The 57671-nt window shown below is 26.3% G+C and carries 53 protein-coding genes, 1 CRISPR repeat array and 1 other annotated feature (2 of these 55 cut by a window edge); of the genes, 14 read left to right on the forward strand and 39 right to left on the reverse strand.

All coding sequences use genetic code 11. From position 1 onward, the window contains the following. A protein-coding gene (locus NG901_RS05675) for a DEAD/DEAH box helicase (protein ID WP_252212778.1) crosses the window boundary here: on the reverse strand, positions 1-568 show its 5' portion. The gene continues 875 nt to the left of window position 1, outside the view; 568 of the gene's 1443 nt are visible here — the first part of the coding sequence; the start codon lies at positions 566-568; its stop codon lies beyond the left edge, outside the window. 388 nt (positions 569-956) lie between these two features. Here NG901_RS05675 and NG901_RS05680 point away from each other — a divergent pair, with 388 nt between their 5' ends. After that, positions 957-2105, forward strand: a complete 1149-nt coding sequence (locus NG901_RS05680; RefSeq protein ID WP_252212779.1) for a DEAD/DEAH box helicase — start codon at positions 957-959, stop codon at positions 2103-2105. 110 nt (positions 2106-2215) lie between these two features. Here NG901_RS05680 and NG901_RS05685 read toward each other — a convergent pair whose 3' ends face one another. Then, on the reverse strand, positions 2216-2425 hold the full coding sequence (locus NG901_RS05685; protein WP_252212780.1) for a hypothetical protein: 210 nt from the start codon (positions 2423-2425) through the stop codon (positions 2216-2218). 200 nt (positions 2426-2625) lie between these two features. On the opposite strand from NG901_RS05685, the gene NG901_RS05690 reads away from it, so the two are divergent. The 3 genes from NG901_RS05690 to NG901_RS05700 all read left to right on the forward strand — a co-directional run bounded on the left by NG901_RS05690 (position 2626) and on the right by NG901_RS05700 (position 4842). Next, positions 2626-3534, forward strand: a complete 909-nt coding sequence (locus NG901_RS05690) for a DMT family transporter (protein WP_252212781.1) — start codon at positions 2626-2628, stop codon at positions 3532-3534. 131 nt (positions 3535-3665) lie between these two features. Then, a complete protein-coding gene (locus NG901_RS05695; protein ID WP_252212782.1) occupies positions 3666-4220 on the forward strand; it encodes a hypothetical protein in 555 nt (184 codons plus the stop codon). 223 nt (positions 4221-4443) lie between these two features. After that, positions 4444-4842, forward strand: a complete 399-nt coding sequence (locus tag NG901_RS05700; protein WP_252212783.1) for a bacteriohemerythrin — start codon at positions 4444-4446, stop codon at positions 4840-4842. A 101-nt stretch (positions 4843-4943) separates the two neighbouring features. Here NG901_RS05700 and NG901_RS05705 read toward each other — a convergent pair whose 3' ends face one another. Genes NG901_RS05705 through NG901_RS05715 form a run of 3 tightly spaced genes read right to left on the reverse strand, consistent with a single transcriptional unit; the run spans position 4944 to position 7565 of the window. After that, positions 4944-5948 (reverse strand): permease, encoded by a 1005-nt coding sequence (locus NG901_RS05705; RefSeq protein ID WP_252212784.1) that lies wholly within the window; start codon positions 5946-5948, stop codon positions 4944-4946. Next, the gene (locus NG901_RS05710; RefSeq protein ID WP_252212785.1) at positions 5938-6594 is read right to left on the reverse strand and encodes a GTP-binding protein; all 657 of its coding nucleotides are present in this window, start codon (positions 6592-6594) and stop codon (positions 5938-5940) included. The genes NG901_RS05705 and NG901_RS05710 overlap by 11 nt, the downstream gene beginning before the upstream one ends. Positions 6595-6608: 14 nt before the next feature. Continuing rightward, complete coding sequence (locus NG901_RS05715; protein ID WP_252212786.1) at positions 6609-7565, reverse strand: CobW family GTP-binding protein; 957 nt, start codon at positions 7563-7565, stop codon at positions 6609-6611. Between the two features lie 181 nt (positions 7566-7746). Here NG901_RS05715 and NG901_RS05720 point away from each other — a divergent pair, with 181 nt between their 5' ends. Then, entirely contained in the window at positions 7747-8136 is a 390-nt protein-coding gene (locus tag NG901_RS05720) for a hypothetical protein (RefSeq protein ID WP_003371490.1), read from the forward strand. 305 nt (positions 8137-8441) lie between these two features. Here NG901_RS05720 and NG901_RS05725 read toward each other — a convergent pair whose 3' ends face one another. Beyond that, positions 8442-9809 carry an MATE family efflux transporter gene (locus NG901_RS05725; RefSeq protein ID WP_252212787.1) on the reverse strand — a complete coding sequence of 456 codons (1368 nt, stop codon included), beginning with the start codon at positions 9807-9809 and terminating at the stop codon, positions 8442-8444. A 252-nt stretch (positions 9810-10061) separates the two neighbouring features. On the opposite strand from NG901_RS05725, the gene NG901_RS05730 reads away from it, so the two are divergent. Next, the gene (locus NG901_RS05730; RefSeq protein WP_252212788.1) at positions 10062-11048 is read left to right on the forward strand and encodes a radical SAM protein; all 987 of its coding nucleotides are present in this window, start codon (positions 10062-10064) and stop codon (positions 11046-11048) included. A 637-nt stretch (positions 11049-11685) separates the two neighbouring features. On the opposite strand, the gene NG901_RS05735 is transcribed toward NG901_RS05730, so the two are convergent. After that, the gene (locus tag NG901_RS05735) at positions 11686-13050 is read right to left on the reverse strand and encodes a sugar porter family MFS transporter (protein ID WP_252212789.1); all 1365 of its coding nucleotides are present in this window, start codon (positions 13048-13050) and stop codon (positions 11686-11688) included. Positions 13051-13176: 126 nt separating this feature from the next. Between NG901_RS05735 and NG901_RS05740 the strand changes: the two genes are divergently transcribed. Beyond that, positions 13177-13950: an alpha/beta hydrolase gene (locus NG901_RS05740; protein ID WP_252212790.1), complete on the forward strand. Its 774-nt coding sequence runs from the start codon at positions 13177-13179 to the stop codon at positions 13948-13950. Between the two features lie 114 nt (positions 13951-14064). Beyond that, positions 14065-15093 carry a LacI family DNA-binding transcriptional regulator gene (locus tag NG901_RS05745; RefSeq protein WP_252212791.1) on the forward strand — a complete coding sequence of 343 codons (1029 nt, stop codon included), beginning with the start codon at positions 14065-14067 and terminating at the stop codon, positions 15091-15093. Between the two features lie 151 nt (positions 15094-15244). Here NG901_RS05745 and NG901_RS05750 read toward each other — a convergent pair whose 3' ends face one another. Both NG901_RS05750 and NG901_RS05755 read right to left on the reverse strand, forming a co-directional pair. Further along, positions 15245-16279 (reverse strand): M42 family metallopeptidase, encoded by a 1035-nt coding sequence (locus NG901_RS05750; protein ID WP_252212792.1) that lies wholly within the window; start codon positions 16277-16279, stop codon positions 15245-15247. Between the two features lie 38 nt (positions 16280-16317). Further along, positions 16318-17793: a leucine-rich repeat domain-containing protein gene (locus tag NG901_RS05755; RefSeq protein ID WP_252212793.1), complete on the reverse strand. Its 1476-nt coding sequence runs from the start codon at positions 17791-17793 to the stop codon at positions 16318-16320. A 339-nt stretch (positions 17794-18132) separates the two neighbouring features. Between NG901_RS05755 and NG901_RS05760 the strand changes: the two genes are divergently transcribed. After that, a complete protein-coding gene (locus NG901_RS05760) occupies positions 18133-18783 on the forward strand; it encodes a hypothetical protein (RefSeq protein ID WP_252212794.1) in 651 nt (216 codons plus the stop codon). Positions 18784-18872: 89 nt separating this feature from the next. Here the strand turns inward: NG901_RS05760 and NG901_RS05765 are convergent, their stop codons facing one another. The 6 genes from NG901_RS05765 to leuA form a co-directional block, all read right to left on the reverse strand. Further along, complete coding sequence (locus NG901_RS05765) at positions 18873-20030, reverse strand: iron-containing alcohol dehydrogenase (protein ID WP_252212795.1); 1158 nt, start codon at positions 20028-20030, stop codon at positions 18873-18875. Between the two features lie 238 nt (positions 20031-20268). Further along, positions 20269-21183, reverse strand: a complete 915-nt coding sequence (gene dhaB2, locus NG901_RS05770) for a glycerol dehydratase activator DhaB2 (RefSeq protein WP_252213057.1) — start codon at positions 21181-21183, stop codon at positions 20269-20271. Between the two features lie 30 nt (positions 21184-21213). Further along, on the reverse strand, positions 21214-23577 hold the full coding sequence (gene dhaB1, locus NG901_RS05775) for a glycyl radical glycerol dehydratase DhaB1 (RefSeq protein ID WP_252212796.1): 2364 nt from the start codon (positions 23575-23577) through the stop codon (positions 21214-21216). A gap of 379 nt (positions 23578-23956) precedes the next feature. Then, positions 23957-25012 (reverse strand): response regulator transcription factor, encoded by a 1056-nt coding sequence (locus NG901_RS05780; RefSeq protein WP_252212797.1) that lies wholly within the window; start codon positions 25010-25012, stop codon positions 23957-23959. 10 nt (positions 25013-25022) lie between these two features. After that, positions 25023-26240: a PocR ligand-binding domain-containing protein gene (locus NG901_RS05785; RefSeq protein ID WP_252212798.1), complete on the reverse strand. Its 1218-nt coding sequence runs from the start codon at positions 26238-26240 to the stop codon at positions 25023-25025. 320 nt (positions 26241-26560) lie between these two features. Further along, a complete protein-coding gene (gene leuA, locus NG901_RS05790) occupies positions 26561-28234 on the reverse strand; it encodes a 2-isopropylmalate synthase (protein ID WP_252212799.1) in 1674 nt (557 codons plus the stop codon). Between the two features lie 355 nt (positions 28235-28589). On the opposite strand from leuA, the gene NG901_RS05795 reads away from it, so the two are divergent. Beyond that, positions 28590-29225, forward strand: a complete 636-nt coding sequence (locus tag NG901_RS05795) for an MntP/YtaF family protein (protein WP_252212800.1) — start codon at positions 28590-28592, stop codon at positions 29223-29225. Between the two features lie 251 nt (positions 29226-29476). Here the strand turns inward: NG901_RS05795 and NG901_RS05800 are convergent, their stop codons facing one another. The 4 genes from NG901_RS05800 to NG901_RS05815 all read right to left on the reverse strand — a co-directional run bounded on the left by NG901_RS05800 (position 29477) and on the right by NG901_RS05815 (position 33045). Next, positions 29477-30550 (reverse strand): iron-containing alcohol dehydrogenase family protein, encoded by a 1074-nt coding sequence (locus tag NG901_RS05800; RefSeq protein WP_252212801.1) that lies wholly within the window; start codon positions 30548-30550, stop codon positions 29477-29479. Between the two features lie 70 nt (positions 30551-30620). After that, positions 30621-30878, reverse strand: a binding site (T-box leader). A gap of 304 nt (positions 30879-31182) precedes the next feature. Then, positions 31183-31323 carry a hypothetical protein gene (locus tag NG901_RS05805; RefSeq protein WP_252212802.1) on the reverse strand — a complete coding sequence of 47 codons (141 nt, stop codon included), beginning with the start codon at positions 31321-31323 and terminating at the stop codon, positions 31183-31185. Positions 31324-31448: 125 nt separating this feature from the next. Beyond that, positions 31449-32027 carry a hypothetical protein gene (locus NG901_RS05810; protein WP_252212803.1) on the reverse strand — a complete coding sequence of 193 codons (579 nt, stop codon included), beginning with the start codon at positions 32025-32027 and terminating at the stop codon, positions 31449-31451. 175 nt (positions 32028-32202) lie between these two features. After that, positions 32203-33045 (reverse strand): hypothetical protein, encoded by an 843-nt coding sequence (locus tag NG901_RS05815; protein WP_252212804.1) that lies wholly within the window; start codon positions 33043-33045, stop codon positions 32203-32205. Between the two features lie 563 nt (positions 33046-33608). On the opposite strand from NG901_RS05815, the gene NG901_RS05820 reads away from it, so the two are divergent. Further along, positions 33609-34901: an NCS2 family permease gene (locus tag NG901_RS05820; protein WP_252213059.1), complete on the forward strand. Its 1293-nt coding sequence runs from the start codon at positions 33609-33611 to the stop codon at positions 34899-34901. A 52-nt stretch (positions 34902-34953) separates the two neighbouring features. Here the strand turns inward: NG901_RS05820 and NG901_RS17120 are convergent, their stop codons facing one another. The 5 genes from NG901_RS17120 to NG901_RS17125 form a co-directional block, all read right to left on the reverse strand. After that, positions 34954-35082, reverse strand: coding sequence for a hypothetical protein (locus tag NG901_RS17120; protein WP_286675178.1), 129 nt, complete (start codon positions 35080-35082; stop codon positions 34954-34956). A 29-nt stretch (positions 35083-35111) separates the two neighbouring features. Beyond that, on the reverse strand, positions 35112-35717 hold the full coding sequence (locus NG901_RS05825; protein WP_252212805.1) for a retron system putative HNH endonuclease: 606 nt from the start codon (positions 35715-35717) through the stop codon (positions 35112-35114). After that, the gene (locus NG901_RS05830; protein WP_252212806.1) at positions 35704-36861 is read right to left on the reverse strand and encodes an AAA family ATPase; all 1158 of its coding nucleotides are present in this window, start codon (positions 36859-36861) and stop codon (positions 35704-35706) included. Before NG901_RS05830 ends, NG901_RS05825 begins: the two co-directional genes overlap by 14 nt. Positions 36862-37131: 270 nt before the next feature. Next, positions 37132-37278 carry a hypothetical protein gene (locus NG901_RS05835; protein WP_252212807.1) on the reverse strand — a complete coding sequence of 49 codons (147 nt, stop codon included), beginning with the start codon at positions 37276-37278 and terminating at the stop codon, positions 37132-37134. A 69-nt stretch (positions 37279-37347) separates the two neighbouring features. Further along, on the reverse strand, positions 37348-37470 hold the full coding sequence (locus NG901_RS17125) for a hypothetical protein (RefSeq protein ID WP_286675179.1): 123 nt from the start codon (positions 37468-37470) through the stop codon (positions 37348-37350). Between the two features lie 199 nt (positions 37471-37669). On the opposite strand from NG901_RS17125, the gene NG901_RS05840 reads away from it, so the two are divergent. Next, positions 37670-38086, forward strand: coding sequence for a transposase family protein (locus tag NG901_RS05840; protein WP_252212808.1), 417 nt, complete (start codon positions 37670-37672; stop codon positions 38084-38086). Positions 38087-38134: 48 nt separating this feature from the next. Further along, the gene (locus NG901_RS05845) at positions 38135-38368 is read left to right on the forward strand and encodes a transposase (RefSeq protein ID WP_353847545.1); all 234 of its coding nucleotides are present in this window, start codon (positions 38135-38137) and stop codon (positions 38366-38368) included. Positions 38369-38748: 380 nt separating this feature from the next. Then, positions 38749-41885: direct repeats of the CRISPR family, unit length 30 nt; unit sequence ATTTACATTCCAATATGGTTAGATTAAAAC. Positions 41886-42085: 200 nt separating this feature from the next. Here NG901_RS05845 and cas2 read toward each other — a convergent pair. The 14 genes from cas2 to NG901_RS05915 form a co-directional block, all read right to left on the reverse strand. Then, positions 42086-42364 carry a CRISPR-associated endonuclease Cas2 gene (gene cas2 / locus NG901_RS05850; RefSeq protein ID WP_165415735.1) on the reverse strand — a complete coding sequence of 93 codons (279 nt, stop codon included), beginning with the start codon at positions 42362-42364 and terminating at the stop codon, positions 42086-42088. A 12-nt stretch (positions 42365-42376) separates the two neighbouring features. Then, on the reverse strand, positions 42377-43369 hold the full coding sequence (cas1b, locus tag NG901_RS05855; RefSeq protein WP_252212810.1) for a type I-B CRISPR-associated endonuclease Cas1b: 993 nt from the start codon (positions 43367-43369) through the stop codon (positions 42377-42379). 16 nt (positions 43370-43385) lie between these two features. Beyond that, entirely contained in the window at positions 43386-43880 is a 495-nt protein-coding gene (cas4, locus tag NG901_RS05860; protein ID WP_165415737.1) for a CRISPR-associated protein Cas4, read from the reverse strand. Between the two features lie 17 nt (positions 43881-43897). Continuing rightward, positions 43898-46093: a CRISPR-associated helicase Cas3' gene (gene cas3, locus NG901_RS05865; protein WP_252212811.1), complete on the reverse strand. Its 2196-nt coding sequence runs from the start codon at positions 46091-46093 to the stop codon at positions 43898-43900. A gap of 17 nt (positions 46094-46110) precedes the next feature. After that, positions 46111-47190, reverse strand: coding sequence for a CRISPR-associated protein Cas5 (cas5, locus tag NG901_RS05870; protein WP_252212812.1), 1080 nt, complete (start codon positions 47188-47190; stop codon positions 46111-46113). Positions 47191-47193: 3 nt separating this feature from the next. Further along, entirely contained in the window at positions 47194-48081 is an 888-nt protein-coding gene (gene cas7i / locus NG901_RS05875; RefSeq protein ID WP_252212813.1) for a type I-B CRISPR-associated protein Cas7/Cst2/DevR, read from the reverse strand. Then, positions 48071-49408, reverse strand: coding sequence for a type I CRISPR-associated protein Cas8a1/Csx8 (gene cas8a1, locus NG901_RS05880; protein ID WP_252212814.1), 1338 nt, complete (start codon positions 49406-49408; stop codon positions 48071-48073). Before cas8a1 ends, cas7i begins: the two co-directional genes overlap by 11 nt. A gap of 8 nt (positions 49409-49416) precedes the next feature. Then, complete coding sequence (cas6, locus tag NG901_RS05885; RefSeq protein ID WP_252212815.1) at positions 49417-50142, reverse strand: CRISPR-associated endoribonuclease Cas6; 726 nt, start codon at positions 50140-50142, stop codon at positions 49417-49419. 479 nt (positions 50143-50621) lie between these two features. Continuing rightward, a complete protein-coding gene (locus NG901_RS05890; RefSeq protein ID WP_252212816.1) occupies positions 50622-51227 on the reverse strand; it encodes an NUDIX hydrolase in 606 nt (201 codons plus the stop codon). Positions 51228-51313: 86 nt separating this feature from the next. Further along, positions 51314-51550: a hypothetical protein gene (locus tag NG901_RS05895; RefSeq protein ID WP_252212817.1), complete on the reverse strand. Its 237-nt coding sequence runs from the start codon at positions 51548-51550 to the stop codon at positions 51314-51316. A gap of 161 nt (positions 51551-51711) precedes the next feature. Beyond that, positions 51712-52611, reverse strand: a complete 900-nt coding sequence (gene gnd, locus NG901_RS05900; protein WP_252212818.1) for a phosphogluconate dehydrogenase (NAD(+)-dependent, decarboxylating) — start codon at positions 52609-52611, stop codon at positions 51712-51714. Positions 52612-52662: 51 nt separating this feature from the next. Next, positions 52663-53979: a gluconate transporter gene (gene gntT, locus NG901_RS05905; protein ID WP_252212819.1), complete on the reverse strand. Its 1317-nt coding sequence runs from the start codon at positions 53977-53979 to the stop codon at positions 52663-52665. 24 nt (positions 53980-54003) lie between these two features. Then, entirely contained in the window at positions 54004-55527 is a 1524-nt protein-coding gene (gntK, locus tag NG901_RS05910) for a gluconokinase (RefSeq protein ID WP_252212820.1), read from the reverse strand. 369 nt (positions 55528-55896) lie between these two features. After that, positions 55897-56754: a MurR/RpiR family transcriptional regulator gene (locus NG901_RS05915; protein ID WP_252212821.1), complete on the reverse strand. Its 858-nt coding sequence runs from the start codon at positions 56752-56754 to the stop codon at positions 55897-55899. 322 nt (positions 56755-57076) lie between these two features. Between NG901_RS05915 and NG901_RS05920 the strand changes: the two genes are divergently transcribed. Further along, positions 57077-57256: a hypothetical protein gene (locus tag NG901_RS05920; RefSeq protein WP_252212822.1), complete on the forward strand. Its 180-nt coding sequence runs from the start codon at positions 57077-57079 to the stop codon at positions 57254-57256. A gap of 301 nt (positions 57257-57557) precedes the next feature. Here the strand turns inward: NG901_RS05920 and NG901_RS05925 are convergent, their stop codons facing one another. Then, positions 57558-57671: the 3' end of a solute:sodium symporter family transporter gene (locus NG901_RS05925; protein WP_252212823.1), read on the reverse strand. It continues 1479 nt past the right edge of the window; only the last 114 of its 1593 coding nucleotides appear in the window; the start codon falls outside the window, past its right edge — the gene reads right to left on this strand; it ends in the stop codon at positions 57558-57560.

Consider the following 57671-nt stretch of genomic DNA (forward strand, 5'->3'; position numbering starts at 1 on the left):
TTTCATCAGGTATAGTTGCAGAAAATAATAATGTTACTCTTTTCTTTGGTATTCTTCTTATTATAGCTTCTACTTGTTTTATGAATCCCATATTAAGCATTTCATCTGCTTCATCTATAACAAAATAATTTATCTTTGACACATCAAGGCTTCCTCTATCTATATGATCTAATACTCTACCTGGAGTACCAACAACTATATGTGTTTTTTGCTTTAATTTTCTTTCTTGATCCATTATTGATTGCTTTCCAAAAATAGGTACACAATTAATTCTTTTATATCTTCCTATATTAGATATATCTTCACTAATTTGAACTGCTAATTCTCTTGTTGGTGCTAATACTAACACTTGAGGTTTATTTTCATCCCAGTCTATTTTTTCACATAATGGAATACCAAAAGACGCTGTCTTTCCACTTCCTGTTTGAGATTTTACAACTAAATCCTTATTTCTAAGTATTTCTGGTATTGCTTTCTCTTGAACCTCTGATGGAGTCTTATATCCTAAATTATCTATTGCTTTTAGCAATTCACCACTTAACTCAAATTTATTAAATTCTTTGCTCATCCTTTAATTGTCTCCTTTATTTATCTTAATTAAACATATTTTTCTTTTGCACTATGTTTATTTTATCCCATAATTAATATAGTATTTTCAATACAAAATAATTTATTATAATCATCTTATTATGAAATAAACTATTTTTTAATTGCTTATTATAATTTTATATTAGACATAAGGTAAAATAGGACTATACTTAATTGTTAGTCTTCTTAAGTTCAATTGCTTTATCCAATTTGCTTATACATATATTAGTAATCTTTTTAAATACAGCCTAAAATTTATCTAACTCTATGATTATATACTACAAATACAAGTTTAACTAGAAAAATACATATATTAAGTATATAATTAAGCATACTAATATTTAAAAACAAAGGAGAATTTTTATAATATGACAAAATCATTAAACGATTTAAATTTAAGTTCAGATATAATAAGTGCATTAGAAAAGCAAAATATAACTGCTCCAACTGAAATTCAAAGTTTAGTTATAAATGAAGCTTTAGAAAATAAAGACATAATGGGAGAATCATTTACTGGAAGTGGTAAAACTTTAGCTTATCTTCTTCCTATATTTGAAAGAATAAATACTGAAACTAAAGATATTCAAGCAATAATTTTAGCACCAACTCATGAATTAGTTATGCAAATAGAGGCGCAAATTAAGTTGCTTTCAGATAACTCTGGAATAAACGTTAAATCACTTGGAATAATCGGTGATGTTAATATAAATAATCAAATTAAAAAGCTTAAAGAAGTTAAGCCTCATATAATAGTTGGATCAACTGGTAGAGTTCTTGATCTTATAAGAAAGAAAAAGATCACTGCTCATACTATAAAAACTATTGTTATTGATGAAGTTGACAATTTATTGGATCCAAAGAGAGCTCAAATTGTTAAAGACATAATTAAAACAACTATGAGAGATAGACAATTAATGGCCTTTTCTGCTTCTATTACTCCTGAAATAGTTGATTCATTAAAGGAATTAATGAAAGATCCTTTAATAGTTAAATCACAAGGTAAATCTTCAATTAACCCTAACATTTCACATGTGTATGTAAAATGTGATAGAAGAGATAAATTTGAAGTACTTAGAAAAATAATATCAGCTGAAGATCCAAAAAGAGCATTAATATTTGTTAATGATAATAAAGATATTGAATTAACATCTTTAAAACTTAATTATCATAATAGAGAATGTTTTGCTATGAGTGGAAGTATTTCTAAAGAAGAAAGAAAAAATGCTATTGATAGCTTTAAAACAGGTAAAATCAAAATATTAGTTTCTTCAGATGTATCTGCTAGAGGTCTTGATATTACTGATATTACTCATGTATTTAATTTAGATCTTCCATTAAAACTTGATGAGTACTTACATAGATCTGGTAGAACTGCTAGAGGTAATGCAAAAGGTACTTCTATCTGTATAGTTACTGATAAACAAATGAACATAATAAAAAAATATGAAAAAGCATTTAATGTAGAATTCCAAGAAAAAATTATTTCTAATGGAGTACTTAAAAATAAAGATAAGTAATTTATTTCTTTCATTAATTAGACTAGACTTTTAAATATAATTTATTATAAATTAAAAAGATTACTTAATACAAACCCATTAATTAAGTAATCTTTTTAATCATATTTAAATTATCTCCTATTTTTATACCAAATTATTTTATTAGTATAAAACCATACATCACCATCTTCGTATACATTTTCTTTAAGTGCTGGCACATCTTTTTCTTCAAACTCATTTAATATATTTAGATTTTTTACTGATAATTCTTCTTTTCCAAAGTATGTGACTTTTCCTGCATACACCACTCCGTCTACTGTTTTAAAAATTATATCATTCATTAATTTACCTCCCCTTTATCCCTAATAATATACTTCTATAGCAAAACTTAATATCCCTTTAAATAGAATTAAATATCCTGCAAAAAAGTTTATCAATATCCATTTTGCTTAAATTAATATCTTATTTACACAAATTTATTATTAATATATAATTTACCACATAGCAAAAAATACATAACTTAAAGGGGGACTTGATTCATATGAATAATAAAAAGTTATCATTAAACTTTTTAGCGTTTTTTACAATAGTAGTTTGGGGTACTACTTTTGTATCTACTAAAGTATTACTTAGTAATTTCACTCCAGCAGAAATAATGTTTCTTAGATTTTTAATAGCATATATTATGCTTTTACTAATTCATCCCAAATTTCATAAAATAACATCAATAAAAGAAGAATCTTTATTTTTGCTTGCTGGAATCACTGGAGGATCTTTATATTTTATTACTGAAAATTCTGCATTAATTTATTCTCTTACATCTAATGTAGCATTAATTCTTGCTACTGCTCCAATTTTAACAGCATTTATGGCACACTTTTTTTCCAAAGGAGAAAATTTAAATAAAAATTTATTTATTGGATTTATAATTGCAATTTTAGGTGTATTTTTAGTTATCTTTAATGGAAATTTTATATTAAAATTAAATCCAATTGGAGATATTTTAGCTTTATCTGCTGCATTATGTTGGGCTGTTTATTCAGTAACTTTAAAAAAAATTAGTGGTAAGTACAACTACATATATATAACTAGAAAAATATTTTTTTATGCATTATTAACTATATTGCCATTTATATTGTTTTCATCATCTAGTAATATAAATACCATGTCATTATCGCAACCAAAAATAATATTCAATTTGTTATTTCTAGGAGTAATAGCGTCTGGAATATGCTACGTTGTTTGGAATTATACAGTTGATAATTTAGGAATTATTAAAACTAATAATTACATTTATTTAATACCAGCTGTTACAATGATAGCTTCTTTCTTTATATTAAATGAAAGTCTTACTCTATACTCTACTTTTGGTGCAATATTAGTATTACTTGGGGTTTATGTTTCAGAAAATGGATTTAAACTACTTAAATTTAAGCAAAGATTACATTAAAATTTAATCTTTATTAAGATTCTATTACTTTACTTTTATTAAAAATAAATAGTGATATAATATTCTACAAAGAACAAATTTTACTATGTAAATATAGGGAAATTTTTTAATATCTTAGGAGGAAGACGCTCATGAAAAAAAAATTTATTAAATTATCAGTAATTTCACTACTATGTATTATAACATTAGTATCATGTGGAAAGCCTAATAATACTAATAACGATACTAATAACACTACTGAACAAACTCAAAATGAAAATGCTAATTCAACTCTACCAGGAAATGTTGAATCTTCTACTGCAGAAGTAAAGAAGGTTGTTAGTATAGATGATTTAAAAGATAAGGATCAAAATGCTATTAAAAAAGTTTTAGGAAATCCTAAAAGCACAGATGGTGATAAAGTTACTTATGAAAAAGATGACTATACTTTTGAAATAACTTACGTTGATTCTAAATCTGCAATTATTAAAATTATACCAATAAAAGAACTAAAATATCCTAATGATGGTATTAACATCTTAAATGTATTAGGCATTAGTGCTCAAACACCAGATGTAACTGCACCTATTGGTCTAGTTTGGAATAATAAATTTAATACTTATAAAATAACAGTAGCATCAGATGCTAGTGTAGAAAATAAACTTAGTTATATTGAAATTATATTAGATGAAAAATACGCTCAATAGTTAAAAAATGTTTTGAATTAAATATACTATAAAAACTATCGGATAATAGGTGTAATATTTATGCTTATATCCGATATTTTATGTTTATTATAAAATTCGTTCTATTTTAGAGGTATTTCATGTATATTTATACATATTCAATTTGAAACTTTTTATATTTTTATTATATAATAATATAAATATATAAATTATTATATATATTATCGAATAAAGAGGGGTACAAATGATAAAATGGGACGATAGCTATAATATTGGCATTGAGACTATAGATGAACAACACAAATATTTATTTAAACTATGTAGAGATTTAGAAATCCTACTTGCAACTCCAAATGTAATTTATAAAGTAGATGATGCAATTAAAATTGTATGTGATTTTCGAAATTATGTAACTTATCATTTCTATTATGAAGAAATGTACTTTGGCATGGTACATTATGCTTATCTAGCAGATCATATTGCTGATCATAAAGCATTTAAGAAGCAAATCTTAGATATTAATGTATCTAATTTTTATAAAGAAAACTACGATGAATTACAAACATTAATTAACTTTTTATATGGTTGGATTTTTGATCATATAACTAAGAAAGATATTACCTTAAAAACTTTAGTTGAGTAAAAGATTAAAGTGGCTGTTTTCATTAAATTCATATGAAAACAGCCATATTTTTTAACTCTACCCTTTCCCCCTCAACTTATCTTGATTAACTTCTATTATTGTTATAATCCTGCCAATAAAAATACGCTTGAAACCAATATAACAACTGATACTATTGTAATAGATAACTTTATTACAAATTCCTTTCTAAATGTTCCAAATAACATAATTAGATTTTTCATGTCTAACATAGCCCCAAATATTAAAAAGGCTACTACACTACAAAAAGGATATTGATTTAATAAATTTTTACCAATAAACGCATCAACTTCCGAACATAAAGATAATAGAAATGAAAGCAACATCATAAATATTATAGATAGCATCTTTCCATTTGATATATTATCAAATATACTGGTTGGAACCAATACTTGAAATGCAGTTGCCAAAAATGCTCCAATTATAAGGTACTTCATAATATCTAAAAATTCTTTTATAGAATGCTCTAAAAGTAATTTAAACTTATTTCCATCACATTTCATCATTCCATTATCATTACATCCGCAATTACAATATGATTTATTGTCTATTAATCTGTCCATCAATAAATATTGTCTTCTGCCTTGAAGCAAGGTCATTATAACTCCTATAAGAATTGCTCCAACAAATCCGCCCACCGTTCTTGCTATTACCATAGATATGTTATCATTAAACGCTGTATATGTTGACATTATTACAATTGGATTTATTAAAGGCACAGCCATCATAAATGTCATTGCAAATCCAAGAGGCACTCCTTTTTTAATTAAGGCTCTTGTTATAGGAATTATTGCACATTCACATATTGGAAATATAAGACCTATTAATGCTGCACCAAAATATCCTACAATATTATTTTTAGGAATACACTTACGTATAGTTTCATTTGATATATATATTTGCATCACACCTGAAATTATCGCTCCTAAAACAATAAAAGGAGTTGAATCCATCATTATGTCTATAAATGTACTAAAAAATTTTTCCATTATATTTTTATCATACATATCTAATTTATATAATCCTATAATAATTAAAAATATGATAAATGATATTATTAAAAAATTTCTATTTTTTTTATTTTTCACTCTCTTTTCTCCTTAAATGTTTTGTGGAATTATTTATCTTAACTTTTATCTTTTTAAAAAAAGTATTATCTAATATTTGACTTTCTCTAAGCAATGAATTAAATCCCCCTTTATTTTCTGATTCCAATATATATGCTGATGGATTTATATTTTTTAACATATTTTTAGTACTTTCTATATCTTCTTTATTACAATTCTTAGTATTATTCAAAATCATTAAATTTGAAAGTTCAATAAATGGAACTAAAAAGTTACCCATATTTTGCACATATGATCTTAAACTTTTAGTATCACCAATAAAATATATCCTATCTAAACTAATGTTATTTTTATATATCTTTTTATCTATTATTTTAAATAAATCTTCTAAATTGTAAGTTCCATTAAATTCAATTATTATTCTATTAGGAGAATACTCTCTTATTAAACCAATCATATCTTCGCTTAGTTTCTTTAAATCACTTTGTTTATAAATTGTTACTAAACCATAATCTAAAACTTCGTCAGATATTTTGTTTTCTCCATTTTCTAATTGTATTACTATTATTTTTTCACCTTTTACATAACTTTCTTTTATCAAAGAATTTATAAAACTTGTTTTCCCGGCTCCTAAAAATCCTGTAACTATTTCAACTTGAATTTTCATTTTAATATCCCACCTTAACTAAATAAACGAATCAGTTCTTTTTTATTTAAATTACTTCCTATTATAGAAATAACTTTTTTATTAGCCCATTTTATTTTTCTTCCTTGAAATTCATTTGGTACATAATCAAATTGATAATATCCACCATTTATAACTTCAACAATTCCTTTTGCTCTTATTACATTTCCATATTCTTTGTTTTGTTCTATTATTTTAAATTTACTTTCTAATTCTTCTTCACTAATTTTATTATTCAAATCTATAGGATAACTTTCAAAAACATCTTTTGCAGAATGATTATGTTCTTTTCTAAAAGAAGCATGTTTAGCTATTTTATTTATTATAAATTCATTCTTGTTGTATAATGCTTTGTCATCAACCCCTACTATTTTATTTATTTCTTTTATATCCCTATCTAACAAAGATTTACTTACTATTTTTGCAGTACTATTTATCTTCCTAATAGAGCTAATTACTTTTTTTAGTTCTTCTTTGCCTATTAACTCTGTTCTACTAAAAACCAAAACTTTTGCTTTTTTTATTTGGTCCTTATAAAATTCATCAAAATTATTTAAATACATGTCATACCTTTGCGCATCTATTACTGTAATTACTCTATTTATTGAAAATTTTTCTTTATATTCATCTTTATTTAAAAGATTTAATATTTCACTTAATTTTGCTACACCTGAAGGTTCAATTATAATATTTTTAGGATTATATTTTTCTATTATTTCTAACACAGATTCTATAAAATCACCTGTTACTTGGCAACAAATACATCCTGAATTTATTTCTTTTATTTCTATATTTCTTTCCTTTAATATAGTTCCATCTATTCCAACTTCACCAAATTCATTTTCTATTATTACTGTATTTTCATCATAAACCTTGTTAGCTAACAAACTTTTAATAAGCATTGTTTTACCGGCTCCTAAAAATCCTGAAAATATATCTATTTTACTTACCATAAATTTTACCCCTCCTTATACTCCTATATATTTATTTATAATTAAATCAATGTAAATATTACTTAATTTTAAATATTTTTTCTTTCTATTAATAATTATTGATAAAATTCTAAAATTATGTTATTTTTAATTAAGGTATGTTACACTAACGTTTGATTTAATACAATTAGGGAGTGATTATATGTATGATGTAGATGATTTTTTTAATCATCCAGAACACAGGATGTATATAAAATATGAACCTTTTTATCTTACACCTAAAATATTTTATTTTTTATGTGAAGCCAAGAGTATTTATAATATGATTGAAGCAGCTAAATCTAATAGACCTGCTCTTGAAGGTGTAATTCCAGAAATTGAAGATTTTTTTGAAGCTGGAATGCCTGAAGATATGTTTAAACAAATGATTGGACGTATGGTTAAATTTATTCTTAGAGATTTTGGGTGTTTTCCACTTGAAAAAATCCCTACTCTTAAAAGAAAAAATACTATATTTAAATCTGGATTAAAATACACTTATGATGAATCTAGAGCTAGAAGAAAAATTAAAGTTCATTATGAAATAGTATAATAATGCTATGTTTTAGTATGGTGTTTATCTATGCATAAGCAAAGCTGGACTGAATAATTGTACTTAGGAATACTAAAAATGAGTATAGTCCCATTTTAGCTTGCTCCCAATATAAAATTGAGACAAGCAGTAAATGGGACAATACTCATTAAGTATTCTCAAAGTCCAATTATAATGCCACTTTTCCTATTGCATATATAGACATAAATTTAAAACATAGTAACAGAATAAGTGAATAACACTTTCTAAAAATATATGTTTTAAAATTCTAATATAGATTTTTTCCGCAACTTTTTACTATCACTTTAAACTAGTATTTCTTCTCTATACAATTTTCTTTTCCTTAATAAATATAGATATATAGTTAATAATACTGTTCCTTTTAAAATACTACTTATACTTATGCTCCACCATATTCCGTCTAAGCCAAGCACATTTGGATTGCATAAAAAATATGAAGCTGGTACTCTAGCCCCTGTTAGTAATATTCCTATGATTGATGGTATGTATGTACGTCCAAGTCCATTAAATGCACCTGTTATTGTAATCTCTATACACATAAATAATTGTGAATAACCTAGTATTCTTAAATATACAGTACCTTGCTCAACTGCTTCTGGATCATTTAAGAAAAATGAAAATACATATTCTCCTCCTAGTATTAATAAAAGAGAAGCAAGTATTCCTATAATCACAGCCATAACCATAGTAACTTTTACACCCTTATTTATTCTATTATACCTTTTACTTCCGTAATTTTGTCCAACAAAAGTTCCAAGTGCAGTAGAAAACCCACCTGCTGTCATCCATGATATAGCTTCTATTTGTGAACCTACTTTTTGAACAGCTATGGGTACGGGTCCAAATACTGCTATTATTCTTCCTATACACATAGAGAATATAGTAAATAATCCATTTTGTATTCCTCCAGGTAATCCTATATTACAAAGCACCTTTATATAATCCATTCTAGGTCTTGTAAATACATTTACCTTTAAATACTCTTCTTTACCTTTAATCATAACAAATATGAAACTTAAACTTACTATTACTTGAGCAATTACTGTTGCAATAGCCGCTCCTGCTACCCCCATCTTTGGAAATGGTCCTATTCCTAATATTAAAACTGGATCAAAAACCATGTTAAATGCAAGTCCTATAGTATTTATTACAAATGGTGTTTTACTGCTTCCAGCACCATTGAATATTGCAGTAAACACTGGATTTATAAAATAAAATATCATTCCCATTGCTACAATGACCAAGTATGTTTTAGACATTGAAATTACTTCTGTATCACCTAAGTTAAAGAATCCTATAAGTTTATCGCTAAATATTAATAAAATTAATGTATATAAAATTGAAAGTACTACATTTATTTGAATAGCACTTACTATGTACGACTTTACTTTCCTTAAATTATGCTCTCCCATCTTTTGTGCAACTTTTATCTCTGCTCCTGTTTTTGAAATCATAATAAAGGCCATGGCAAGCCAACTATAAAACCCTGCCGTTCCAACTCCAGCAACAGCTTTACTTCCTACTTTTCCTATCCATATCATATCCGTCATATTGTATGCCATTTGTATAAAAGAAGTTCCCATAATAGGCAAAGCCAGTTTTACAAGTTTGGATACAATCTTACCTTCTGTTAGATCAATTCTTTTTTCCACATTAATCTCCCTCCTTTTTTAATTTTAACTATAAATTTAAACATTTATTATATTTTTAATATATAACGATTTTAAAGTCTCAAAATTAGAAATAAAATCTAATCTGAGACTTAGTCAAAATCTTATTGTACTTAAATTATTATATAAGAATCTAAGCATATGTCAAAAATATTTTTTAAAGTTAGCATATTTTAAAGTTTTATAAATATATCTATAAATGTATTAATAGAAAATTTAGGGGATGTTGCAAATATGAATTTCAGTGGATATATGAAAAATTCTACTAAAAATATTGTAATTTCAAAAGTATGTTCACTTTTAGAAAAGAATCCTTCAAAAAATATGGATAAATTATTTAATTTATCTATTAAACTTATAAAAGATAATGAAAATAAAAAAAAGATAAAAAGTGCTTATAATTATTATAATGATACTCCTTTAGTTAAAAATTTCATTGAAAATATATTGTTAAACATAAATCCTAATTTTTTAAAAAAGTTCACTATAAATTTTTTCGATTATGTTTTTGATAACAGTGCTCATAGCTCTTTCCCATTCTTTGTTATAAATTTATCACCTGAAAATAATATTAATCAGCTTACATATAGTGATGTTGACACTATTTTAACAAAAGTCAAAGAAAATAAAATATATTATGTTTTTATAATTGCTAAAGAGCCCTTCTCCATGGACTTCTTATTTAATATTTATAAGAAATATCCTAATATATTATTTATACCTTTTACAAATGGAGAAATGTTTAGTCCTATAATTTGCAATAGATTATATTCAACCTGTAATGTTATACCTATAATTTCTCTTGATGGATTTAAGGATGAAACAGATTATCAGCGTGGAATCGGAACTTTTGATAAAATTATGTTTAACATGGATTTACTTAAAGAAAACTCAATACCCTTTGGAATATCATCAAATATTTCATTTAATAATATAGATATTATAACTTCTAATAATTTTACTGACATGCTATTAAATAAAGGAGCATTTATAAACTTTTATTTTTATGATTCTATAATAAATGAAAGAAAACAAAAATTAGAACTTTATGCAAAGATGAAAAATTTTAAAATAAATACATCCTGTTTTCCTTTAGATTTTCTTGATAACTCTATAAATTCAAAAATTCTTATAGATAAAAATAGTCTCTATAAAAATGAAATCAAACTAAAATTTAATAATATGAAATATTGTTTTGAATCTTGTTCTTTAAGGATTTGAAATTGATACTATGTTTTAGCAGTGTGTTGATATATGCATAAGCAAAGTGGACTGAGTAATTAAACTTAGGAATACTAAAAATGAGTATAGTCCCATTTTAGCTTGCTCCCAATATAAAATTGAGACAAGCAGTAAATGTGACAATACTCATTGAGGATTCTCAAAGTCCAATTACAATGCCACTTTCCCTATTGCATATATAGACACAGATTTAAGACATATTCAAAAGTTAAATATAAAAACAATTAGAACCCTATTTCTAGAGTTCTAATTGTTTTTATATTGAAAATTTATTTTTTGTATTACAAAATGGACATTTAACAATTGCTTCATAATTAGTTATTGTTCCGTTACTTCCTATAGTTTCACCTATGGCTATTACCTCTTGCGCTTGCATACCCTCTCTTTTTATTGTAGCTGTCCTCTCACCATAAATTATGCAATATTATGGCATGCATTGCATTTGTTTTCTTTATTGACCACCTTCAAATTTACCACTCCTCTCATATAATTTTATTATATAAGACATGGTAAAATTCCTTCTATCTTTTACAAATAATCATGTTTCTCAAAAACTTTATTTCTCGAATCTAAAATACTATATAAATTCTATTTCTTTAAAAAACATATTTTAATTTTATCCCCAAATTTGTTCTATTTCTTCTAGTGATTTGTCTTTTGTTTCTGGAAGTGCTACCCATGTATAAAGGAAAGCAATAATGCACATTATTCCAAAGAAACTAAATGTTATTCCACCTCCAAAATTAGATAAAATAATTGGAAATAATTGTGATATCAACCAATTTGCTACCCACATAAAAAATGTTGCAATAGACATTGCTCTTCCTCGAACTTGATTTGGAAAAATCTCACCAAGAATAACCCATACAACTGGTCCCATAGAAACATTAAACAAAAATAAGTATAATACAATGAATATACTTGTTAATATTCCTAAATTTAAATTAAAATGTAGTGAAATACCAACAAGACCTTGCATACAAGCCATTCCTAAACTACCAATCATTAAAAGTTTTTTACGACCAATCTTATCAACAAGCCACATAGAACAAACTACACCAGAAAAGGCTGCTATACCTATCATAGAAATAGTAAGAGTTCCCATGTCTCCATTTGCACCAGCTGCTTTAAATACTTGTGGAGCATAGTAAATAATAACATTTATACCCACTAATTGTTGCAATACAGCTAAAATAATGCCTACTCTAAGTGCTTTCTTTACTCCAGGAGATTTAAAATCAGTCCATGAATTTCTTTTATTAACTTTAATTGAATTTTCAATATTAATAAGTTCTCTATTAGCTTCTACTTTTCCATTAATTTTTTCTAAAATAGTTTTAGCTTCTTCACTTCTCCCTTTAAATATTAACCATCTTGGACTTTCTGGTATTGGCAATAAAATAATAAGATATAATATTGCAGGAACACCAGCTAGTCCTAAAATTAAACGCCATCCTACATTAATTTTCCACATATGATCAGCACCATTCATTATTGCCGCATTAATAAAGTAAACAGATACAATCCCAATAGCACAAGCAAATTGATAAATTGAACCTAATCGTCCTCTCATATGAGAAGGAGCAACTTCAGAAATATATGTAACTGATAATACAGAAGCCATTCCAATACCTAAGCCCCCAACTAATCTTGCTAAAATAATAATTATTACATTAGGTGCAAAAGCTTGAATAATTGAAGATACCCCAAATAATATTGCTGAAATTGCTAGTACCTTTTTACGACCCATCCAATCACTAAAAGAACCAGAAATTAATACTCCAATAGCTCCACCTATTAAAATACTTGAAACCACAAATCCAACCATTGCACTACTAAATTGAAATTTAGCTTGAATCGATTCAATTGCCCCAGAAATAACAGCTGAATCATATCCATATAATAGCCCACCAAATGCAGCTGCTATACAGATAAAGATAATAAAAATAGTAGATCCCTTTTCCTTTTTAATTTTGTTCATAATTATCCTCCTTTATTTTTTCCTCAAACGTTTAACGTATAACGTTTACTTTTTATAATGTTTATGATAAACTATAAAAGAAATTAATACAAGTGTTTTTTAAATAATTAAAAGGAGTTGTTTTTTATGGCATTAATTACATGTAATTTTTATTCAGATGTTTTAGAGATTTCTACTACATCAATAGTTATAATACCAGAACAAAAAAAAGAAGATGGGAAAGTAGGCGAAGTAGATATTCTAAAAAAATATCCAACACTTTGGTTATTACACGGACTTTCTGATGATGCTAGTGCATGGACTAGGCACTCATCTATCGAACGTTATGCAAATGAACGTGGTATTGCAGTGGTTATGCCACAAGTTCATCGTAGTTTTTATACAGATATGTGCTATGGAAGTAGCTATTGGACATTCTTAACAATAGAATTGCCTAAAAAAATGCGTCATTTCTTTCCATTATCTTGCCAAAGAGAAGATAATTTTGTGGCTGGTTTGTCTATGGGTGGATATGGAGCTTATAAATGGGCTTTCAATCATCCAAATTTTTTCTCAGCTACCGCTTCCCTTTCTGGTGTAGTTGATATTAAAAATTTCCCTAATAATAAAGATGTACAAATGAAAGATTTTGATTTAATTTATGGGAACCATAAAATTGAAGGTACTAAAAATGATTTATATTATTTAATAAGAGAAGAAAATATAGAAGCTCTTTCTCATTTAAATGTCTATCAATGTTGTGGCACAGAAGATTTTTTATATGAAGATAATATTAAATTCCGCGACAATATAAAACATAAATTACCTAACTATATTTATTCTGAAGGACCTGGTTCACATGAATGGAATTTCTGGGATTATCAAATTAAAAAAATCATAAATTGGTTACCTTTAAAATAAACAATAAAAAAGAATTTTAGCATTTCACAAAAAATAATGGTATAGTTACTATATATTAAAACTGTCTCCTAAGACATTTAACATATTAATATATAGAAAGAGAGCCAATTATGTATGAATAAAAAAGTTACTATTAGTGAAGTTGCTAAAGCTGCTAATGTTTCTGTTGCAACTGTTTCGCGAATTTTAAACAAAAAAGATGGAAATATAAAAATTAGTGAAAAGACCAAAACAAAAGTACTTGATATAGCAAACTCTTTAGGATATCAACAAAACCCTTTTGCATCTGCTTTGCGTACAAAAAATACAGGTGTATTAGGGGTAATTGTAAGAGATATTACAGATCCGTTGTTATCTAAAATTGTAAAAGAAGTTCAAAATTATGTACATGAAAAAAACTTAGAATTATTTATTGGTCATACTAATTATCAGTACGAAACAGCCAAACGACAATTAAATGCTATGATAAATTACTTATTTGATGGATTAATAATACTTGATAATCTTTCTGAAAATGATTTATTTATACAAAATATAAAAAAACAAGGGGTTCCTTTTGTTGCTATAATGGGTGATATTGAAAATTATATTAGTCCTGTCATTCGTACAGATGAAAAAGAAGGGATTAAAATGGCATTAAACCATTTAATTACATTAAATCATGAAAATATTGGTTATATAGGCAATCAACTTTTAGGAGTTAGACATAGATTCAATTATTTTAAAGAAGAAATTGAAGCATTGAAACTTCCATCAAATCCAAAAACATGGCAAAATAAAATAAAAACAAAGTCAATGATTACAGATTACCTAATAAACATTCAACAACTATCTTGTCCACCTACAGCTATTGTTTGTGCAACTGATAAATTAGCTTTACAAACAATTAGCAGTGCACAACAACTCGGAATTAAAATTCCAGAAGATTTGTCAATTATGGGATTTGATGACATCGAAGAAGCATCAGAGTATTTTCCATCTTTAACTACCATCCATCAATCCGTTTCTGAAATAAGTGCTGCTGCAATTGAGCAATTAATTTCTATGATACAAAACAAAAGCCAAGAATATGTTAAAGAACAAATAATTCAACCTAAATTAATAATTCGTTCTTCAACGTCTATTAATAATCATAAAAAATAAATTCAAAAATCATATATATGATTTTAAATCGGATACATTAAAAATATGATTTTTTTAGCATCCAAATATAACATATTGATTATTCTCAAAAATCAAAAAAGCTGTTTCAAATTAAATAAAAAATTTGAAACAGCTTTACATTTAAATATAATTATTGCTTAGTTAAATATAAATATAATAATTTTATTGTATTCTCAAATGCATTATAATGAGTTCTTTCCATTCCATGTGACGCATGAACTCCTGGTCCTATAAGGGCTCCTCTTATATCATTTCCGCCCTTAAGTGCTGCTCCTACATCTGATCCATACATTGGATAAATATCTACTGCATAATTTATGTCGTTTTCCTTAGCTAAATTAACTAGATTTGTTGTTATATTATAATCGTAGGGGCCGCCAGAATCCTTTGCACATATTGAAACATCATATTCTGTGCAATTCAAATCATCACCTATACATCCCATATCTACAGCTATCATTTCTGTTATATCCTTGGGAATATATGATGAACCATGTCCAACTTCCTCATAAACTGAAATAAATATCTTAGTTGTAAATTTAGGAGTTATCTTTTCTCTATTGAATAGTTCAAGTAATCCCATTAAACAAGATACACTACCTTTATCATCTATAAATCTTGACTTTATAAATCCACTTTCTGTTATTGTTGTTTTAGGATCAATAAATACAAAATCACCTGCACAAATTCCTAACTTTTCAACATCTTCTTTAGATTTTACTACCTCATCTATTCTTATTTCCATATTTTTAGGTTCACGTGTTTTGCTTGAGCTATCTTCAAAAACATGAGCTGCAGGACTTGTGCTTAAAAATGTACCGTTATAAAGCTTTCCTTCTCTAGTTCTTATGATGCAATATTCTCCATCTAACGTTGGAACTATTGGACCTCCAAGCAAAGTAAATTTTAATTTTCCATCACTTGTTATTGATCTAACCATTGCGCCCAAAGTATCTACATGAGCTGATAATCCTATTACTTCATTATTAGATTCACCTTTTACAGTTATTATTCCACAACCTTTTCTTGTTGTTTCAAATTCATATCCAAAACCTTTAGCAATTTCTTCAATCTTTTTCATTATGTCAAAACAAAATCCAGTTGGACTATTAAATTCTAATATTTCTTTTGCTGTTTTTAAAATATATTCTTTATTAATATTCATAAAATTCTCTCCTTTTCTACCAAAATAAAACTAAAATTTTAGTATGGATAATAATAGAAATATATTGCTCTATCAGTAGAGTATGTTGAATCGTCATTATATACATTTCTTATATGGAATATTTCATTATCAAATTTATCTCTTTGATTATCTACTATATAAGCATATTGATTATCTCTCCATCCCATAAATAAATACACATGAGTATGACCATTAGTATATAAAATATCCCCTGGTTTTAATTGTGTGAAATCACTTGATGCTATAAATCCTTTTTCTTTTAATAATCCTTCTAATTCGTAAGTATTACAAGTTTGCTCTGGTAACCAAACACCACTTCTTCTTAAAACTTCTGATAAGAAATATACGCAATTATTGCTTGTCTCTCCTCCATGAAGTTCTACAGCTTTATTATGAACGCTTAATTGATTACTAGGATTTGTCATATACTTAAATGCATTAAGTTGAACATTAGAATGAGAATAATTACTAGATGTATTTACAGTTTCTCCATTAGGCTGAACATATGTATTATCATCAATCCATGTATTTTTAATTAGTGCTCCATTAGAATAAAATCTATATTTTTTACCATCTATAGTAATTTCTTTTCCAGATACCATAATACCATTTTGATCTAAATAATACCTATTATTGCCTTCATCTAACCAACCGCTAAGCATTATTCCACTACTATCAAAATAATAATATTGATTATCTATTTTTGTCCAAGCAGTAGCCATTTCTCCGTTAGAATTTAAATAATATTTTTTTGAATTCACTTCTATAAATCCTGTTAACATTTCACCATTTTCATTAAAGTAATACTTCTTGCCATTAATTACTTTCCATGTGTTTTTTATTAACTCTCCAGAAGTGTCATAATAAAACCACTTCTCTGATTCTTTTTGCCAACCAATTTTTAATGTACCATCTTCATTAAAGTTATATGTTTTACCATTAACTTTTATAGTTTCTTTAACTCTATCACCATGTCTGTCTAAGTATGTCCACTTTCCCTTTAAAAAATGCAATCCTTCTTTTAATCTTACTTCATTGCTTTCAACATCAACATATTGATATTCACCTTTAATTATCTTTTCTTCAAATTTTTCTGGTAATTCTCTAAACTTATTGTCACCTAAATCTATATATGTTAATTTAGTTAATTCTGTTATATTATCAGGAATTTTAGTCAATTTACAATAGTTTAAATTTAAATACTCTAAGTTTTTCATTAAACCTATTGTTTCTGGTAATTCCCCTTCTAATCTTTTGTAATGCAAATCCAATTTCTTAATCTTTAAAAAATCTTCTTTTGTAAGTTCATTAAATTTCTTATTAAGCTCATCTGCCACTTCCATGTTAAGCCAATTTCTTTCAGGCTCAAATTTCTCTTCTTCAGAAATTTCTATTTTAGTATTTGCATTATTATCATATGCAAATGCTTGTACACTTCCACTACATATCGTCATTAATACTGCAGTTCCTATTACAATTAATTTCTTTTTCATTTACGTTTCCCCCTTAATCATCCTTGTAAATTGTACCATTTAATAATACAACAAATAAACTCTAAAAAGGGACTATATTATTAAAAATTGTAAAAATTAATAGAAATTTAATTATTATTCTATATTTTTATTTTTTCTTCTAAATAAGGTAAACTATTTATTGTGATATTATAAATTATAATGCTTACAAACTTGTTATTACTATAATTTATATTTTAATTTCTTGTTTACATCTGAAAACGATTTTCTGTTAAAGTTTACTTTTTAAATTTCTATTTAAATTTACAAATACTAATTTAAAACATATAATTAAAATATTTACTAAGGGAGGTTAAACTTATGGCAAAAACAAAAAAGACTAGTATATTTTTAAGTATAATACTAGTAATTCTTTTAACTTTAAGTGCTACTTATTACATTGGCTTTTACCCTAAAACTGAAGTCATAGATATTAATACTTCATCTAATTTTAATGATTTAAATCTGCTAGATAAACTATCAAGGAATGATTTAAATTTATCTTCTAAGGAAATATCCCTTGAGACTTCTTTAACACTTTCTGAAGAAGACTTAAGTTCTATGTTTATTGGTTTAATTAAAAAAAGTAATAATAAACTCTCAAATTTAATAACTGGATTAAAAGTAGATATAAATGAAAACAATCTTAATCTTATCTTTCATTTAAAATACAATGGAATTCCTTTAGAGGGCCATTTAGTATTTACTGCTTCTGCTGAAAATGGCAAATGTATTCTTCATTATGATAGTGGTAATGTTGGTTTCATTAACATTAATAAAGATTTGATTTTTTCTAAATTAAAATCAAATGAATTTGTAGAATTTGATAAAAATACTGGTGATATTACTCTTTCTATAAGCAGTATTAATAATATCAAGGTTAAAGATATAAAAATACAAGATAATAACATAATCATTACAATAAAGGGAATCCTTACTTTAGATGATTTAAAGAAGTTGAAATTAAATTAATCAAAAAAGAAGTTGATTTTTTAGTAATCAACTTCTTTTTCTAAACTTTTCTCAAAAATTTTTACTCTAAATATAAATATTCTATTTAATTAGTAAGCTGATTTGAATATATTTATTATATCTTGTTGATTTCCTTTTCTTGGATTACTGAATGCATTTCCGTCTTGTAATGCTAATTCTGCCATGTATTCGAAATCTTCTTCTTTAATTCCTTTTTCTTTTAAGCTTGTTGGTATTCCAATATCTTTTGAAAGTCTGAACATAGCATCTATAGCTTTTTCTGCTGCTTCCATTACTGAAAGACCTGAAATATTTTCTCCCATAAATTCTGCTATATCAGCAAACTTCTTAGGATTTGATATCATGTTATAACGTTCAACGTGAGGTAATAGCATAGCATTAGCAACACCATGCGGCATATCATATAATCCACCTAATTGATGAGCCATAGCATGTACATATCCTAAATTAGCATTGTTAAACGCCATTCCTGCAAGTAATGATCCATAAGCCATATTTTCTCTTGCTTCAAGGTTTTCACCTAAAGCTACTGCTTGTCTTAAGTTTTGTGATATTAACTTAATAGCTTGTATTGCAGATGCATCAGTTACTGGATTTGCATCTTTAGATACATAAGCTTCGATAGCATGAGTTAATGCATCCATTCCTGTAGCTGCTGTTAATCCTGCTGGTTTTTTAACCATAAGCATTGGATCATTTATAGAAACTAAAGGTAAGTTTCTCCAACTAACTATAACGAATTTTATTTTCTTCTTTGTATTAGTTAAAACACAATGACGAGTTACTTCACTAGCAGTTCCTGCTGTAGTATTTACTGCTACAATTGGAGGTAATGGATTAGAAAGTGTTTCTATTCCAGCATAGTCATAAAGATCTCCTTCATGTGTTGCTGCAATACCTATTCCTTTACCACAATCATGAGCACTTCCGCCACCTACTGTTACAATCATATCACAATTTTCTTTTTGGAATATTTCTAATCCAGCTAAAACATTAACATCTTTTGGATTAGGTTCAACACCATCATAATAAACAGCTTCTATTCCTGCTTCTGTTAAATATTTAACTGTTAATTCAACAGCGCCGCCTTCCATATCTCTTAAAAATCTATCTGTAACTATTAAAGCTTTCTTTCCGCCTAATATTTTACATCTTTCACCTACTACTGACACTGAGTTTGCTCCCATAAAGTTTACACTTGGTACTAAGTAATCATACATTCTCATTATGTTTCACTCTCCATTAATTATTCTTTTATTAATCAAAATTAATTTTATTAACTTTGATTCAACATTAATTTTTCTTCATTTTAATACTATCAAAATATCCTTTTAATATTAATAAATTTTATTGTTGTATGTTAGTAATCTGTTGTTTAATTATAATTTGCTATTTTTCTATATAGTAATATATTGTTTTTTTAATAGAATTCTTTTGTTTACATTAAAATTTCTTATGTAAAAATTACTGAGCTCCTATTGTACAACATATACCCATGCCTTCAATTAGAGACTTTAACTCTTCCATTTTTTCGTCACTAGGGGTTTGTAGTTCTCTAAGAAGATACTCTTTTCCTATAGCTTCATACTTACTTTCTCCATAGTTATGATATGGAAGAAGATCTATTCTCTTTAATTTTTTTAATGTTTTTGAAAATTCCGCTATTTCCTTAATACTTTCTAAGTCTGCATTAAATCCTTCAATAACTGGAACTCTAATTATTATTTCCTTAGCTATTTCATCACTTAATTTAATATTATTTAAAATAATCTCATTATCTACACCTGTGAATTTTTTATGTATTTCACTATTCATGCTCTTTATATCAATCATAGCTAAATCTATATATGGAATAACTTTTTTAACTGCTTCGCTATTTACATACATTGCAGTTTCAATAGCTGTATGCCATCCATATGATTTACATTTTTTTAATAACTCTACTGCAAAATCTGGTTGAAGTAATACTTCTCCTCCAGATAATGTTATTCCGCCATTTGATCTTCTATAATGAACACTATCTTTTTTTAATTCATTAATAATCTCTTCAGTACTACATTCTTTTCCTTCAAGAATAAGTGCTCCATTTAAGCAATTATCAACGCACTTTTCACATTGTGTGCATTTATCTTCATTTACTCTATACGATGAATCCATATCAATAGCTAAACTTTCACATTGTGATTCACATCTTCCACATTTAGTACATAAATTTTTATTAAACATTATTTGAGGAGCAATATCTTGTGATTCTGGATTGCTGCACCATAAGCATGACATTGGACACCCTTTAAAAAACACTATTGTTCTTATTCCTGGTCCATCATGTAATGAAAATTTCTGTATATTGAATATAACTCCTTTTATGTCTGTACTCATCACTTTCATATCCTCCTCTAAAAACTTTTTTTACATAACATGTTCTGTTCTTGCAATAATATCATTTTGTATAGACTCATCTAAAGATATAAATTGTGCACTATATCCTGCAACTCTAACAATTAAATCTTGATAGTTTTCTGGATTTTTTTGTGCTGCAAGTAATATATCTTTATCTATTACATTAAATTGAACGTGGAATCCTTTTTGATCAAAGTAACTTCTTATCAATGCTGTTAAATTCATTAATCCATTATCACCTTTTAATGCTGATGGATGGAATTTTTGATTAAATAATGTTCCATTTGATGCTATAAAATGATCTAATTTAGCAACTGAATTACAAGCTGCAGTAGGTCCTGAAGTATCGCATCCTCTTGATGGAGAAACTCCATCTGCTAATGGCTGTCCACAGCTTCTACCATCTGGAGTAGCCCCTGTTAAACTTCCAAAGAATACATTTATAGATGATGGATATAATCCTGGTTGGAATTTACCACCTCTTGGATTTGTATATTTATTAACTTCTCTGCTATATACTAATGCGCCTTCTCTAGCTAAATCATCAACTTCATCAATATCATTTCCAAATTTAGGAGCTTTCTTAAGTAATGCTTGTATATGTTCTGAATCCTTAAAGTTTTCAGCTAAAACTTTCTTTAATTCTGAAGGAGTTATTTTGTTTTCATCGAAAACAAGTTTTTTAACTGCAACTAGTGCATCTCCAATATTAGCTACTCCAACACCTTGTGGTCCACTAAAGTTATATTCTGCTCCTCCATCTTGAAGACTCTTTCCTCTTCCAATGCAATCATCAACCATTGAAGATAAGAAAGGTAATGGTGCTCTCTCTGCATGTGCAATATCTATACAGTTATCTGCAGTACACATATGTCTTACAAAGTATTCCATTTGATTTTGGTAAGCAGTCATGAATTCTTCGAAAGAAGTCATTTCTTCAAAACTTTGAGTTTTAGGTCCTATTTGTTTACCATGGTCCATTCCTGAATTTATAGTTAATTCTACTATTCTAGCAAGATTAAAGAATGCTGAATCATGCCATCCTTCTGTCTTTCCTGGCTTTTGTGGTTCAACACAACCAATAATTCCATAATCTCTTGCATCTTCTAATGTAAGCCCTCTAGCAACTAATGATGGAATAATAACTTCATCATTGTAGTATGCAGGAAGTCCTAATCCTTCTCTAGTTAATTCTGCTGCTCTAAGCATGAATTCGTCTGGAGTTTTGTTCCATATTCTTACTGATAAAGATGGTTGAGGTAATTTAACATGTACTGATGCTTCTAGACACATATAAGATATTTCATTTGTTGCATCTTTTCCTTCTGGAGTTTGTCCTCCTGCAATTAAGTTTTGATACATTGGATATCCACCAAAGTGCTTAGTTGAAATTTCATCTCTTACTTTGTTAATATCATTTAATTTTATCCATATACAATCTATTAATTCTTGAGCAAATTCTTTTGTTATATTTTTATCATTTGCATAATATGGATACATGTATTGGTCAAATCTAGCTGGTGAAATAGAGTGTCCATTAGATTCTGTGTTTATTATTGCATGAACAAACCAAAATGATTGACACGCTTCGTAGAAAGATGTTGCTGGCTCTGCTGGAACCTTTGTACAAATTTCTGCGATTTTTTCAAGTTCAGCTTTTCTTCTTGCATCATTTGTATTTTTTGCAAGTTCTTTAGCTTCTTCAGCATATCTATTTGCATATGTTATTGCTGATTCACAAGAAACAATAACACTATTTAAGAACTTCTCTGTCTTTATAAAGTTTGGATCTATACTTCTGCTTTTTTCTAATTGATCCTTTGCTTCTTTTATAATTCCATTGAATCCAATTTTTAATACTTTATCATAACTTACAGCAATATGACCTACTCCATTATAGTAGTAATTTCCTACTGTAAAAATATCTGCATTTACTGCATTTATTGTTTCTTCTGACATATATGAAGTTGCTAATTCACTTGTTGTTTTTCCATCCCAATATTCAAATACAGATTGTAATTTTTCTTTACTTTCTTCTGAAATTTGGAACGCATCCCCATTTCTTTTATCAATTCTATCTAATTCATCTTTTAACCACTTATTTGAAAATTCAGGGAATACTTGAGAAGATCTTGGCTCTTTAGTTAAACTACCTACTATAAGTTCCTCTTCTCTAATTGTCACAGGAATATTTTTTAATATATTATTTAAAGCTAATGCCCTTCTTAATACTGCGGGTTCACCTTCTGTTGCCTTAAAAGATTCTGTTATTAATATCGCTCTTTCACACTCAACACATGGTTTCGCATTTAATATTTGAGCTTTTAAAATATTTATTCTTTCTGTTTGAGTACTAAATCCCTTACTTATCATTTTAAATTCCTCCAATCAAATTCTCTTTTTCTTGATTTAACCTTATCATTTTATTGATAAATTTTTAACAAACTTTATTGCTTACTATTTGTACTTTTTTGTTATTTCTATCTTTCTTTTTTATTAAACAGTATTTTTTTGTCTTATAATAACGTTTTTATGCATTATTACGTTTTTTAAACTCTTAATTTTTAAATTTACACTAATTTTCTATTATTACATAGTGATAAATTACACACACATTGACTAAATATTTCTATTATTATTTACTATCTATACTATAATCACTAAAAATAATATCTCTTCAAGTCCTCTCTTTTAAAACATGACAAAAATATAAAGATATCTAAGGATGATTTTTTATCATCCTTAGATATCTTTATAAATTATTTTTATTATTATTTCTATATGCTGAAGGGGTTATGCCAACTACCCGTTTAAAAACTTTAGAAAAATATCCCGATTCATCATGACCTAAAGTTACAGCTATATTTATTATAGACATATCTGTATTTTCTAGTAATTCCTTAGATTTTTCTATTTTATATAAGTTTATATAATCAATAAACTTCATACCTATATCTTTTTTAAATAGTTTACTAAAATAAAATATACTCAAGTTACAAGAATTAGCCGCACTTTCTAGAGTTATTTTTTCAGTATAATTTTCACTTATATAAGTTAATACTGGATTTAAAACTTTACTTATATCCTTGTTTCCAATTAACTTTTCTCTAATTATATCATCAGAATTATCTTTACATATAAACTCCAAACATTCATTCATAACAGCATTTATTTTCGTTATATTATGAATCTTTTCTATCTTATCGCTATATAAATTAATATTTGAATTCACTTTATTCTTATTCCTAATCTTAATGAAGATATTAATCATTTTATTCAATAAAATTCTACACTTATCTTTATATAGCTTAATATCACCATTACTTAAAAGTTTATATCCATACAATAAATTATCAAGTAACTCCACAGTATCTTTTTCTTCATTAGAAATTATTTTATCTAAAAGTAGCAACTCTTTTCCTATTAATTTATTCTCATTTGTTTTTAAATTCATAATATGTTTATTTAATACTTTAGCTAATTTTTCTGAACTTATTGGTTTTAATATGTAATCATCAATATCAGAATTTATTTTTTTATTATTTAAATTATAATACTCCATTAGCAATATTATAATTTTTTCTTTATCTCTTTCTTTTATAAATTTTGAAGCTTCAATACCATTTATTCCTGGCATATCATTATCTATAATTATTACATCTGGTTTAAGTTCTTTATCAAGTTCTATTGCTTTTTTACCATTATTTGCAGTTCCTACGATGTTTATTTTAATATTAATTTTATTTATTACTTTTTTAAGTGCTTCTAACTCTATACACTCATCATCTACTAAAATAACATTACACATATATAACTACCTACCTTTCATCAATTGGTAAGCTTATTGTAACTTTAGTTCCTATCCCTAAATCACTCTCTATATCTATACAATAATCATACTTATAGAAATTTTTTATTCGTTGTTTTGCAACTGATATTCCACTTAATGAATAACTTGTGTTTTTTTCTCCTAAATTTATAACTTTTAATTTTTCTTTTGATATCCCTACTCCATCATCTACTATTGAAATTATTATAGATTCCTCTTCTTCCAATACAGATATATTTATACTTCCTCCATTTTCTTTATGCTTTATCCCGTGTGTTACAACGTTTTCAACAAAAGGATAAATGCTCATAAATGGAAGTTTGAAATCCTCTTCAATACTTAAATTAATATCAAAATTTAATCTATTACCAAATCTAATCTTCTGTAAATTTAAGTACTCTAAACAATATTCTAATTCTTCTTTTAATGTAACTATTTTATTTGATTTATAAAAAGTATTTCTTATAAATTCAGTAAATTTATATGTAAGATTACTTGTCTTTTCTGCATCTTCTATTAATGATAATGAATATATATTATTCATTATATCAAATACAAAATTAGGATTTATTTGAGATGTTAATGATTTTAATCTAAACTTCTCTAACTCATTTTGTAATTTTAATTGATTAATTTCTGATTTTACAATCTTGTTATTGCTTTCATTTAATTTTTTTGTAGTTAATTTATGTATTCCTTCTTCAACTAAATAATTTGATAAATGCAACATCATTTGAGAAATGTGTTTAATCTTCTCTAATGAAATAGTTGTAAGATTATTATATGCACATATAAGTTCCTCACTTTCTCCCAAATCAAAATTAACATTTGCAACAGCTTCTAAGTCTTTTTCTTCTTCTTTATTTATCAGGACTTGTCCTGCCATTATAGCTCCTAAATACTGACCTTTAACTATAATAGGTACTGCAAAGTCTACTATTCCTTTATGACAAATATATATGTATGGCTTTCCTGTCCTTGTAGCTTCAATTCCACCTCTTGAATCACATCTTTCACATAGTTCTACTTGCTTTTTATCTTTACGTATAATATTGCAAAATTCCGAACAGCAACTATGTGTTGTAATAGGTTTACCTTTATAATCAGTAGTTATAATAGCAATTCCTGTAGCTTTTGCAATGTCATCCTGAATATTTTGGAAAGCTTCAACATTTATAATATCTTTAAGATCGATAATGCTATTCATTTTTCACCACCATAATTATTATTTATTTTAAATAACACATCCTAAAATATGTATATTTAAATAATAACATGAAATTATAAAAAAATATAGTAAATCATTTTATAATTCGACTCAATATCTCAATATGCGTTTCAAAGTTCTAATTCAGATTTCTTAATCATTTACATTTATATTCAATATTAAATTTTATCATAAATAAACCTGAAAGATTCCATTTGATATTCTTTCAGGTTTATTAAAAGTTATTTTATTATTAGATTATGTTTTATCAGAGTTTTGATATATGAATATATCAACACATATAAAAAAATATCCTACTATTATTTTTTTGAATATAGTCTATTTATAGCACTAAATATTGCTTTAATTGAAGCTCTTGTGATATTGCTATCTACACCAACGCCAAAAGTCTTTTTATCTATATCGATTCTTTCCATATAAACATATGACGCAGCTTTTGCTTCAGATCCTGTACTTAAAGCATGTTCTGTATAATCTATAATCTTTGTATCTATTAAATTACTTGAAACCAATGCTTTTTTTAATGAATCTATAGGTCCATTTCCTAAGCCTTCAAGTTCTAAATTCGTACCTTTATGTTTTAATAAAACCTTAACTTTAGTATCAGCTTTAGAATCTCCATTATTTATATCTGTGATTGTATAATTAATCAATTTAAATGGTTCATCAATATCTAAGTATTCTTTTTCAAATTGCTTCATTATTTCATCTGGAGAAATTTCTCCTATCTTTTCAGACAACTTCTGTATAACACATGCAAATTCTTTATGCATTGTCTTTGGAAGTTTAAATCCAAAACAATGGTCCATAATAAATGCAACTCCACCTTTACCAGATTGACTATTTATTCTAACTAATGCTTCGTATTCTCTTCCTAAGTCACCTGGATCAATTGGTAAATACGGTACTTCCCATATGCCATTGTTTCTTTCTTGATACTTTTTCATCCCCTTATTTATAGCATCTTGATGTGAACCTGAGAATGCTGTAAATACTAGTTTTCCTGCATATGGATGTCTTACATGTATTGGTATTTTTACACATCTTTCATAGATATCAATTATATCATTAACATTCTCTAAATTTAAGTTAGGGTTTATCCCATGAGAAAACATATTATATGCAATATTTAAAATATCAACATTTCCTGTTCTTTCACCATTTCCAAATAAAGTTCCTTCCACTCTATCAGCTCCTGCTAAAAGTGCTAATTCTGCATCTGCAACGCCTGTACCCCTATCATTATGAGGGTGTACGCTTAAGATTATTCTATCTCTATCTTTAAAATTTCTGCACATCCACTCTATTTGATCTGCATATATATTAGGAGTGTCCATTTGCACAGTGGATGGAAGATTTATAATTATCTTATTATCCTCACTTGCTTCCCATACATCAGCAACAGCATCACATATTTCTAATGCATAATCAACTTCAGTTCCTGTAAAACTTTCTGGTGAATACTCTAAAAGTATCTCTCCATCAAAGTCTTTTTTATATTCTTTTACTAATTTGGTTCCTTCTATAGCTATTTGTTTAATTTCCTCTTTACTCATATTAAATACTACATCTCTTTGAAGTACTGATGTAGAATTATATATGTGAACAACAGCCTTTTTCAAACCTTTTATTGCTTCAAAAGTTTTTCTTATTAAATGTGGCCTAGCTTGTGTTAAAACTTGTAATATCACATCATCCGGAACATGTTTTTCATCAACTAATCTTCGTAAAAAGTCATATTCTATTTGTGATGCTGATGGAAATCCAACTTCTATCTCTTTAAATCCTAATTTTACAATAAGTTTAAACATCTCTATTTTTTCATCTACTGTCATTGGATTTATAAGAGCTTGGTTGCCATCTCTTAAATCAACACTACACCAAATAGGTGCCTTTTCAATTAGGTTATTTGGCCATTGTCTTTCTTTTAATTTAACTGTTTCAAATCTTCTATATTTTTTATAATTTAACATTAAATCATCTCCCCAAAATAAAATAAGTTTTTAAGATTACTACTTATTGCTACTTTCTAATGAGAAACAGTCCCTCAACAACACCATATAACTTCACAATAAAAATAATTTTTTTGTCTACTTTCTTAACCCCATCTAAAACACCTCTTTATATTATTAAAACTTAAAGTTATATTACCACTTTTTTAACTATTTGTAAAATATTTATTGTATTTTCTATATATATCGTTAATTATTTTATTCATTTTTTATAAAGTTATCAACAACCTCTTCAGTTATACTATTAGTGTTACTTTTTGTCATTTTTAAAACTTTTGAATATATTATTATTAAATCAATCTTTTTGAGGTAATCTATGAATATTTTTTCTCCATTATTATTATCACTTTCATCACATTTAGATACTTTTAGAGTTTCAAGTTTTTGTAGCTTAAAAAAAATATCTATACAAAAAGCACAAATTTTAATTATTTCAATTATTACAACATTTGCAACATTTATTTCTATGGGTATTGGAGAATTAATTAGTAAACTTTTATTAAAAGAAATAGTAATTCCATTTGGATGCATACTTTTAATATTTATAGGGACTTACTTTTTTGTTGAACATATAAGACTAAAAAAGAAAAGTCGTAATGAAGATACATCTTACTATGTAGAAGACAACTCAAGATTTGGTTTGCTATTGAAAGAGGGAAACATATCACCATTTGCTAATTCTAGCCATATAAGTTTTAAAGATACCTTATCATTATCTATTTTTCTTTCAAAAACAAATATATTATTAGGTTTAATTGCAGGACTTCTTAATATAAGCATACCTTTGAGTATATTTTTTAGTTTCATAATAAGTATATTAATGATTTTGATTGGAAATTTTATAACAAAATTTTCTTTTTCAAATTGGATAGGTAAAAATTTTTACGTATTTTCAGGTATCCTTTTAATCTTTTGGGGACTTTGTGAATACCTAATTTCATATTTACAATAATATATTTTTTTGAGCCTTAAACACCTTTATTAAAAAATCAAAAAATCTTATATTTTTAAATATTCTACAGAAATAAAAAAAGTTCTAAACTTTACTCAAATTTAAGCAAAGTTTAGAACTTTAATTTAAAATATTTTTTTCTAAATTTCATTTAATAATATAGCTGCTCTTTATTAAATCCAAATCCCTCTATTGTCCACTTTATATCCATCAGGAGTAATAGCGTTTTATTCCAAATAATGCAAATATTCTTATACTATTGTTTTTTCTAAATCCATTATTGCATTATAAATCATTTTTCTTGTTATTTCATAAGGTACATGCCTTATATCACTTGTTTCCATTATCTTATCAAGTACTTTATCAATATCTCCTTCTTTCACCTCAATATCATCTAAACATGTTGGAAGTCCAATGCTCTTATTAAACTTATAAACCCTGTCACGTTCTTTAAATTGCTTATCACATGTTAGCATAACCAAAACACCATAAGAAACTATTTCACCATGCAAATGATTTTTTTCTATATTTTGTAATGTAGTACATCCATAATACACTGAATGAGCAAGACAACTATTGTAATCATTTTTCACAAGAACAGATACAAGTCCTGTAGTAATTATTATATTAAGAATTATTTGTTCTACCTCATTTGATACTTTATTAATTTTAACATCTTCATAAGCTCTTTTACCATATCTCAAAAGTGGTTCAACGCAATTACGGCTTATATCTACGCCTAAAAGATTAGTATGATCAAGTTCATCACCTCTTGAAGAAAATGTACATTCATATTCTTTTGATAATGCATCTCCTATACCTGCCCATATAAAATTACTTGGTGCTTCTGCTATTATTTTAGTATTAATAAAGCAATGTGTTGCTGATTTTTTTGTAAAATATAATTCTTTAAATACATGATTAGAATCATAAATTACGGTTGTTTCTGTTATTGCAGCGCAATTTGAAGCTATTGTCGGAAATACAAATAGTGATTGTCCTGTTTGATCACACATTGTTTTGCTTGTATCAATACTTCTTCCTCCACCAACCGCAAATACCATATCAGCATCTCTAACTATCGGATTTTTCTTAAGCATCTCTACATTTTCATATGAAGAATCTCCCCCAAACCATACAAAATCTACTATTTCTATATTTGAACCTTTAAGCCCATCTAAAAGTTCTTTCTTAGCTTTTGCTATTGCTGTTTTGCCCCCAACTACTACAGCCTTCCTTCCATAAGCTTCACAAATTTTAGGAATTCCTCTGTAAACATCACTCCCTATACTATAACTTGGTAAAAACAAACTATAACTACTCATTTTTTTGCCCCCTAATTATTTTTTAATATTAATTATATAATTTTTATAAAAAAAGACCTTATCTCTATTAATTAGAGACAAAGTCAAAAACTCTGCGGTACCACTCTATTTATCACTTGAAAAGTAACCCCTCAAAATATCTCTAGGAAATCCTATTTAATATTTGGCAATATAACGGTTGCTACCGGTCTTGCTTACACAATAATTATATCTTCAGCTAACTACTCATGAGTGATTTTCAATTCTTTTACAAATCCTATCTTTCAGCAAATGATAAGCTCTCTTTATAAGTAATATAAAATTTACTTTTCTCAATCAATGTATTTATTGTTTAATTTTTCATAATTGTATCTCTTTGTTTTTATATTGTCAATAATTTTTCATATTTTTTATCAATCAGATAAAAAATACACCATATCATTAATATCTATATTGTTATTATAAATATTACTATATCTATTTTAATTATTTTTTATTACATCTTGCATACTAGTACTTATGTATTTTAATCTTTAGTTAAAATTCTCGCTTAAAGTAATACTATTTCAAACTCTATAATAAATAAAAACTGAAGTAATGCAAATTCAATGATTACTTCAGTTTTTCTAGTTTTATTATTTAACATTTAAAAATCAGAAAAATTTATTATTAGTATTATTAGTTTCTATTTTAGTTCGATCAAGATATTCTTTATTCTCTTGATATGATTTAACTTTTGACTGAGATAGATTTCCTGTTTGTTGTATTAACTTGTCTTTTTTACTCTTAGACATAAACTCCACTTCCTTTCTTTAATATTTTTACTCAAAGAAAAGAAGTTATCCTTTGTATTTTATTACTTATATTGCAGTTTTTTAGATTTCTACCTATAACTAATGAATAAAGTCATCTATAATTATTAATTAATCTCTTCAATTCCATATTTATTATAAAATTCTATTATCTCCTCTAATAAAGTGTCCCAATTTTTATTGCTAAATAATTTTTGCTTTACTTTATTTTCTATTTTATTATCTTCAGTTTTAATTTTTATATCTTCATTCCAAGTAATTAAATTTTTAATAATTGATTTTTCAAATTCTGATAAAAACCCTTTTTCTAAAATAGCTCTCTTTATGTCTTCACTTTTTGTGTTTGATAATTCTTCCAATAATGTAAGTTCATATTTAGTTTGTTTAGTTATTAATTTATTAGTTAAATCATTACTAGATATGATCTTTTTAAATACTTTATCCTCCATAAGAATTTTATCAATAATATATTTCCTTATAGATAGTTCTTCTGATTTTTCTATAAGATTATATGTAAAAGTATTATAGTAATTAAGTAAATTATTAATATCAAATTCGTTCTTATTTAAATAACTTATTAACTCCTTATAAGAACTAATTACATCATCATTAAGTAAATCTTTAAAAATACATAATGAATTCAATATTAAATTAATTTTTTTTATTTTTTCTAATTCAAAATTCACTATTCAAACCCTTCTTTTCCAATAATTATAATTTTATAATCTATTAGAAATTATATCACTTTTTAATAATATTAATCATAATTTTCATTATTTATTTAATATTATATTTTTTGAATATCTAAAATTTCTTTTGTATTATATAAATTAAATAGTTAAATTTCTTATTAAGTATAATTTATATCATTGAAATTATAAGTATTAATAAAGTTAAAATTCCTAGAACTATAGATGTATATTTATATACTCTATTTTCAAATTCTTTATTTCTTTTTGTAATTATTTTTCCGCTTGTTTTTATATCTTTAGAAAGTTTGAATCCTAAAATTATTTCACTAAATATAAATGCAAAAAAAGGATATAATGTAATTAATAATTGGAAAATTATTTGTGTTGCATAAAGATTAATAAATCCTAAGTATAATATTGAAATTAATATACATATAAAATATGTAACTGATAAACTTTTTATTTTTTCATATACTCTTTCCCAACTTTGATCACTATATGTAGCTGTTTTCCTAAAGTTATATAATTTTTTATCATTATACACATGACTTAAATTTTTTTCATCTAATATACATTTTAAATCTTGCATAAAATGCTCTATATTTTCTAATACAACCGTTAATCTAATATTTTTTTCTTTACTTTTAATTTTTGTCCATCCTCCAAAATACCTTATAGATGGAAATTGTATAGCTTGTATTTCTTCATATCTAATAAAAGTTGTTCCTTTAATATTTTTATATATTATTCCTGAATCAGTAAGTTCTACACTAACCTTTTTAAATTTCCTAAACATTACAAAATAAAGTAATAAATATTCTAATCCTATTATAGTCAATATAGCTAATGCTATAATTGCAAAAATTCCAGCAAAAATTAACATATCTTCATTTATTGATTTAAGACATGATATTATGCCAGTTTCTATTAATATTGATAAAACAAACCCCATCATTAATAATAAATATTTACCTGGATTTCTTAAATGTTTTCTGTAGATATATTCATTCATATCATCATCCCCTATTTAATTAATTTTTCTTTTTTGTATATTTATTATAAAAAAACTATTTTACCCCATTTATTATCGAATAGTAAATCTATATCTTTACTTTTTAAATTTGCTAAAATATAACTATCTTGAATACCTTAAGTAATTTTTATATTAAATGCACATAATAGTTATAAAATATTATTTTAGATAAACAAATTTATAACCTCTTAATATCTTCAACATATATATTATATAATATTTAATAATTTAATTTATTAAAAACGTTTATTATCATTAATTTAATATAATATAAATTAAAATATTAAAAGTTTTATGTTTTTTCGAAAATTATACATTTTTCTAAAAATTTCACTATTATTTTCATAATTTCTTATTTTATGCAACACAGAAATAATAAATTATTAAATTATATCAAAATTTATATATTAAAATAACTTTTTAGTTTGCCAAAAAAATATTTTCAATATACATTTATATTGAATTTTTTATTATGGATGATATAATAGACTTGCACTTTTTGTGCGGGTGGGCGAGGGAGATTTTGAAAGTTGGTCGAAAGGATGAATAAATTTTTTAAATTAACTGAACACAATTCTACAATAAGGAGGGAAACTATAGCCGCACTTACATCATTTTTTGCTGCTGTATACATTATTATAGTAAACGCTAGCATACTAAGTGATTCGGGCATACCTATAGAACCATTAATTATCGCAACGGTTCTATCTTCGTTACTAGGTTGTCTTATAGTGGGGTTTGTTAGTAATGCTCCTCTAATCATTATGCCCGGTATGGGAATCAATGCACTATTTACTTACACTGTTGTAAAAACTTTAGGGCTTACGTTTTATCAAGCACTAGCATCAGTAATAGTATCAGGAATTTTATTAACAATAGTTGCACTTACTCCACTTGCTAAAAATATAACTGAAGCTATTCCAAATAATTTAAAAGAAGCCATTACAGTTGGTATTGGACTTTTTATTACACTTATTGGATTATCAAAATCAGGTCTTATAGTATCTGATCCTTCTAATTTATTAAAGCTTGGAGATATAACTAGTCCTGAAGTTATAGCATTCATAATAATTATGATTATTACATTAATATTGTTTATTAGAAATGTACCTGGTGCATTCTTGATTTCAATTATCGTAGGTACAATTATTTCTATATTTATGGGAATTGTAGATATAAGTAATCTTACGTTTTCACTTCCTAATTTCGGAGCTTATAAAGATATATTCTTTAATCCTGACTTTAGTGCTATACTAACTCCAAACTTTTGGATTTCTACATTTTCATTAACATTAGTTTTAATATTTGAAAATATAGGATTATTGCATGGTCAATTAAATGGAATGTTAAAGACTCCAGAAAAATCTGAAAAAGCTTTAACATCAATAGGATTTTCTGTTATTGCATATGGCTTTTTAGGAACTTGTCCTCCTGTTTCTACTGTTGAAGGAGCAGCGGGCATTGCAGCGGGTGGAAGAACTGGATTAACATCAATAATAACTGGATTATTATTTTTACTTTCATTGTTCTTTATACCATTTATATCAATAATTCCAAATGCAGCATTAGCTCCAATTCTTATTATCATAGGAAGTTTAATGTTCCAAAATCTAAAACAATTAAATTTTGATGATTTAACAGAGTTAATACCAGCATTTATAGTGGTAATTTTAATTCCATTAACTTATAGTATTGTAGATGGCATAGCCTTTGGATTTATTTTATATCCTATATGTAAATTATTTAGTAATAAGAAGAAAGATTTATCAGTAACTATGTGTATCACATCTGCTATCTTCCTTATTTACTTCTTAATCCAAGGTTTTATTCATTAATATATAAAGAAGCGTTGCTCCTGATGGGTTTTAATCAGGAGCAACGCTTCTTTTATTTATTTGCTTCATAATAAATCTTTTCAGGCAAATATTGAATTATATCATCTAAATAATCTTCATTTTCTTCACATATACGAGATTCTTCATTTTTCAGAAATCCCCATAAATTCTCTTTCATCATAGGTTAATGATATATCCGAACCTCTTTTTTTACAATTCCATATATAATTTAATTAAACTAGGGAAATTATGACCATCATCTAAGAAAAATTGTAGATATTCATTATACTCGTCATAATTTTCTCTATAGACATCTAATATATCGATTAAAGATTTTCTAGCTTCTTTTAATTGGTAACTATTTAAATTTAACGTATCAATTGTATAGCTCGCTCTTACATATTCATTGCTCTCTTCATTATTATTCTTAGGAATTATTTCACCATTAGCAATATTATAATCAAAGTAATCCTTAGGATTATCAATGACTGGATTTATGAATTTATCATTATAATTATTTTTTTTATGCATTCCACAACTATTTTTTTCATTACATGAAACTAAAATATTGTTATATAATTGAAACTCTTTAGGGTATACATCTCTTGGTTTAATATGTTCTATATGACCATCATCATTTGTATATATTCTCTTTTCACAATAAGGACAAAATTCTTCTTGCTCTATAATTAAAATATTTTCTTTAATTTTAGCTTTTATATCATCTTTATTGTAATCAGTCCATGATTTAGGAGAATATCTTTTCTTATACTCCAATAAAAAGTCTGGCTCTTGTTCTTTATTAACCTTTAGCATTCTTTTTGTTCCTAACTGATATATCTAATCTTATTCTAATAATATCCTTATCTAAATCACCTAAATATTTTCTTAAATAACCAAATGTTTCCTTAAATTCTGTTGTATCATATAAATTTTTATTTAACAATTCATATATTTTATTTAACTTATTAGTAATATCTTCATTTCTTAAACTATCTAATTTCATAGTTGTACTTAGAATATCCCCTATACTTTTGCCATAAGTTTCATTCAATTCATTATTATCAACAATCTTAATTCCATTCTTATTTCTCTTTATTACTCTTAATTGTTTTGATTCTATATCCCCTATAATATGTGGTGAATGTGTTGCAATAATTAATTGATTATTATTTCCTATACTCTCATATACATCAATTATCTTTTTTTGCCACTGTGGATGAAGGGATATTTCTGGCTCATCAATTAATATTACTGAATTGTTTACCTCCAAGAACTTTAGTGATAATGCTCTTAAAAATAATTGCTTTTCGCCTGATGATAAACCTGTAATATCAAATTTTTTACCTAAGCTGTTTCTAAATATAGGTTTTGTCTCATTTGTTTCAGATAAACCAACTAATTTAACATCTAAATCCATAACTGAAAAAATACTATTTATATCTTCACAAACCTTATCTATTACTTCACCTATAGTCTTATTTCTATTTCTAAATATTTCTTTATTTATTTTAGTTGCTATAAGTGATGGTATATTTTGTGTCATATTTTGATCAATTACATTTTGAAAATGTGGTGTAAAGTTTAAAGTATTATCCACCTTGTTAATCTTTTCAAAGTTAATTTCCGTTGGCATATACACAATTTTAGGTGCATTATGACTTTCACCTATTTCAAAAATAACATCTGGGTGTAACATTCCAATTTCGTTGTCCCCTAACTTCACAGTTACTGTATATAATGACGGCGTTAATTCTACTTTATAGTCTTCAATCTCTTTGTATCCACGTTCATCTATATCAAATGAATCATAAATACTCTTTAATAAAGTAGTCTTTCCCGAACCATTTTCACCAATAATAATAATAGTGTTAAGTATATTACCATTATTATCTTTAAAGTCTATCTCTAAATCATTAAGTATTTCGTGACCATTATATTTAACTTTTTCTATATTCATATTACTTCATCGCCCTTCTTCTAGGATTCTCTCCTCAAGTAGCATTCAATCACACAATTTTTTTGTTCTTATCTTTATATCTACATATCTACTTGATTTTTTTAATCATTATAAAAGTACTAGTTTTTACATCTAGTTGGATTAAAGAAGCTAATCATTAGTTAACTTCTTATTGTTTTACTTTAATTATCATAACTTTATTTACACTATATATTTGGTAATTATATCATAAACATAACTTGTCTAACCATCTCAATTAGTTTTGTCAACTCAAGCTATTAATAATAATGCTTCCCTTAAACATTCTATCTCCTTCCCTATAGCATTTAACGCACTTTTAACAGCTTCTTTGATATCCTTACTATTTAAAATTATATCTAAATCTATCTTATTAGAAATGTTACTATAGTATCCCAACAGTAAAAATACTGTTGCATTTGAATAATAAGCACCCAGAATATCTGCAATACTTGATTTATCAAATCTTCATGCCCTTGTTATACAAACATGTTTATTTTTAGTAGATATTTTTTTATTTATAAAATATTCTTCCATACTAAGTTCTTTATAATTTTCAAATTGCCTCTTTGTATTCAAATATACAGTCATAATTCCCTCCATCTGTTTAATACTCTACATTTTATTATATCCCAATAAGGTAAAATATTAAAACGAGTACAAACAGATTTTATGTATATTGGATTATTACTGATTTACATATAAGTGATAAGATAAGAATGGTTCTTTCCATAGTTAGTTGATTTCTAGTATAATTAACATAGAAATTTACTTGAAAGAGGACATCAAAATGGATAGGCTTATTAAATTCTTAGATAAAAATTTAGATTATATAAATCATGCAATTATAAATAATACAATTTATATTAATGTTGCTTCAAATTTAACTACATGCAAGTGTCCTTACTGTGGACAATATTCTTCAAAAGTTCATTCTAGATACAAAAGAAGTTTTCAAGATTTACCTATTCAAGATAAAAAAGTAGAAATTATTTTAAATAATAAAAAATATTTTTGTTTAAATGGTGAATGTTACCGAAAGACTTTCGCAGAAAGCTTTTCTTGTTTTCATCCTAAAAGTAAAAAAACAATTCGCTTAACAAATACAATAACAAAAATTTCAATGAATATGAGTTCAATAGCAGCTCAAAACTATTTGAGAGATAATGTTGTAGATATAGGTAAAAGTACTATATGTACTCTCTAAAAAAAAGATAGCATAATATTTGATAAAACCCAAATTACTAAAGTATGTATTGATGATTTTGCACTTAGGAAAAGAAAAACTTATGGAACAGTAATGGTTGACATTGAAACTCATGCAATCGTTGATATGATTGAGTCAAGAGAATATAATGATGTAGTTACGTGGCTACGTGAATATCCTAATATTAAATTATTTTCACGAGATGGATCTATTACATATAATAACGCTATTAAAACCTCTCATCCTGATTCAATACAAGTTAGCGATAGATTTCACATATAAAAAAATCTAACAAGCTATTGTAAAGATTATCTATCTAAATATCTCAAAAATAGAATACCTATAAAATTATCTAATAAGCAGAAATCAAATACTAAATTAGATGATAAAAACAAGAAAATTCCTTCAACTTCTATAAAAGAAACTAATAACAATGAAAAGATTAATAGAAAACAAAAGTTGATTTATGAAGCTCGAAGGCTTCATAAAATATGATTATAATAACGGTCTAGCTGAAGGTTCAGTAAATAAAATTAAGGTAATCAAAAGAATTATGTATAGGCGTTGCAATTTTAATACATAAAAAAACAAAGTACTTAAACTTGAATATTATAGAAGATTCAATTAAGTTTGGAAAGAACCAACATTAACTTGACATTTATATTTACATTCCAATATGGTTAGATTAAAACATTTACATTAATTGTAAAGCATTAGGTTCGGCTTTATTTACATTCCAATATGGTTAGATTAAAACACAACCTTTAAGTAAGTTTATATTTAGAATGAAAGAATTTACATTCCAATATGGTTAGATTAAAACTTAATGGGGGGAGGAGCTTTACCAACTTATAAGTACATTTACATTCCAATATGGTTAGATTAAAACTGGCAATAGCAAAATAAGGCCTAGATGAACTTTTATTAATTTACATTCCAATATGGTTAGATTAAAACTTCTTATAAATCCATTAGTTGTAATACAGTTTAACAAATTTACATTCCAATATGGTTAGATTAAAACTAGCATCTTTATTAGCATTCCAATACATAGTTAATATCATTTACATTCCAATATGGTTAGATTAAAACTATAGAATTATTCCTTGGAGCAGGATGGGTATACTTATTTACATTCCAATATGGTTAGATTAAAACATTAATTGCAGTATTAACATCATCAAGTATTTCATCATTTACATTCCAATATGGTTAGATTAAAACGGTCTTTAAAAATTTTTGGACAAACTAGTAAAATAAATTTACATTCCAATATGGTTAGATTAAAACAATTAAATGAGTTGCATAACCTTTTTGTCTATATTGATTTACATTCCAATATGGTTAGATTAAAACCAAAATTATTAGGTTTTATTAGCCAATCAAAAGTTAATTTACATTCCAATATGGTTAGATTAAAACAAGATGAGAGAGTATGTGAAAGATGTGGTCCAAAGCAATTTACATTCCAATATGGTTAGATTAAAACTGGATATTTTGGTTTACCGGGTAAGGGTAAGACTGATTTACATTCCAATATGGTTAGATTAAAACTTTATTACTTAAAATTTTAGAGAGAAGGTATCGAAAATTTACATTCCAATATGGTTAGATTAAAACTTTAATACATTTCACCCGCATTTTCATGTTGTACTCAATTTACATTCCAATATGGTTAGATTAAAACTGTTACAGCGTTAGGTGCTGTAGTAGTTGTTGGTGTATTTACATTCCAATATGGTTAGATTAAAACAACCTGTGTTATGGAAATATGGTGTGAGTTATTTAAATTTACATTCCAATATGGTTAGATTAAAACGAAGATAGAAAAATAGAAATAAGAATGATATAGATATTTACATTCCAATATGGTTAGATTAAAACAGCATTCATTCTTTTATCTAAATACTCTTTTATCTCATTTACATTCCAATATGGTTAGATTAAAACAGATGTAGTTTTACCATGTGGTCGTGATGGATATTTATTTACATTCCAATATGGTTAGATTAAAACAATCTTAATTTGTCTGAAATACTATCATGTATTTTTATTTACATTCCAATATGGTTAGATTAAAACCCAAAAGAAAGCATATCTCTAAGTAGCATTTTTTCAATTTACATTCCAATATGGTTAGATTAAAACTATTACTAAAGGTTTTTTTTCATTAAATATATAATTATTTACATTCCAATATGGTTAGATTAAAACTCCAGTTGGCTCATCTTGTATATAATCTGTACCATCATTTACATTCCAATATGGTTAGATTAAAACCTGTACATGAAGTTACGCCTTGTGCTTTTAATCTTATTTACATTCCAATATGGTTAGATTAAAACTATCTCTTGCTGAAGCTATATCAGTACCATCATAAGCATTTACATTCCAATATGGTTAGATTAAAACTTTTATAGTTGTAAATGCAAAATATTAGATCTTTTATTTACATTCCAATATGGTTAGATTAAAACGACAACTATTAGATAATATAAAACAATTTTTTATAAAATTTACATTCCAATATGGTTAGATTAAAACTTAACTTCAATTGCAATACCTCTTCTATTCTCATTCATTTACATTCCAATATGGTTAGATTAAAACTATCTCTTGCTGAAGCTATATCAGTACCATCATAAGCATTTACATTCCAATATGGTTAGATTAAAACTTCTCCAACTCTTGACTAACCCAGGAAGTTCTTCCTCATTTACATTCCAATATGGTTAGATTAAAACATCAGCTACTTTTCTTGCTATTGCTTGATATTCATCATTTACATTCCAATATGGTTAGATTAAAACCCTTTATATCTTTTATCTGCCTTTGCTTAGTCTTTATTTACATTCCAATATGGTTAGATTAAAACTAATTCATCTCAGAAAGATAACATTAATTTTCCCAAATTTACATTCCAATATGGTTAGATTAAAACCATCAAAATAGTATTTAATTCCTGTATTGATTGTTGTATTTACATTCCAATATGGTTAGATTAAAACCTAATATTGCTTGGACCATATGAGTATTAAATAATATATTTACATTCCAATATGGTTAGATTAAAACTGCTACCTAAAACTATTCTTCCTTATTTTCTTTTTGATTTACATTCCAATATGGTTAGATTAAAACATCAAATTTTGGATTAATTAATGCTAACAATGTTGAATTTACATTCCAATATGGTTAGATTAAAACGCCTTCTTTTATTATTTTTAAATATTTATCTAATGATTTACATTCCAATATGGTTAGATTAAAACGAATATAGATAAAAATATTAAATGTTGTCCTTATTGATTTACATTCCAATATGGTTAGATTAAAACCAATGCAGCAGCTAATTTACTCGCAGTTATAAGTTGATTTACATTCCAATATGGTTAGATTAAAACGCTTTGGCTACATCTCACCCTTGTTTTTATTTCAAGATTTACATTCCAATATGGTTAGATTAAAACTCTAGCAACTTCAATATTTCTGTTATCATCTACGTTATTTACATTCCAATATGGTTAGATTAAAACCCAGCATCAACAAAAGCTTTTTTTAAGTTATCTAAATTTACATTCCAATATGGTTAGATTAAAACATATATGGATAAAAAAGTTTTAGAAGTATCTCAAATATTTACATTCCAATATGGTTAGATTAAAACATCTTCTTTTTCTTCTACACTAACTTCTTTATTTTTATTTACATTCCAATATGGTTAGATTAAAACATTCAAAGACAATATTGATATTATAGATTTTCTAAAATTTACATTCCAATATGGTTAGATTAAAACACGTATCTATACTAAACAAGTAATTTCAACGGTCTTAGCATAAAAATTGTCAATGTACATAAATTAATTATATTTAACTTTATAATTAACATACATTTCATAAAATAACCTTCTAAGCACTACTAACATCAATACATTGTCGTCCCCCCATAAATTTAGCATTATCTGATATCGACAATAAAATATATTATTAAATAACTTTAAAAGAAATTGGATGTTGCATCATCCTTTTTACCCCAAAATTCTTTATCAAGCCATTTTTGACTCCTACTTTTAAATATTATCACAGAATCAATATCTTTTCTAATAAAATTATTCAACTCTGCTTTCAGTTGTGCAATTTGCCCATTACTTAGCTCTCCCTCAAAAACAGAATTTTGTATATGAGTTAAATATTTCTTGCATATTTTAAAAACACGCCCTAATATTCTTTGTCCATTTTCATCACCGCTTATATCATATACTAAAACCACATACATTTAATATATCACCTACCACCACATTTTAAATCCTTCGTATTCTTTTTCACCTATAATATGCTTTATCAATTTATAGCACTCAAGCCTTATTAAACGCTTATATGTTACATCTTTTCCTAACTCCTTATGATGAATTGTAGTTTTTAACATTTCATCAAATTTAATAGATATACTTCTAGATGCCTCTTTAGTTAAATGTAAACAGTTCAGTTCCCTAGTAAAGCTACTTTCAGTTATCTGATTCTTATTTAACATTGAAAAAATCAATCTATCTCCTAAAATAGGTTTAAATATTTCTGCCAAATCTAAGCTTAAGGAAAATCTTCTTACTCCTGGTTCATGCAAATAACTTATTGTAGGATTAAGTTGTGTTCTATAAATCTCACATAAAACCCTTGTATACACTAAACCATTAACAAAAGATATCATTGTATTTATCATATTATCTGGAGGATTTTTAATCCTTTTCTCAAAATCTATCTTTTGATTAACGATAATATTCCAAGTTGAATAATACTGTTTTCTAATATTGCCTTCAATACCCATTAACTCATTAATACTTTTGGTTTCTGATATCTTCCTTTTAAGAGAATTAATTTCTATCATAGCTTTTTCAACATCTTTACCTCTACCATTATAATACCTTAAATTTCTATAGATATTTGCTGCTGCTGATTCTATAAACTTCTTCGCTATATATAAACGTTTTTCACTATCTTCATAACACCTAACTTGCTTTACCAATAAATCTCCTGCCAATAAAGTTTCTTTAGGATAAAAACTTCCTGTATAAAAGCTATAATAATTAAAAAAATGAATGGGTATTTTATATTTAGATGCATAATTAATAAATTTTGTATTAAATGTCATCTCACTCATAACATATATATCTTCAATTTGTTCAATAGGTATATCCCTATATTCATTGTCACTATTTATAAATCTTAATGTATTATCCTTCCTTTTAATTTCACCATTATTATAAATATAGAAACTACGCTTCATCTCCATTCACTCCTTTTTAAATATAGCAGAGTTCAAAATATGCACAACTCTTGCAAATTTTCTTCTTATCTAATACTGGTGGAATTGTCATACTTACAATTTGTTTTAAATCTATTATTAATTCATCAATATTTTTTTCATCATCTTCTGTTAATTCTATATCAATGCTTTGCTTTAATAATGGATAATCAACCTTACCTTTAATACCCTCAACACCTTTTTGCTTTAAATAATACAAATAATATTTTATTTGCATTATACCTGCTTCTTCTATTTTTCTACTTTTTTTTATCTCATGTAATATCCCTTTATTTTTAATGTAATCAATACTAATTACATCATCAATATTAATATGCTTTTCCTCTCTTGCATAAGTAGTCTCATCAATAACCTTTCCTATTTGAACATTCTCATTTTCTACTTCCATCTGAATCTCATGGTAGAAATACCATAGTTTTCTTTTACACACAATATAATAATAAATCATAGTTCCACTAATTGGCTTGTACATAAAATCTCCCCCACATATTATAGAAAATTATCAAAGCTTTCCTCTAACCCTTTAACTTCTTGAGCTGTTAATCTTATAAAACCAAGTTCATTATAATTACAATCAATAATATCAATAAATTCATATTTACTTAATTGAAGTGATTTAAATTTTAACTTTTTCCCCTTTACCTCTATATCATATCTACCTACAGGAACAGTATATTTCTTAACCTCTTCCTTTAATTTTATCTTTTCTGAAGTCTGTATTTTATTATCTAATAAAAGTTCGCAATTTTCATCTATTTCTCTTTGATACTCTTCATAAATATTTCTAGGAATTACATCATAAGAAACTATATCTCTTAATTTCACATCTCTTTTATCTAGTTCATATGGTTCTAAATCTCTTACCCATCTTTCAAACTTTTTATATTTGTAAAAATAATCACTACCTTTTAAATTTTCAGTAGTTAAGTACTTATTTATAATATTTATCTTATCTTTTTCTGTTAATATACCATCAACGTACATTAATGCTTCTCTAGATAAACAATGTATTTTACTATCAATAAAACCCTTATCCCCATTTGTTAAAAGATTACTATCTATTTTTAAAAATACAAAACAATTATACTCATCTATAGTTTTACTTCCTTTTCTATTACATCTTCCAAGTCTTTGAAATAAGCCATTTATATCAGATAATTCTGTAAATAAATAATCAAAATCTATATCTAAACTAGCCTCTACAATTTGTGTGGATATCCATATTCCACTACCTTGCTTTTCAGTTCTACCAAACTCTAATATAGCAGCCTCCTTTTCAGCTCTATCACACTTGATAAACTTACTATGGAGTAGATTAAGTTCTTCTACACCTTTTTCTAATAACTCCTGATATATCTGTTGTGCTTTTTTTACAGTATTACAAACAACAAGTATCTTATTACTTATTCCTTTTTCATTATTTTCTTGGTACTTTTTGTATATTAAATTACAATCAATTTCACTATCATAAACTTTTATATTATGTCTCTTACTATCATTAATAAATGTAGCTTCTTCAAATTCTATTAGATCTTCACCATCTTTTAAAAAATCTTTTATAAATGGTGCTAATGTTGCTGTTAAAATTGCAACCTTACCACCAAATTTATTTATGACTTTAATTCCATAAATTAAATATGCTAATAAATCACTACTATACATTTGAATTTCATCAATAACTATCTTTGAATATGATAAGGTTGCGATTTTCAGTTCATACCCTGGACATTTAAATACAAAATCAAATAACTGATCTAATGTAGAAATATTAATAGGTATAGATAATTGCTTGCCATGCTTATAATACTCCATAATATCCATTTCACAATTTTTATGATTATTATAATAAGTTAAGGCATCTGAGTGTAATAAAGCTAATCTAGATTCAATTTCCTTTTCTTCTAAAATATCATCTTTAACTCTTTTATAAATTGAATTTATAGCTGTTTTAAGAGGCAATATGAAAAATCCCTTATTATTCCCTATCCAATGTAATCCAGCCTCTGTTTTTCCCATACCTGTTTGAGCAACAACTATAATATTTTTATCAGTATTTTTTATACAAAATTCTTGGAGCTCATTCCAATTCGCCTTTGGGTTCTTCTTTTTCCAATTATTTAATAAATTATTAAGCCCACTTACTAAAAAATCATTTATATATTCAATTACCATTTCTCCACTTGCGCTATAATCACATTTATTAAGAAGTCCTTTAATTAAAATTGCATCTCTATCTTTTGATATATTTTTTATCTTAGTAGGTAAACTAATCTTAATTGAGTAAATCTCAAAATCACTTAATAACTTTTTTGCTAATTGTTTACGTTCCTGATTTGATATTTCTATTAAGTTATCACAATAATTGTGATGATATAATACTGCAAATACAACCTTATAGTAGTCTTCTTTGTTCTCAAACTCACCTTGATTTATAAAATAAAGAGACAGCACATTATGAGCCATCTCAGTATTTTCATTGAAGGTGCTATTGTTTTGTATTCTTTTTTGAAACTCTCTATTAGCTTTTCCATAATCATGATACTCACAAGCAACTTTTGTAAGCTTATATACATAGTTATCCTTTATATAATTGAAATTCTGTAAAGTCTCAAGATTTGCTAATAGTTCATCTGTATGCTGCCTTATTGTTTTGTTTGGTTTTGCTTTATATATTGATAAATCCACAATACTCCCCCTAAATTCTAATTAAAATTAACTATATATGATTTATCCTCACCAATATCAAAATAAAGATTATTATCACCTTCATCTGCACTATATGCTGAAGCATAAACAACTTTTTTCTTTTCAAAAACACGTTTACTATTCTCTATTTTATAATTTTTATTCAAATAATATTTTGTTCCATTTGCGTTTATTTTTTCGCCTACATTTAAATATACCTTCTCATTCTTTATCAAATCACAATCTATATATGAAGAGTATTCGCTAGTAATTCCCTCTTCAAATTCATCTTTAACATCTACAAAACAAACATCCTTAATATCTACAAAATCTTCACTTCTACCTATTGATTTTAAATTATATATATTTTCTTTAATGTCTATAAGAGTATCTTTATCACTCTTTATATGAAGTACTAGCTCTATATTATTTAAAACTTCATAGTACTTTAAAGATGTTGTTATACTAGCAAACCTAGAATATGGTATCTCATATTGCTCAACTTTGTACTCTTTAAACCTGGTATTAATAGTTTTTTCTAGTTGCTTTATTTCTTGTTCTCTTTTAACTATTCCTTTTAATTTTTCAGAATTACCTTTAAACTTCTTTTTTTTATCTACCAATGTTTTTTTACGTTTTTTTACAATGGCTAAAACCTTATCTAATCTATCCTTTTTAAACTTTGCAATTTCATCTGATAATTTTTTTAAATCCCTGTATTCTTTTAATAATTCTTCATTATAAACTTGTATTGTAATACCATTTCTAAAACTGTTTCCCTTAGATTTTATTGCTTTTCCAACTTTATCAAAGGCTGTTGATAGTAATGATCCATTTTTCATTTTAACTAAAATCCCTCTATCATCCATAATGGAATTCAAAAAGCAATAATCTGTATAAGGTTCTTTATGCATGGATTCATATTTACCCTGAATACTAATATCCATAGGATGATATGATTTGTATTCACAAGCATTGTGTATTGCTCCTATTACAGTTGAAAATGGTGGAAGTGGGTAGGTCATTTTATTTATAACAGTTTCTTCTTTTTTATAATTTGCACTACTTTGAGTTAATCTAATTCTTAGAACTTCCATATCTTATACCCCATAATATGTGTTAACTTTTTCTCTTAACTCCTCAAAGAATTTTGTAACACTAGTTGGTTGTAATTCATTTTTTATTTCCTCTTCATTTTTAAAGTTTCCACCCTCTAATAATGCTACAGAACATCCATTTGCTATTCTATCTTTTAAATCCTCAGTAATTAAGACTTTATCTTCTTTAACCTTTACAACATTTTCAAAATAATGAGTTTTTCTATTTGTTAGTCCACCTACAATAAATAATGGCTCTGCATTATCTAGATTACCTTTAACAACTAGATTAAGATTCTCTACAGCATCTAACATCGATATAACTCTATCTGCCTTTTCTTTTGCATCTGCCTCTGGCGTTTCAAAGTTTTCATCTTTTCCTATCATTTCAAGATCTATAGTTAAGCTATACATTTTTAATGTTTTATCATACTCATATTGATATGGCATAAGCCCGCATTTACCAGCATCTGCTTGTAGATTAATATTATTATTTTTTGCAAAGTTTCCTGCAAGGTATAAATTATTATGGAACCTTGTTTCATTTACAAAGTCATCACAAGCAATTGCATCTGTCAAATAAAATGAACTTTTTCTTATATAAGTATTTTCCATAGTGTTCATATATCCACCTTCTAAAGCTCTGCAATTACATGCATTTAATTCCTTAGAAACTACCTTTTGATTTACCTTTTTATCTACAACTGTTTTTAAATCTTCATACATTCCACTTTGAACCATTATTGCATTTTTAAGACTTTCCCTACTCCTTGTTGCATAGCTTTTCCCGTTTTTAAAAACCTTTTGTACGCTTGATATATTTCCTAACCCCTCACCATAGTTTGATGTCATATTTGCTACTACTGTTAATGTTAATGCTTTATTTTTCATCTTTTTTTCCTCCATCCCCTTTGTTTAAGGCATTGATAAATGTATATGCTATATTTTTATTTTCTTCAAAATCTGCAAATAAATCATAAGCAAAATCAAATATTACTCCCGAATATGATGATAGCTGTAATAATACTTCGCAGAACCTTTCATAATCTTTAAATGTTATTGAACTAATTAATTTTTGTTTATAACTATTAACTTTATTTTCTGGTATTTCTGCCATTACCCTTTTAGCACTTGCATAGGCTGATTTCATTTGCTTATCCATTTTTTCCCCTCCATAAATTAATGTATTTATTTCTATAAGTGTTTTTACAGTATATGAGTAATTAGATTGCGATTTTAATAGCATTTCTATTAAAGAGTCTAGCTTTATGTTATTTAGTATCTTATCTGTTACTTCTTTTTCAAAATTTATATAGTAATTATCATTAACTTTATATTTTATTTGAATTCCACTATAGTTTTTTATTTGCTTCAAAACATCTATAGCACTCTTTCTTATATATAATGTTTCAAAATAATCATTTGATATATCCTTAATAATTACTTCAACATCAAAATCAATAAACTTTGCTGAATCCTTTAACTCAGAAAATAATGTAGTTCTTGGATTTTCACTATCTATAATCAAATCATTTGTATTAAGTAATTGTTTTATAGAATAATTGTTATTTATAAAAAAACCTTCATATGACTTTGAAAATGCAAATGGAATAAAATCAAATTCCTTTTCTTCCTCAAATTTATACGTTTTAAAATCCCAGTTATATGAAATGCTCTTACCCTTTTTAGGTATATCTATATTGTAGTTTTGAATCCTACAGATATTGCTTGCATCATCTAATAAACTATTTGTATTGGCAAACTTTGCATATAAGCTTTTCCCTCCTCTATATGTTTCTTTTATTATTTCAAGTCTATTTTCATTAATTTTTTCTTGAATAGTTTCCTTATTATCAACTGATAATTTAATATTTTTAAAAAATTTCTGCATTACTTTATTAGCTTTTAATTTACTATTTATTATTTTTATTTGTTCTTCCGTAACTTCACTTATATTAAGTAAATCTTCAACTGTTTTATGATGCATATACTCTTTGAAATACTCCTCAACAAATAACAAATATCTTTCATCTGTAATTTGATTACTATCATATTCAATAACATCATCATATATCTTGTATAGATTTTCTTCTTCCTCTAATCCCTTATCACTAAGAAAATTAAAGTATTTTATAAGACCAACTATACTTGCACTATATCGCCAATCCGATGTCTCTATCCTTGTATTAAATTTTTCATCATTAATAATACTTTTCATAATACCCCCTAACTAAGTATATCAAGCATTCCAAAACCACCTGACTTACGACTTCCTAAGCCATTTTTATATAAATAATTTAATAATGCTATGTTTCCTGTTAATATAAATTTCCCCACAGTAACCTCAATAAATTGCTTATGGTGTCTGACAACTGTCTTTTTACACTGTATTGGTCTTATTGAAAATCCATTTAAAATAGAAGAAGTAAACAAATTGGAATTTTCTACTTGAGCTCTTAATGTCTTAATAAACACATCTTTAAAACCTTCCTTTTCATAAGAATAATATATATCCTTATTGCTCTCCTTCACATGATTTCTTACACATAATGGTGATTTAAATATTATTTGAATTTCTTCTTTTGTTATCACAGCTTCTTTTTCAATAAAAATATTTTTTATAATCATAGTATTATCATTTGCTAATGGATACACTTTATTTTTTTGCATAGACAGAGCATTAAAAAATACTATCCCTGTTGCAATATCTCCAGTACTAAATAATATATTTATTTTTTTATTTGGTACTAATATTATTTCTTTAGAGAATTTACTATTTGGAATTGCAACTGAAAATGTAAATTGTTTTTCTCGTCCCACTTCATAGTAAGTATCAAAATGTCTTCCTTCATCATATTCAGTTAGACTATGTTTAAATAGACTTATTATTACCGGACGATAATCTAATGGTAAATATTGATTTTTTAAATCAAATTCTATTTTAAATCTCATTTCAAACTCCTTTATATCATTTTATGTTCTTTTATTAACATCTATATTTGACTCTTATCTCACTTGTATTGTTATATATTCTCTTTTTTAATACATTTTTCCTCCATGTTAATGTATTAAAATAATAAATTTGACAGATATTAAAAAACTATAGAAATACCATGAATTATTAAAATTAAAACTTAATCCCATATTCATATAAAATTCAATTAGTTTAAATAAATTACTCTAGGCGACTTTAAACATACTCATCATACCTTTAAAATACAGTATTCTAGAAATTATACTCAAATTTAAGCTTTTTATAATCCCCTAAAGAATAAAAAATCCACAATATTAAACGCCCCCTTTCTACTTGACAGGGGTAGTTCAATATTGTGGATTTCATAATATAGGAAGTATTCTAACCTCCATACTAATATTATTTTGTAAAAATCTATATAATAAATACTATGTAACCTTACATTACTTTAATGTCCTTATATAAACATTTTTTCTCCTAATTCTGCAAAACTTTGTAGAATTAAAAAACACTTCACATCTATATTATTTTTACTTTTTATAATCTCTTTTGCCTCTTCTTGAGATACAAGCATTGTTTCTATATCTTCATCTTCTTCTAGATACTCTTTTGAAAAGTCACCATCACATGTGCAATAAACAAATGCTAATGCTTCATCAGTCATTCCTGGTGATATATATAGCTTATTATTTCCTTTTTCAGTTATATTTAAAAGTCTTAATCCTGTTTCTTCTTTTAATTCTCTTTTAACAGTACTTTTTATATCTTCATTGTTATCTACAAGACCTGCTACAAGTTCATAAACATAATTATTTATTGGCACTCTATATTGCTTTATTATAACTAACTTTTTTTCTTCTCTATGAAAAGCTGCTATAACTACCCCATCTATCTTGTCTTCTGTGCCATTAAAATAACGATTTTTTAATGTTTCTTCGCTTTTTCTAGATGCAACAATCCAGTCCTTTATATTTCCTAATTTATTTTGATACTGAATTTTATACATATTTAAAAATTTTGATGATGACATCTTTTCTAAATCTACTATTTTGCTTTTCTTCATTTTATCTACCTCATATAATTCTTTTTTCATAAAAATTTAAACTTTTAATAATATAATTATACTACTATATTTATATAAATATAATACTAGTCCCATTCTATTACTAATATCTTTAACTCATCTTCTTTAAGAGATATTTTATATCCATCTTCCATTAGCCATGTAGCTATTTCTTTTACCATCTTATTTTTCATTTCATCATTTTCATTTATAGCAAATACTGCTGACACCTTGTTTATTCCTGCTTGCTTTCCTTGATCTATTTTCTCTAATATTATTTTTTTATTTTCTAAAAACTTTTTATCGTAATATTCTAAATCCATATCATTCTCTCCTAATTAAATTTATACCTATATAATTTTATGATGATATTTTGTAAATATTACTAATCTAAAAAATATAACAGTAATAATTTTTCTTAATTAAAAAAGAGATTCCACATAATTATTAAAAAAATCATTATGTGAAACCTCTTAATATATTTTTATTTATTCTTTTTTACTTCATGTCCACCAAATTCATTTCTTAAGGCTGCAACAACCTTACCTGTAAATGTATCTTCTTCAAGTGAACGATATCTCATCATTAATGATAATGCAATCACAGGTGCAGGTACTTGTAAATCTAATGCAGTTTCTACTGTCCACTTTCCCTCTCCTGAAGAATTCATTATTCCCTTTATACTACTTAGGTCTTTATCTTTACTAAAAGCTGATTGTGCTAATTCCATAAGCCATCCTCTTATTACTGAACCATTATTCCATAATTTAGCTACCTTTTCATAATCTACATCAAATTCACTTTTAGAAAGAATTTCAAATCCTTCTGCTATTGATTGCATCATTCCATATTCTATTCCATTGTGAACCATTTTAGTAAAATGTCCACTTCCAGGTTTTCCAACATGTAAATATCCATCTTGAATAGATAAGTCTTTAAATAACTCTTCGCAATATTTAAACACATCTTCTTCTGCTCCAATCATTGTACATGCACCATTAAGAGCACCACTAGTTCCTCCACTAGTTCCACAATCAATAAAGTCAATTCCCTTTTCTTTTAAAAACTTATATCTTCTTAGGGTATCTTTATAGTTTGAATTACCTCCATCAATTATTATATCATTAGGATTTATATATTTTATTATTTCTTCTATTGTACTATCAACTGCTTTTCCTGATGGAATCATTAACCATATGATTTTTCTTTCTGGAAGCTGTTTAACTAAATCTTCAATACTATTAACACCTTTTGCTCCCTCTTTTGAAATATTATTAACACTTTCATCACTTAAGTCATATGCCACTACTGAATGATTATGGTTTAGCAAATTTAATGCTATATTAAATCCCATCTTTCCAAGTCCAATTATTCCTACGTTCATAACTATCGCTCCTCTTATATTTAATTTACTATATTTTTTAATAATAACATTTTAAATAATAACATTTAAAATTAAAACTCCTACAAGTCCACATACTGAAATTATTGTCTCCATTACAGACCAAGACTTTAATGTTTCAGTAATTGATAAATTGAAATATTCTTTAAATATCCAAAATCCAGGGTCATTAACATGAGAAAATATTAAACTACCTGCTCCTGTTGCAATTACCATTAACTCTGGACTAACTCCAGTTGCACTTATAAGTGGTGCTACTATTCCAGCTGCTGTCATAGCTGCCACTGTAGCTGATCCTAATGCAACTCTTAGTATTGCGGCGATTAACCAAGCTAGTAAAAGTGGTGATATACTACTACCTTGCATTATACTTGCAATATATTTATCCACTCCACTATCAACAAGAACTTGCTTTAAAGCACCACCACCGCCAATGATTAATATTATCATTGCTACTGTATTAATTGATTCACTTACGGTTTGCATAACCTCTGGCATTTTTTTGCCTCTGTTTAATCCAAAAGTGAATATAGCTACAATAACTGAAATTAATAATGCAATTACTGGATCTCCAAAAAATCCTGTTATTTTAACTATTTGTGAATCACCAGAAAGAGTCATTTTACTTATAGCTTGTACTGCCATTAAAATAACTGGAATTAATGCTGTAAATACACTTATTCCAAAACTTGGCATTTCCTTCTCTGTAAATATCTTTGGATTATATAATCCTTTAGGGATAGGATGCTCCATTCCTTTTAAAAACTTTGTAAATACTGGTCCAGAAAGTATTACTGTTGGAATTCCAAGTATTGCACCATACAATAAAGTTTTACCTATATCAGCATTATAAACTCCTGCTATAGCTGTTGGTCCTGGATGCGGTGGTAAAAATCCATGAGTTACTGATAGTGCTGCAGCCATAGGTACACCTATATATAAAAGTGGTATTTCAGCTTCAGCTGCTATTGTAAATACAAGTGGTATAAGTAAAACAAAACCTATCTCATAAAATAATGCAAATCCTACAACAAACCCTGTAATAACTACTGCCCATTGTATTTTTTCTTTACCAAATTTCTTTATTAATGTTATAGCTATTCTTTGTGCTCCTCCACTATCAGCCATAAGTTTACCTAGCATAGCTCCAAATCCAATTATAAGAGCTAAACTTCCTAAAGTTCCTCCAACACCTGATTTTATAGAGCTTACTACATTAACTATTGGCATTCCTTCCATTATACCAACTGTAAGTGAAACTAAAATTAGTGATATAAAACCATTTAATTTAAATCCAATCATCAATAATAGTAATAATGCAACTCCTATAGCAACTATTAATAATGGCATATAAATCCCTCCATTTCAAAACTTTTAATCTTGTAAATTATTTATTTCTAGAAATTCATCTTTTAACTTCTCATATAATTTTCTGTAAATTTTGAAATTTTCTATGTAAACTTTATGATTTTCTATATTAGGTTCAAATACTTTTGATGTCGGAATCAAACTTTCGATTTGCTCAATATTCTTAATCATATTTAAAGCTTTCATAGCAATTATAGCTGCACCTAAGCAAGAACTCTCATAACTTTCTGCAATAACAACTTTTTTATTAAATATATCAGCTAATATTTGTACCCATAACTCTGATCTTACAAATCCACCAGTTGCATATATTGTATTTATCGGTCCAGTTGTTTCTTCTAGAGCTTTTCCAACATCATATATTCCATACATTACTCCTTCAAGCACTGCTCTTAAAAAATGTTCTCTTTTGTGCTTAATATTAACACCAAAAAATACTCCCTTGGAATTTGCATCCCAATGTGGTGCTCTTTCTCCTAGCAAATATGGTAAAAATATAAGTCCTTCTGCTCCTGCTTTAACTTTTGAAGCTTCTAAATTTAAAATATCATATGGATCTATATTTAATGATTTTGCAGCCTCAGTTTCTACTGATGAAAAATTATCCCTAAACCATCTATAAATTATTCCTCCATTATTCACTGCACCACCTAAAACATAATGTTCCTCTGTTAAAATATAACTAAATATTCTTCTAGATATATCATTTTTAGGCTTCTTAGATATTACTCTTATCGCTCCACTGGTACCTATAGTTACAGCAGCATCTCCATTCTTTATTGCATTAGCACCTAGATTGGCAAGGCATCCATCACTTCCTCCAACTATAAAATTAGTTTCTGTTGGTATTTTCATATAGTCTGCATAAATATCACTTAATCCATTAACTACATGAGTTGTTTGTACAGGTTTTGAAAATTTTTCTTCTGAAACTCCTATATATTCTAATGCTTTTTTATTCCACTTAAGATCATAAATATCAAATATACCTGTTGCTGAAGCTATAGAATAATCCACTATATATTGGTTGAATAATTTATAGAATATATATTCTTTAATTGATATAAATTTTTCTGCATTATTGAATACATCTTTAGCATTATCTCTTAACCAACATAATTTACATAGTGGTGACATTGGATGTATTGGTGTACCTGTTCTCATGTAAATTTCTTGTCCTATGTCACTATTTTTTAATTCGTCAGAATACTTATTACTTCTTGTATCAGCCCATATTATGCAGTTAGTTAAAGCATTTCCTGCCTTATCTATTGCTATTACGCTATGCATAGCACTACTAAATGATATTCCTAACAATTTATTATTTTTGATATCGTTTTCTTGAACTACATGCTTAATCCCATTTAACACTGCTCTGAAAATTTCTTCCGGATTTTGCTCACTCCAAGATGGATATGGATTATATAAAGGATATTCTATATTACATTTTGTTAAAACATTCCCCTCCATATCAAATGCTATTGATTTAGTACTAGTTGTGCCAATATCAACTCCTATTAAGTACTTCATACCTCTTCCCCTCTTCTCAAATTATAATACATTTTAAGAAATTTTTTTTCGTATATTTGTTTTTTTCTTATTTTTTCGTTATTTATAAAGAAAATTTTCTTTAATGAAATTATAGCACCTATTATCTAGTAATACAATAAAAAATATAGATTTTTTGAAATTTTTTTTTATTTTGACATATTCGTATCTAAAAATTTATTTTTGCGAAACTTTTTTTCATTAATATATTAAAATTAAAGCTATCTCAAAAGATATCTTTATTAATTTGAGATAGCCATTTATTTATTATTTATTATTTGTTATTTATTATTTATTATTTATTATTTATTTAAAATAGCCTTTTGCTTTGTAATATAGTAATAAAGTTAACTAAAATCTTTTACTAGCTATACCATTTCTTATGCGTTCTAAATTGTCTAATGTCTTATCCTTTCTTTTAATTGCTACTCCTACATAAAGCCAGTCAACTATCATTAATGAAGTAAGTCTAGATTCCATGGCTTCACTTCTAAACATAGATTCATTTCCATATGCTATTAAGTGTAAATCTGCAACTTTAGCAAGAGGTGACTTTTCATTTCCAGTAATGGCTATAATTTTAATACCTCTTTTTTTCGCTAAATTAATATTTTCAACTAGTTCTTTATTACTTCCTGAGTTTGAAAAAGCTATAATAGCATCACCACTATTTGCTATAGAAGAAAACATAACTTGCCAATGTGAATCACTTGAAGTAGCACAATCTATTCCTGTTCTAATAAATTTATGATAAGCATCATTTGCAATAGTCCAAGATCCTCCCATTCCAAAAAACATTATCTTTTTAGCATTCAATATTATATCAATTGCTTTATCTAAATCTTCAGTTTTGTTTATTTTTAACGTACTTTCAATACTATTTATATTAGAACTCATTATTTTTCTCATAATGATATATGTATCATCATTTTCTTTTATTTCTTCATAAATATTGTCTATTGGTTCTATTACAGAGCCAGCTAGATTAATTTTTAAATCTTGATATCCCTTATAACCAAGCTTACTACATAATCTAAATACAGTTGCTTCACTAGCTTTGCTTACTTCCGCTAATTCTGTTATTGAAAAATGAATTATATTTTTAGGATTTTCTAATACATACTGTGCAACTTTTTTTTCTGCGCCTTTTAATTCACTATAAATATTAGTTATTCTTTCTAAGCATCCCCTGTTTTTCTCATAAGACATAATATCTCTCCAATCAAATGTATATGGTCAAATTATATGATAATTTTTATCCAGAAAATAGACTCTGTTAATACTCCTACTTCTACAAGTAGGAGTATTAACTATATATCTTTACATAACGATTTTTTAATTTAAGATTAACCACAACCTAATCTAAGGCTGAGAACTCTGTTTATATATTTCAATTATAGCATATGAAATTTACTAATGGCAAAATTTATTATTTACATATTTTTATATGTTTAAATTATATATCTTATAATACTATAATTTAAATACTTGGTAATACTAAAACTATTATAGGAAAGGAGTAATTTTTAATATGGATAATATAAAAAAACTTGTTGATTTATTACATACGCAAGCACAATCTTGTAGTAAATGTGCTCAAAAGTCTAAAGAACCAAATGATGGCTCATTTATTCAATATGATAAAAAAGATAGTTTTAGTTCTGATGGAACTGTTAGATATGGTGAAGAGCAAGATGTTGATGATTTATAGCGCACATTTAATTTAAAGTGTAGATATGACTTTCTACTTTATTATTTACTTATTTATTCTTACCCAAATATATTTTTTAGTTTTAAGTTTTATTTAATGTTTTTAAATTTTATATTTCTTAATTTCAAATAAAGAAGCATGAAAATAAATAACAAGTCTAAAGTTGCAATGGATATTTTTCATCAGTCAAGAAGATTAATTGTCCTCATAGCGTGTCTATTAGGTCAATTTAACGACGCAGCATGATGGAAAATAACTAGCAAATGGACTTGTTATTTTTTGATTGTGCCTAATTAATATTTTACCACTGACCTATTCCTAGTGGTGAGAAAATTAAGTATATTAAACACATTGTTCCTACCATAATTCCAGTAGCTAATTTAGCATGTTTCCACGGTGTTAAACTAACTACTGC

Source organism: Clostridium sp. CMCC3677, assembly GCF_023845585.1.
GTDB lineage: Bacteria > Bacillota > Clostridia > Clostridiales > Clostridiaceae > Clostridium > Clostridium aquiflavi.

Excerpts from the sequence above, each read along its gene's own strand:
- NG901_RS05680 (WP_252212779.1), top strand. The coding sequence starts at position 957 with ATGACAAAATCATTAAACGATTTAAATTTAAGTTCAGATATAATAAGT.
- NG901_RS05685 (WP_252212780.1), bottom strand. The coding sequence starts at position 2,425 with ATGAATGATATAATTTTTAAAACAGTAGACGGAGTGGTGTATGCAGGA.
- NG901_RS05690 (WP_252212781.1), top strand. The coding sequence starts at position 2,626 with ATGAATAATAAAAAGTTATCATTAAACTTTTTAGCGTTTTTTACAATA.
- NG901_RS05695 (WP_252212782.1), top strand. The coding sequence starts at position 3,666 with ATGAAAAAAAAATTTATTAAATTATCAGTAATTTCACTACTATGTATT.
- NG901_RS05700 (WP_252212783.1), top strand. The coding sequence starts at position 4,444 with ATGATAAAATGGGACGATAGCTATAATATTGGCATTGAGACTATAGAT.
- NG901_RS05710 (WP_252212785.1), bottom strand. The coding sequence starts at position 6,594 with ATGAAAATTCAAGTTGAAATAGTTACAGGATTTTTAGGAGCCGGGAAA.
- NG901_RS05715 (WP_252212786.1), bottom strand. The coding sequence starts at position 7,565 with ATGGTAAGTAAAATAGATATATTTTCAGGATTTTTAGGAGCCGGTAAA.
- NG901_RS05720 (WP_003371490.1), top strand. The coding sequence starts at position 7,747 with ATGTATGATGTAGATGATTTTTTTAATCATCCAGAACACAGGATGTAT.
- NG901_RS05730 (WP_252212788.1), top strand. The coding sequence starts at position 10,062 with ATGAATTTCAGTGGATATATGAAAAATTCTACTAAAAATATTGTAATT.
- NG901_RS05735 (WP_252212789.1), bottom strand. The coding sequence starts at position 13,050 with ATGAACAAAATTAAAAAGGAAAAGGGATCTACTATTTTTATTATCTTT.
- NG901_RS05740 (WP_252212790.1), top strand. The coding sequence starts at position 13,177 with ATGGCATTAATTACATGTAATTTTTATTCAGATGTTTTAGAGATTTCT.
- NG901_RS05745 (WP_252212791.1), top strand. The coding sequence starts at position 14,065 with ATGAATAAAAAAGTTACTATTAGTGAAGTTGCTAAAGCTGCTAATGTT.
- NG901_RS05750 (WP_252212792.1), bottom strand. The coding sequence starts at position 16,279 with ATGAATATTAATAAAGAATATATTTTAAAAACAGCAAAAGAAATATTA.
- NG901_RS05755 (WP_252212793.1), bottom strand. The coding sequence starts at position 17,793 with ATGAAAAAGAAATTAATTGTAATAGGAACTGCAGTATTAATGACGATA.
- NG901_RS05760 (WP_252212794.1), top strand. The coding sequence starts at position 18,133 with ATGGCAAAAACAAAAAAGACTAGTATATTTTTAAGTATAATACTAGTA.
- NG901_RS05765 (WP_252212795.1), bottom strand. The coding sequence starts at position 20,030 with ATGAGAATGTATGATTACTTAGTACCAAGTGTAAACTTTATGGGAGCA.
- dhaB2 (WP_252213057.1), bottom strand. The coding sequence starts at position 21,183 with ATGAGTACAGACATAAAAGGAGTTATATTCAATATACAGAAATTTTCA.
- dhaB1 (WP_252212796.1), bottom strand. The coding sequence starts at position 23,577 with ATGATAAGTAAGGGATTTAGTACTCAAACAGAAAGAATAAATATTTTA.
- NG901_RS05780 (WP_252212797.1), bottom strand. The coding sequence starts at position 25,012 with ATGTGTAATGTTATTTTAGTAGATGATGAGTGTATAGAGTTAGAAGCA.
- NG901_RS05785 (WP_252212798.1), bottom strand. The coding sequence starts at position 26,240 with ATGAATAGCATTATCGATCTTAAAGATATTATAAATGTTGAAGCTTTC.
- leuA (WP_252212799.1), bottom strand. The coding sequence starts at position 28,234 with ATGTTAAATTATAAAAAATATAGAAGATTTGAAACAGTTAAATTAAAA.
- NG901_RS05795 (WP_252212800.1), top strand. The coding sequence starts at position 28,590 with ATGAATATTTTTTCTCCATTATTATTATCACTTTCATCACATTTAGAT.
- NG901_RS05800 (WP_252212801.1), bottom strand. The coding sequence starts at position 30,550 with ATGAGTAGTTATAGTTTGTTTTTACCAAGTTATAGTATAGGGAGTGAT.
- NG901_RS05805 (WP_252212802.1), bottom strand. The coding sequence starts at position 31,323 with ATGTCTAAGAGTAAAAAAGACAAGTTAATACAACAAACAGGAAATCTA.
- NG901_RS05815 (WP_252212804.1), bottom strand. The coding sequence starts at position 33,045 with ATGAATGAATATATCTACAGAAAACATTTAAGAAATCCAGGTAAATAT.
- NG901_RS05820 (WP_252213059.1), top strand. The coding sequence starts at position 33,609 with ATGAATAAATTTTTTAAATTAACTGAACACAATTCTACAATAAGGAGG.
- NG901_RS17120 (WP_286675178.1), bottom strand. The coding sequence starts at position 35,082 with ATGATGAAAGAGAATTTATGGGGATTTCTGAAAAATGAAGAATCTCGT.
- NG901_RS05825 (WP_252212805.1), bottom strand. The coding sequence starts at position 35,717 with ATGCTAAAGGTTAATAAAGAACAAGAGCCAGACTTTTTATTGGAGTAT.
- NG901_RS05830 (WP_252212806.1), bottom strand. The coding sequence starts at position 36,861 with ATGAATATAGAAAAAGTTAAATATAATGGTCACGAAATACTTAATGAT.
- NG901_RS17125 (WP_286675179.1), bottom strand. The coding sequence starts at position 37,470 with ATGACTGTATATTTGAATACAAAGAGGCAATTTGAAAATTATAAAGAA.
- NG901_RS05840 (WP_252212808.1), top strand. The coding sequence starts at position 37,670 with ATGGATAGGCTTATTAAATTCTTAGATAAAAATTTAGATTATATAAAT.
- cas2 (WP_165415735.1), bottom strand. The coding sequence starts at position 42,364 with ATGTATGTGGTTTTAGTATATGATATAAGCGGTGATGAAAATGGACAA.
- cas1b (WP_252212810.1), bottom strand. The coding sequence starts at position 43,369 with ATGAAGCGTAGTTTCTATATTTATAATAATGGTGAAATTAAAAGGAAG.
- cas4 (WP_165415737.1), bottom strand. The coding sequence starts at position 43,880 with ATGTACAAGCCAATTAGTGGAACTATGATTTATTATTATATTGTGTGT.
- cas5 (WP_252212812.1), bottom strand. The coding sequence starts at position 47,190 with ATGGAAGTTCTAAGAATTAGATTAACTCAAAGTAGTGCAAATTATAAA.
- cas7i (WP_252212813.1), bottom strand. The coding sequence starts at position 48,081 with ATGAAAAATAAAGCATTAACATTAACAGTAGTAGCAAATATGACATCA.
- cas8a1 (WP_252212814.1), bottom strand. The coding sequence starts at position 49,408 with ATGAAAAGTATTATTAATGATGAAAAATTTAATACAAGGATAGAGACA.
- cas6 (WP_252212815.1), bottom strand. The coding sequence starts at position 50,142 with ATGAGATTTAAAATAGAATTTGATTTAAAAAATCAATATTTACCATTA.
- NG901_RS05890 (WP_252212816.1), bottom strand. The coding sequence starts at position 51,227 with ATGAAGAAAAGCAAAATAGTAGATTTAGAAAAGATGTCATCATCAAAA.
- NG901_RS05895 (WP_252212817.1), bottom strand. The coding sequence starts at position 51,550 with ATGGATTTAGAATATTACGATAAAAAGTTTTTAGAAAATAAAAAAATA.
- gnd (WP_252212818.1), bottom strand. The coding sequence starts at position 52,611 with ATGAACGTAGGAATAATTGGACTTGGAAAGATGGGATTTAATATAGCA.
- gntT (WP_252212819.1), bottom strand. The coding sequence starts at position 53,979 with ATGCCATTATTAATAGTTGCTATAGGAGTTGCATTATTACTATTATTG.
- gntK (WP_252212820.1), bottom strand. The coding sequence starts at position 55,527 with ATGAAGTACTTAATAGGAGTTGATATTGGCACAACTAGTACTAAATCA.
- NG901_RS05915 (WP_252212821.1), bottom strand. The coding sequence starts at position 56,754 with ATGTCTTATGAGAAAAACAGGGGATGCTTAGAAAGAATAACTAATATT.
- NG901_RS05920 (WP_252212822.1), top strand. The coding sequence starts at position 57,077 with ATGGATAATATAAAAAAACTTGTTGATTTATTACATACGCAAGCACAA.